General features: G+C 63.7%; 56 protein-coding genes, 1 tRNA gene and 2 pseudogenes (1 of these 59 only partly in view). 38 read left to right on the forward strand and 21 right to left on the reverse strand.

Annotated elements, in window-relative coordinates; translation table 11 throughout:
* Window positions 1–6 precede the first annotated feature (6 nt).
* The 3 genes from QN219_RS24135 to QN219_RS24145 form a co-directional block, all read right to left on the reverse strand.
* Window positions 7–639 (reverse strand): PQQ-binding-like beta-propeller repeat protein, encoded by a 633-nt coding sequence (locus QN219_RS24135; RefSeq protein WP_284002602.1) that lies wholly within the window; start codon window positions 637–639, stop codon window positions 7–9.
* A 104-nt stretch (window positions 640–743) separates the two neighbouring features.
* Window positions 744–1115 carry a nuclear transport factor 2 family protein gene (locus QN219_RS24140; RefSeq protein WP_284002603.1) on the reverse strand — a complete coding sequence of 124 codons (372 nt, stop codon included), beginning with the start codon at window positions 1113–1115 and terminating at the stop codon, window positions 744–746.
* 119 nt (window positions 1116–1234) lie between these two features.
* The gene (locus QN219_RS24145; protein WP_284002604.1) at window positions 1235–2455 is read right to left on the reverse strand and encodes a helix-turn-helix domain-containing protein; all 1221 of its coding nucleotides are present in this window, start codon (window positions 2453–2455) and stop codon (window positions 1235–1237) included.
* 116 nt (window positions 2456–2571) lie between these two features.
* Between QN219_RS24145 and QN219_RS24150 the strand changes: the two genes are divergently transcribed.
* Window positions 2572–3369 (forward strand): thioredoxin family protein, encoded by a 798-nt coding sequence (locus QN219_RS24150; protein WP_284002605.1) that lies wholly within the window; start codon window positions 2572–2574, stop codon window positions 3367–3369.
* Between the two features lie 6 nt (window positions 3370–3375).
* On the forward strand, window positions 3376–3669 hold the full coding sequence (locus tag QN219_RS24155) for a hypothetical protein (protein WP_284002606.1): 294 nt from the start codon (window positions 3376–3378) through the stop codon (window positions 3667–3669).
* Window positions 3670–3794: 125 nt separating this feature from the next.
* Here the strand turns inward: QN219_RS24155 and QN219_RS24160 are convergent, their stop codons facing one another.
* Window positions 3795–6008, reverse strand: a complete 2214-nt coding sequence (locus tag QN219_RS24160; RefSeq protein WP_284002607.1) for an adenylate/guanylate cyclase domain-containing protein — start codon at window positions 6006–6008, stop codon at window positions 3795–3797.
* A gap of 896 nt (window positions 6009–6904) precedes the next feature.
* On the opposite strand from QN219_RS24160, the gene QN219_RS24165 reads away from it, so the two are divergent.
* Window positions 6905–7114: a hypothetical protein gene (locus QN219_RS24165; protein WP_284002608.1), complete on the forward strand. Its 210-nt coding sequence runs from the start codon at window positions 6905–6907 to the stop codon at window positions 7112–7114.
* A 38-nt stretch (window positions 7115–7152) separates the two neighbouring features.
* Here QN219_RS24165 and QN219_RS24170 read toward each other — a convergent pair whose 3' ends face one another.
* Together QN219_RS24170 and QN219_RS24175 are read right to left on the reverse strand one after the other, a co-directional pair.
* Window positions 7153–7629 carry a VOC family protein gene (locus tag QN219_RS24170; protein ID WP_284002609.1) on the reverse strand — a complete coding sequence of 159 codons (477 nt, stop codon included), beginning with the start codon at window positions 7627–7629 and terminating at the stop codon, window positions 7153–7155.
* 97 nt (window positions 7630–7726) lie between these two features.
* Entirely contained in the window at window positions 7727–8617 is an 891-nt protein-coding gene (locus tag QN219_RS24175) for a sigma-70 family RNA polymerase sigma factor (protein ID WP_284002610.1), read from the reverse strand.
* A 120-nt stretch (window positions 8618–8737) separates the two neighbouring features.
* On the opposite strand from QN219_RS24175, the pseudogene QN219_RS24180 reads away from it, so the two are divergent.
* The 4 genes and pseudogenes from QN219_RS24180 (at window position 8738) to QN219_RS24195 (ending at window position 10615) form a co-directional block, all read left to right on the forward strand.
* A pseudogene (locus QN219_RS24180) lies at window positions 8738–9194 on the forward strand (carboxymuconolactone decarboxylase family protein).
* A 220-nt stretch (window positions 9195–9414) separates the two neighbouring features.
* Window positions 9415–9888 carry a nuclear transport factor 2 family protein gene (locus QN219_RS24185; protein ID WP_284002611.1) on the forward strand — a complete coding sequence of 158 codons (474 nt, stop codon included), beginning with the start codon at window positions 9415–9417 and terminating at the stop codon, window positions 9886–9888.
* Window positions 9889–9892: 4 nt separating this feature from the next.
* Complete coding sequence (locus QN219_RS24190) at window positions 9893–10459, forward strand: TetR/AcrR family transcriptional regulator (RefSeq protein WP_284002612.1); 567 nt, start codon at window positions 9893–9895, stop codon at window positions 10457–10459.
* A gap of 12 nt (window positions 10460–10471) precedes the next feature.
* Entirely contained in the window at window positions 10472–10615 is a 144-nt protein-coding gene (locus QN219_RS24195) for a hypothetical protein (protein ID WP_284002613.1), read from the forward strand.
* 35 nt (window positions 10616–10650) lie between these two features.
* Here QN219_RS24195 and QN219_RS24200 read toward each other — a convergent pair whose 3' ends face one another.
* Entirely contained in the window at window positions 10651–11289 is a 639-nt protein-coding gene (locus QN219_RS24200) for an FMN-binding negative transcriptional regulator (protein WP_284002614.1), read from the reverse strand.
* A gap of 193 nt (window positions 11290–11482) precedes the next feature.
* On the opposite strand from QN219_RS24200, the gene QN219_RS24205 reads away from it, so the two are divergent.
* Entirely contained in the window at window positions 11483–12934 is a 1452-nt protein-coding gene (locus QN219_RS24205; protein WP_284002615.1) for a PLP-dependent aminotransferase family protein, read from the forward strand.
* Between the two features lie 21 nt (window positions 12935–12955).
* Here the strand turns inward: QN219_RS24205 and QN219_RS24210 are convergent, their stop codons facing one another.
* Genes QN219_RS24210 through QN219_RS24225 form a run of 4 tightly spaced genes read right to left on the reverse strand, consistent with a single transcriptional unit; the run spans window position 12956 to window position 15586 of the window.
* The gene (locus tag QN219_RS24210; protein ID WP_284002616.1) at window positions 12956–13606 is read right to left on the reverse strand and encodes a CDP-alcohol phosphatidyltransferase family protein; all 651 of its coding nucleotides are present in this window, start codon (window positions 13604–13606) and stop codon (window positions 12956–12958) included.
* On the reverse strand, window positions 13603–13998 hold the full coding sequence (locus QN219_RS24215) for a hypothetical protein (protein WP_284002617.1): 396 nt from the start codon (window positions 13996–13998) through the stop codon (window positions 13603–13605). The genes QN219_RS24210 and QN219_RS24215 overlap by 4 nt, the downstream gene beginning before the upstream one ends.
* Complete coding sequence (locus tag QN219_RS24220; protein ID WP_284002618.1) at window positions 13995–14945, reverse strand: phosphatidate cytidylyltransferase; 951 nt, start codon at window positions 14943–14945, stop codon at window positions 13995–13997. The genes QN219_RS24215 and QN219_RS24220 overlap by 4 nt, the downstream gene beginning before the upstream one ends.
* Window positions 14942–15586: a lysophospholipid acyltransferase family protein gene (locus QN219_RS24225; RefSeq protein ID WP_284002619.1), complete on the reverse strand. Its 645-nt coding sequence runs from the start codon at window positions 15584–15586 to the stop codon at window positions 14942–14944. The genes QN219_RS24220 and QN219_RS24225 overlap by 4 nt, the downstream gene beginning before the upstream one ends.
* A 126-nt stretch (window positions 15587–15712) precedes the next feature.
* On the opposite strand from QN219_RS24225, the gene QN219_RS24230 reads away from it, so the two are divergent.
* A complete protein-coding gene (locus QN219_RS24230; protein WP_284002620.1) occupies window positions 15713–15868 on the forward strand; it encodes a hypothetical protein in 156 nt (51 codons plus the stop codon).
* Window positions 15869–15906: 38 nt separating this feature from the next.
* Here QN219_RS24230 and QN219_RS24235 read toward each other — a convergent pair whose 3' ends face one another.
* Window positions 15907–16644: an adenylate/guanylate cyclase domain-containing protein gene (locus QN219_RS24235; protein ID WP_284002621.1), complete on the reverse strand. Its 738-nt coding sequence runs from the start codon at window positions 16642–16644 to the stop codon at window positions 15907–15909.
* Window positions 16645–16841: 197 nt separating this feature from the next.
* Between QN219_RS24235 and QN219_RS24240 the strand changes: the two genes are divergently transcribed.
* The 7 genes from QN219_RS24240 (at window position 16842) to QN219_RS24270 (ending at window position 24027) form a co-directional block, all read left to right on the forward strand.
* The gene (locus tag QN219_RS24240; RefSeq protein ID WP_284002622.1) at window positions 16842–17621 is read left to right on the forward strand and encodes an SDR family oxidoreductase; all 780 of its coding nucleotides are present in this window, start codon (window positions 16842–16844) and stop codon (window positions 17619–17621) included.
* A gap of 174 nt (window positions 17622–17795) precedes the next feature.
* Complete coding sequence (locus QN219_RS24245) at window positions 17796–18716, forward strand: 2-dehydropantoate 2-reductase (protein WP_284002623.1); 921 nt, start codon at window positions 17796–17798, stop codon at window positions 18714–18716.
* Between the two features lie 129 nt (window positions 18717–18845).
* Complete coding sequence (locus tag QN219_RS24250) at window positions 18846–19952, forward strand: endonuclease/exonuclease/phosphatase family protein (protein WP_284002624.1); 1107 nt, start codon at window positions 18846–18848, stop codon at window positions 19950–19952.
* Between the two features lie 2 nt (window positions 19953–19954).
* Window positions 19955–20704 carry an NUDIX hydrolase gene (locus tag QN219_RS24255; RefSeq protein WP_284002625.1) on the forward strand — a complete coding sequence of 250 codons (750 nt, stop codon included), beginning with the start codon at window positions 19955–19957 and terminating at the stop codon, window positions 20702–20704.
* Window positions 20705–20794: 90 nt separating this feature from the next.
* Complete coding sequence (locus tag QN219_RS24260; RefSeq protein WP_284002626.1) at window positions 20795–21598, forward strand: alpha/beta hydrolase; 804 nt, start codon at window positions 20795–20797, stop codon at window positions 21596–21598.
* Window positions 21599–21707: 109 nt separating this feature from the next.
* Complete coding sequence (locus QN219_RS24265) at window positions 21708–23441, forward strand: adenylate/guanylate cyclase domain-containing protein (protein ID WP_284002627.1); 1734 nt, start codon at window positions 21708–21710, stop codon at window positions 23439–23441.
* Window positions 23442–23598: 157 nt separating this feature from the next.
* Window positions 23599–24027 carry a GFA family protein gene (locus QN219_RS24270; RefSeq protein WP_284002628.1) on the forward strand — a complete coding sequence of 143 codons (429 nt, stop codon included), beginning with the start codon at window positions 23599–23601 and terminating at the stop codon, window positions 24025–24027.
* A 62-nt stretch (window positions 24028–24089) separates the two neighbouring features.
* On the opposite strand, the gene QN219_RS24275 is transcribed toward QN219_RS24270, so the two are convergent.
* The gene (locus QN219_RS24275; RefSeq protein WP_284002629.1) at window positions 24090–25079 is read right to left on the reverse strand and encodes a zinc-dependent alcohol dehydrogenase family protein; all 990 of its coding nucleotides are present in this window, start codon (window positions 25077–25079) and stop codon (window positions 24090–24092) included.
* A gap of 106 nt (window positions 25080–25185) precedes the next feature.
* Between QN219_RS24275 and QN219_RS24280 the strand changes: the two genes are divergently transcribed.
* The 5 genes from QN219_RS24280 to QN219_RS24300 all read left to right on the forward strand — a co-directional run bounded on the left by QN219_RS24280 (window position 25186) and on the right by QN219_RS24300 (window position 30882).
* Window positions 25186–26100, forward strand: a complete 915-nt coding sequence (locus QN219_RS24280; protein ID WP_284002630.1) for a LysR family transcriptional regulator — start codon at window positions 25186–25188, stop codon at window positions 26098–26100.
* Window positions 26101–26269: 169 nt separating this feature from the next.
* Window positions 26270–27805, forward strand: a complete 1536-nt coding sequence (locus tag QN219_RS24285) for an FAD-dependent monooxygenase (RefSeq protein ID WP_284002631.1) — start codon at window positions 26270–26272, stop codon at window positions 27803–27805.
* A gap of 188 nt (window positions 27806–27993) precedes the next feature.
* Window positions 27994–28668: a methyltransferase domain-containing protein gene (locus QN219_RS24290; protein WP_284002632.1), complete on the forward strand. Its 675-nt coding sequence runs from the start codon at window positions 27994–27996 to the stop codon at window positions 28666–28668.
* Between the two features lie 415 nt (window positions 28669–29083).
* On the forward strand, window positions 29084–30001 hold the full coding sequence (locus QN219_RS24295) for a PhzF family phenazine biosynthesis protein (protein WP_284002633.1): 918 nt from the start codon (window positions 29084–29086) through the stop codon (window positions 29999–30001).
* A 77-nt stretch (window positions 30002–30078) separates the two neighbouring features.
* Entirely contained in the window at window positions 30079–30882 is an 804-nt protein-coding gene (locus tag QN219_RS24300) for an endonuclease/exonuclease/phosphatase family protein (RefSeq protein ID WP_284002664.1), read from the forward strand.
* A 79-nt stretch (window positions 30883–30961) separates the two neighbouring features.
* On the opposite strand, the gene QN219_RS24305 is transcribed toward QN219_RS24300, so the two are convergent.
* The gene (locus QN219_RS24305; RefSeq protein WP_284002634.1) at window positions 30962–31375 is read right to left on the reverse strand and encodes an OsmC family protein; all 414 of its coding nucleotides are present in this window, start codon (window positions 31373–31375) and stop codon (window positions 30962–30964) included.
* Window positions 31376–31625: 250 nt separating this feature from the next.
* Here QN219_RS24305 and QN219_RS24310 point away from each other — a divergent pair.
* The 6 genes from QN219_RS24310 to QN219_RS24335 all read left to right on the forward strand — a co-directional run bounded on the left by QN219_RS24310 (window position 31626) and on the right by QN219_RS24335 (window position 38450).
* Window positions 31626–31701: transfer RNA gene (locus QN219_RS24310), tRNA-Lys, on the forward strand.
* Window positions 31702–32126: 425 nt separating this feature from the next.
* A complete protein-coding gene (locus QN219_RS24315) occupies window positions 32127–32480 on the forward strand; it encodes a hypothetical protein (protein ID WP_284002635.1) in 354 nt (117 codons plus the stop codon).
* 255 nt (window positions 32481–32735) lie between these two features.
* The gene (locus tag QN219_RS24320; protein WP_284002636.1) at window positions 32736–33884 is read left to right on the forward strand and encodes a GSCFA domain-containing protein; all 1149 of its coding nucleotides are present in this window, start codon (window positions 32736–32738) and stop codon (window positions 33882–33884) included.
* A 497-nt stretch (window positions 33885–34381) separates the two neighbouring features.
* On the forward strand, window positions 34382–35152 hold the full coding sequence (locus tag QN219_RS24325) for a Stf0 family sulfotransferase (RefSeq protein ID WP_284002637.1): 771 nt from the start codon (window positions 34382–34384) through the stop codon (window positions 35150–35152).
* A gap of 176 nt (window positions 35153–35328) precedes the next feature.
* A complete protein-coding gene (locus tag QN219_RS24330; RefSeq protein WP_284002638.1) occupies window positions 35329–37380 on the forward strand; it encodes an acyltransferase family protein in 2052 nt (683 codons plus the stop codon).
* A 92-nt stretch (window positions 37381–37472) separates the two neighbouring features.
* Window positions 37473–38450 (forward strand): glycosyltransferase family 2 protein, encoded by a 978-nt coding sequence (locus QN219_RS24335; protein ID WP_284002665.1) that lies wholly within the window; start codon window positions 37473–37475, stop codon window positions 38448–38450.
* Window positions 38451–38669: 219 nt separating this feature from the next.
* Here the strand turns inward: QN219_RS24335 and QN219_RS24340 are convergent.
* Window positions 38670–38792, reverse strand: a pseudogene (locus QN219_RS24340) (DUF2280 domain-containing protein); the annotation flags it as partial.
* 589 nt (window positions 38793–39381) lie between these two features.
* Between QN219_RS24340 and QN219_RS24345 the strand changes: the two are divergent.
* Together QN219_RS24345 and QN219_RS24350 are read left to right on the forward strand one after the other, a co-directional pair.
* A complete protein-coding gene (locus QN219_RS24345) occupies window positions 39382–39570 on the forward strand; it encodes a hypothetical protein (protein WP_284002639.1) in 189 nt (62 codons plus the stop codon).
* A 199-nt stretch (window positions 39571–39769) separates the two neighbouring features.
* Complete coding sequence (locus tag QN219_RS24350) at window positions 39770–39955, forward strand: hypothetical protein (RefSeq protein WP_284002640.1); 186 nt, start codon at window positions 39770–39772, stop codon at window positions 39953–39955.
* 229 nt (window positions 39956–40184) lie between these two features.
* Here QN219_RS24350 and QN219_RS34275 read toward each other — a convergent pair whose 3' ends face one another.
* Together QN219_RS34275 and QN219_RS24355 are read right to left on the reverse strand one after the other, a co-directional pair.
* Window positions 40185–40553: a GcrA family cell cycle regulator gene (locus QN219_RS34275; RefSeq protein WP_405052227.1), complete on the reverse strand. Its 369-nt coding sequence runs from the start codon at window positions 40551–40553 to the stop codon at window positions 40185–40187.
* Between the two features lie 198 nt (window positions 40554–40751).
* Window positions 40752–41564, reverse strand: coding sequence for a polysaccharide pyruvyl transferase family protein (locus QN219_RS24355; RefSeq protein WP_284002641.1), 813 nt, complete (start codon window positions 41562–41564; stop codon window positions 40752–40754).
* Window positions 41565–42164: 600 nt separating this feature from the next.
* Here QN219_RS24355 and QN219_RS24360 point away from each other — a divergent pair.
* From QN219_RS24360 to QN219_RS24375, 4 genes are all read left to right on the forward strand, one after another.
* Entirely contained in the window at window positions 42165–42824 is a 660-nt protein-coding gene (locus tag QN219_RS24360; RefSeq protein WP_284002642.1) for a DUF2278 family protein, read from the forward strand.
* Between the two features lie 339 nt (window positions 42825–43163).
* The gene (locus tag QN219_RS24365) at window positions 43164–44231 is read left to right on the forward strand and encodes a Tim44 domain-containing protein (protein ID WP_405052234.1); all 1068 of its coding nucleotides are present in this window, start codon (window positions 43164–43166) and stop codon (window positions 44229–44231) included.
* A gap of 443 nt (window positions 44232–44674) precedes the next feature.
* Window positions 44675–45340 (forward strand): pentapeptide repeat-containing protein, encoded by a 666-nt coding sequence (locus QN219_RS24370; RefSeq protein ID WP_284002666.1) that lies wholly within the window; start codon window positions 44675–44677, stop codon window positions 45338–45340.
* A gap of 361 nt (window positions 45341–45701) precedes the next feature.
* On the forward strand, window positions 45702–46499 hold the full coding sequence (locus QN219_RS24375) for a DUF1194 domain-containing protein (RefSeq protein ID WP_284002644.1): 798 nt from the start codon (window positions 45702–45704) through the stop codon (window positions 46497–46499).
* Between the two features lie 159 nt (window positions 46500–46658).
* Here the strand turns inward: QN219_RS24375 and QN219_RS24380 are convergent, their stop codons facing one another.
* The gene (locus tag QN219_RS24380; RefSeq protein ID WP_405052235.1) at window positions 46659–48110 is read right to left on the reverse strand and encodes a PLP-dependent aminotransferase family protein; all 1452 of its coding nucleotides are present in this window, start codon (window positions 48108–48110) and stop codon (window positions 46659–46661) included.
* A 134-nt stretch (window positions 48111–48244) separates the two neighbouring features.
* Between QN219_RS24380 and QN219_RS24385 the strand changes: the two genes are divergently transcribed.
* Both QN219_RS24385 and QN219_RS24390 read left to right on the forward strand, forming a co-directional pair.
* A complete protein-coding gene (locus QN219_RS24385; protein ID WP_284002646.1) occupies window positions 48245–49108 on the forward strand; it encodes a DMT family transporter in 864 nt (287 codons plus the stop codon).
* 72 nt (window positions 49109–49180) lie between these two features.
* Entirely contained in the window at window positions 49181–50569 is a 1389-nt protein-coding gene (locus QN219_RS24390) for a M20 family metallopeptidase (protein ID WP_284002647.1), read from the forward strand.
* Window positions 50570–50697: 128 nt separating this feature from the next.
* Here the strand turns inward: QN219_RS24390 and QN219_RS24395 are convergent, their stop codons facing one another.
* Both QN219_RS24395 and QN219_RS24400 read right to left on the reverse strand, forming a co-directional pair.
* Window positions 50698–51513 carry a dienelactone hydrolase family protein gene (locus QN219_RS24395; protein WP_309486619.1) on the reverse strand — a complete coding sequence of 272 codons (816 nt, stop codon included), beginning with the start codon at window positions 51511–51513 and terminating at the stop codon, window positions 50698–50700.
* 17 nt (window positions 51514–51530) lie between these two features.
* Window positions 51531–52160: a TerC family protein gene (locus QN219_RS24400; RefSeq protein ID WP_284002648.1), complete on the reverse strand. Its 630-nt coding sequence runs from the start codon at window positions 52158–52160 to the stop codon at window positions 51531–51533.
* A 135-nt stretch (window positions 52161–52295) separates the two neighbouring features.
* On the opposite strand from QN219_RS24400, the gene QN219_RS24405 reads away from it, so the two are divergent.
* Window positions 52296–52688 carry an alpha/beta hydrolase gene (locus tag QN219_RS24405; RefSeq protein ID WP_284002649.1) on the forward strand — a complete coding sequence of 131 codons (393 nt, stop codon included), beginning with the start codon at window positions 52296–52298 and terminating at the stop codon, window positions 52686–52688.
* A gap of 144 nt (window positions 52689–52832) precedes the next feature.
* Here QN219_RS24405 and QN219_RS24410 read toward each other — a convergent pair whose 3' ends face one another.
* Window positions 52833–53681 carry a glycosyltransferase gene (locus tag QN219_RS24410; protein WP_284002650.1) on the reverse strand — a complete coding sequence of 283 codons (849 nt, stop codon included), beginning with the start codon at window positions 53679–53681 and terminating at the stop codon, window positions 52833–52835.
* Between the two features lie 141 nt (window positions 53682–53822).
* Between QN219_RS24410 and QN219_RS24415 the strand changes: the two genes are divergently transcribed.
* A complete protein-coding gene (locus QN219_RS24415; protein WP_284002651.1) occupies window positions 53823–54560 on the forward strand; it encodes a hypothetical protein in 738 nt (245 codons plus the stop codon).
* A gap of 204 nt (window positions 54561–54764) precedes the next feature.
* Window positions 54765–55098: the 5' portion of a hypothetical protein gene (locus tag QN219_RS24420; RefSeq protein ID WP_284002652.1), read on the forward strand. Its footprint extends 170 nt past the window's final position; 334 of the gene's 504 nt are visible here — the first part of the coding sequence; it begins with the start codon at window positions 54765–54767; the stop codon falls past the right edge of the window.

Consider the following 55098-nt stretch of genomic DNA (forward strand, 5'->3'; position numbering starts at 1 on the left):
CAAACCCTACCTCGGGCGACGGACGGCTCTCACCTTGCCGGCGCTTCCGCCGCCGCAGAAGAAGCGGTCGGCGCCATCGGACTCCAGTCCCGATACGCCCATGCCAGGCGGCATGTCGACCCTCTCCAGGACGTTTCCCGTTTCGGGGTCGATGCGCCTGACATCGCTCTCGTCGCCTTCCCAGGTGCCGTGCCAGAGTTCGCCGTCGATCCAGGTGACCCCGGTGACGACGCGGTTGGACTCGATGGTGCGGAGGACCTTGCCCGTTTCGGGATCGACCTGATGGATCTTGCGGTCTCGGTACTGGCCGACCCAGAGCGTGCCTTCGGCCCAGGTGAGGCCCGAGTCGCCACCGTTGCCGGGCGCAGGGATGGTGGCGAGCACGCGGCCGGTCTTGGGGTCGATCTTCTGGATGCGATCCTCGGCGATCTGGAACAGGTGCTGCCCGTCGAAGGCCGTTCCCGCATGCGCGGCGACATCGATCGAGCGCGTGAGTTCCCCGTTCGCCGGATCGAAGGCATTCAACTTGTCTCCGGATGCAAACCAGACCTGGCCGCCGTCGAAGGTGACGCCATGCACGTTGTCGGCTCCGGGGAAGGGGCCGTATTCACAGAGAATTTCGGCGGCAGATCGTTTCATGCTTTTCCTCCTGAGACATGATTTTCTGCAGCGCGGCACAAAGCTCGCCGCAGCATGTGGCTTGCTGCGATGCGCCTGTCGATCGGCAGACCAACACCGCATTCTTATTCCACGATTTTCCAATAGGAGTCCTTGCGGATCACCTTCCCGTTGCGAAACGTGTAGAAGTCACAACCCCGGACCTCCGTTCTGATCCCGTCGCGGGTCGTGCCCGTGAGGGTCCATTTCGAGATTCCAGTGTCGGTAGCCGAGTCCACAAAATGCTCATCGTTGCCGTAGTGGACATCGGGCAGGCCTTCAAAGCGTGCTGCCAGCGCTTCACGTACGTTCTCTTTGCCCTCGAAGCGAGTACCCCAGGGCTTGCTTCCTCTCGGCATCTCCAGGACGCAATCGTCAGAAAAGAACGCCATGATGCGATCGAGATCGTGCGTGTTGAAGGCCGCGCATAGCTCCTTCAGTGTTGATCGAATGTCCATCGCCCCAGTCTCCGTCCCGCCGGTCGATCCTGAACATGCAGCACCGTCGCCGCGCGCCGGCCGCGCTGCAAACTATCTGCCTTTATCCAGATCGCATCAATCCGGCTGTGGTCCTGAGCCTAGTCGCTCGGCAGCGGGCCGGGGAGTAACAAGATTGTCGGGAAACCGGTGAGCGGCGGGGTCATCCAGCGGCGCGCCGGTCCGCGGCCGAAGGATTGCACCTTGCCGGCCTCCGCAAGCTGTTCGAGCGCCCGCTGCACTGTGCGGGGGCTCGCGCCGAGCGCGATCGCCAGCGCCGAGCTCGACCAGGATTCGCCGTCGGCAAGGAAGGCGAGCACCGCCGCGTGCCGTTCCTCGACGGGCGGCACAAGCACGACGACGTCGCTTGCGCGGCGCGGCACCAGCGCAAAGCCATTCTTTGTCGCGCTCACGTCCGCCAGCGCCCGAAGCTCCGCGCGGAGCCGTCCAATTTCCACCCTAAGCCGCGCGCGATGCGATTCATCGGCGTGTTTCGCCCGGAAGGCGCGGGAAAGGAGCGTGCTCCTCGATACGTCTGCCGGCCAGGCTTCGGCGAGCGCCCGCGCCAGCGCGAACAGGATCGGGCGGGTCGCGAGCGAAACCGCCTGCCTCTCGTCGCGCACGACATTGCGACAGGCGTCGACGACAAGCGCGCCGGACGCGAAGAGCGTCTCGACCTCCTCGAGCAGGAGCGGTCGTTCCCCGCCACGGGCGATCAGCCGCGCCGCCGGCGTCTTCAGGACGAGCGCTGCGTTTTCGACCTCCGCCGTCAGCGCCGGGATATCCGCCGCGCGCGCGGCTTCAGTGGCACGGCTGAGCGCGGCATGCGCCGTCTTCGTCCGCAAGCGCCGGACGGCGATGCCAGCGACCGCGAGTTCATGCGCGGCGCGCGCGGCGGGTGGAAGCGGCGAGGGATCGAGCGCGGAGAGCATGCGCTCGGCATCGTCGAGGCGGCCGATCAAAAGCAGGCGGCGGACTTCGACGTTCCGTGCATGCGCGGCGTTCACCCGGTCGCCATGCGCCTCGAGTGTCGCGCGCGCTGCGTCGAGCGCCTTCGCGGGCCAGCTGAGATCGCGCGAGACGAGGGCGATCTCGGCCTCGGCGACGACGCATCGTGCGCGCGCCACCGCTTCTCTGCGGCCGAAGGCGCGCGCGGCACTCTTCAGCAAGGCCTTCGCGCGCACGAGATCGCCGAGCTGCGCCATGGCAATGCCGCGGAGCGCGAGCGCGGGCGCGTCGCCACGGAGCGCAACCCGCTTCAATGCGCCGAGGGGATCACCCGCCGCGAGTGCATGCGCCGCGGCGGTGATCAGCGAGTCCATCGGAATCCCGTCACACTTGTCACTCTCACCATTCGATACCCGGTCGTAATCTATCTCCCGACCAACAAGCAACACGTCGCACCGAAAACGGGACGGCGCCAGACAGGAGAAGAATGATGACGGAACATCTGACCGGGACGCGCGAAGGGTGGCTGGCAGCACGGCTCGATCTGCTCGAGGACGAGAAGGAGCTGACGCGGCGCAGCGACGCGTTGGCGCTCCGGCGCCAGGCGCTGCCCTGGGTCCGGATCGACAAGGACTACCGGTTCGAGACCGAGGAAGGAAGCGCCTCGCTCAAAGACCTCTTTGGAGGCCGCTCGCAGCTTCTCGTCTACCATTTCATGTTCGGCCCCGATTACACAGCCGGTTGCCCGTCCTGCTCTTCGATCGCGGATGGGTTCAACGGCATCGTCGTCCATCTGCAGAACCACGATGTCGCCTTCTCGGCGATCTCGCGAGCGCCGCTCGCAAAGCTGCAGGCATTCAAGCGGCGGATGGGGTGGAGCTTTCCCTGGGCGTCCTCGAACGACGGCGATTTCAACCGTGATTTCAGCGTCTGGTTCACCGAGGAAGAGCAGCGCAAGGGCGGCATAGAATACAACTTCCGCCGCGAGCCGCCGGCACCGGAGCCGCTGGCAGGAAAGACCGTTCAGGAATGGCAGTCGGCCGCCAGCGAAGGGCCGGTGGCACAAATCGCAGCGATGACCGGAACCGACGTTCCCACCTATACGCGTGACAGGCCGGGCGTCAGCGCCTTCGTGCTCGATGAAGGCGTCGTCTACCATACCTATTCCAGCTATGCGCGCGGACTGGACAGCCTGTGGGGCATGTATCAATGGCTCGACCGTGCGCCTCTGGGGCGCAACGAACACGGTATCTGGTGGCGCCACCGCGACGCCTATGGGCGGAGCTGACGTCCGATGTTGCGCCCCTCCACCAGTCCGAAGAGAACGCCGGCCGCAGGCAGTGGATCGGCCGGCGTTCCGGGCGGCAACGCAGTCACCTTCTGCGCTGCCAACTGGCTGTCCTTCGCGGCGGCGCCGACCTTCGCAACCATGGCGCTGCTGACTGGCGTTCTTGGCCCGGAGGATATGCTCTGCTCGTCCGTGCCGGATGCGTCGCCCTTGACCGGAATGGTGCTGATGTACCTGCTGATGAGCGTCTTTCATTTGCCGCCCTGGCTGAGGCTGGTCTCCAAAGCGCGGCGCGTCTGACAAGACGCGCGGCACTTTACAGCGCCGTGCGTCTTTTCAGACGCACAAAGGTCGCTGTAGCACCATGAATCGCTGCATGTTCTTATCCTTAAATCGAATACGATCTAAGGATACATGCAGTAGCGTTACCGCTCGAGCGAGAAGAACTTCAGCGCTTGCGGGGTGACGTGGATGTAGTCCTTGTCGGTCTGCTCGCCCGTGGTGTTGCGATAGACATAGCCGCAGACCATGCGGTCGAGGAAATAGCCGCCGATCTTTTCGCAGAGCTGGTCGCCCCGGATTTCCGCCACGCCGGTGATGCTGGTGTTTGCGGTGCGATAGGCGGTGTTGCCGGCCCTGTCGAAGGCCTGGAGGAATTCGGTGCCGTTCTTGTGTTTGCCGATCCAGGTTTTGTCGTCGATGAGGCCGGCGAGATCCGCCTCGGAGAGGCGGTCGGCCGCCGCCCCGGCAAAGCCGAAGGGCCACTCCGGTACGCCCGCCGCTTTCAGACCGGCGAGGTGGTAGGCCAGATCCTCCTTGCCCCAATAGTCATAGAGGTAGCTGTAATAGGTGAAATTGGCCTCCGGATATAGCGCCTTCAGCTTGCCGACTGCGGCGGTCGCGCGCGCCGCGTCGCCACGACGGGCATAGGCGGCGGCGAGATATTCGCGGGCGGGTTCGGCATCGGGCAGCGCGTCACGCGCCGCTTCGATCAGGGGGATGGCGCGGTCGTTGTCGCGGGCGGTGTAGAAGACGATGCCGGCGAGCAGCTGGAAGCTCGGCGACGGCGAAGGGTCGAGCCGCAAGGCGCGCTGCATTTCCGCGATCGCCTCCTGATGGCTGCCGGTATGCGCCAGGATCAACGCAAGGTTGCCGTAGGCCTCCGCGTCGCTCGGCTGGGCGGCGACCGCGCGATGGGCGGAATCGAGCGCTTCGGTGTCACGGCCGTCGACGAGCTGCAAAAGCGCGAGCACGGTGTGGGCGCGGGCATTGTTGGGGTCGAGCTTCAGGGCCTCGCCGGCGGCGTCGTAGGCGATCTTGCGGGCGACGGCGGCGGACCAGAGATAGTTATAATCGTTGCGCCAGACATCGACCGCGACCCGGGCGATGCCGGCATGGGCGTCGGCGAAACGCGGGTCGAGATCGATCGCCTTCTGGTAGAAGGAGAGGGTGCGGCGATAGGTGTTGACGTCGCTATAGATCAGGCCTTCCTGCTCGGCACGCAGATAATTGTCGTAGGCCTCCAGATTGTCGGTCGGTATGCGGGAGAGCCGGTCCTGCTCGCTCTGGCTGAGTTTGACCTCGAGGGCCGATGTGATCTTGCCGATGACGTCGTCCTGGACGGCGAAGAGATCCCTGTACTGGCGGTCGTAGCGCTCGGCCCAGAGCGAGTGGCCAGTCATCGCGTCGATCAGCTTGACATTGATGCGCAGCCGCGAATCCGCCCGCTGCAGCGAGCCTTCGAGCACGTAATGAACGCCGAGTTCAGAGGCGACGTCCTGGATCGTCGCCTCTGAACTGCGCATGGCGAGGACGGAGTGGCGGGCGATGACGAAGAGGCCGGAAACCTTCGAGAGCTCGGTGATGAGATCGTCGGTCAGGCCCCGCGCCAGATGGTCCTGCGTCTGGTCGCCGCTGACATTGATGAAGGGCAGCACGGCGACGGAGGGCTTGTCCGGCAGTGGATAGGCGATGCGCTGGGGAGGCGGCTCCGGCCAGACAAGCGTCCAGGGCTGCCACCAGAGCACGGCTCCGGCGAGTATCGCCGCTACGGCCGCGGTGATCGCTGCGGCGAGCCCTGCGCCGCGCGTCCTGGGTGCGGCGACAGTCTTGCCGGCCGCTGTCGGATCGAGCACGACGCGATAGACGCGCACCGGCTCGGGAATGTTCTTCACCTTCTGCTCGCCGAGCGAGAGAAAGCCGACGGCAAGCTTCGTCCTCAACTGGTCGTAGGCAGAGCCGGAAATCGCGATGCCGCCGGGTTCCGCGAGCGCCTCCAGCCGGGCGGCGATGTTGACGCCGTCGCCGTGGATATCGTCGCCCTCGACGATGACGTCGCCGAGGTTGATGCCGATGCGGAATTCGAGCCGTTGCTCGCGCGGCGCGTCGGCATTGCGCCGAGCCTTCTCCCGCTGCACGCCCACCGCGCAGCGAAGCGCATCGACGACGCTATGGAACTCGACGAGAAGGCCGTCGCCCATGGTCTTGACCAGGCGCCCATGATGTTCGGCGATCTGCGGCTCGAAGATCTCGGACAGATCCGTGTGGAAACGGATGCGCGTGTCCTCCTCGTCGATCCGGCTCAGACGGCTGTAACCGACGACGTCGGCAATGAGGATGGCTGCGAGATGGCGCTCCATGCCCGGTCTTCCATGCGCGGCTTTCCCGCGATGCGTGCATATACTCCGCCGATTTCCTCGGCACGATAAATCATGCTGCAATTCAAAGCGTTACAGTGACCCCGCGCGTCTGAAAATAAGCGCACCGCTGGTCAGAAGGGACGTGGGCTGGAAACGACTCCACACCTTGCGCGACAGCTTACAGCAGGTGCCTCTCCGATGCCATTACAGCGCCGCGCGTCTGACCAGACGCGCAAAAGTCGCTGCTGCCACTGCCTGTTTCCCTGAATCGGTCGAAGAATCGAAACATGCAGCTCAGTGCTACAGCGGCTTGTTCACGATCGCCAGGAATGCGAGGGTAATCGGGTGAAAATCGGTTCCATCGGATGCCACCTTCCGAAGGCCCCGAACGTTTCCTCGCGATCATTGGTTCCGGGCGGCGGAAAACGGCCCGACCGGCACGGCTTGACCTCCCGAACACAAAAACAGAGCCCGCTCCACAGGAACGGACTCTGAGAGAAGTTCGCGACGAAATGCCTGCCAACTTATTGGCGCTCATCCATTGTCAGAAACGCCGTGCCCACCCAAAAAGCATTCGGGCCAACCCGTTTGAAACCCCTCTCTCGCGTCCTCGGGAATCGCCGCTATCCCGGCGAGTTCGAACTCCCAATCAGAGCTCACATGCAGGCAGCGAGCTCTGATCTAAAGGGACACTGAAATGAATTCTCTATATGAATTCTCACGGATTTGCATGCCCATATTTGCCAATTCCACCGCCCTGGTCCAGTAACTTTTAAGGGCGATTTGTAACGAAATACGATTGTTTCCCGTGTGACGACGGTCGCTCCGGAACCGCCCGGAATCCGAAACGTTGTGCCCGTAAAGCCGGTCCAATCGAAACGGAAAGGAGGCCAGAAATGGCCCAGCGCGACGCAAATCCGACGCATCACACCGAAAGGATGAAAGGCGAGCTGAACGCGCTCATCGACCACCTGCGCGAGGACATTACCAAGGTCGACGATCCGCAGTTCAAGGCGATGTTCGAGACCTCGGCGGAGGTCCTCGGTGGGCTGGTGAAGGCCTTCACCCACTACGAACAAAAGAGCGAGGCGGCCTGGAAGTCGTGACGGTTGGCCTCAAGCCGCGACGCGGTCTCGCACAGCAGCTAGGTGTTGAAGGCGCGTTCGAGCCCGGCGATGTCGAGCTTGACCATGGCGAGCATGGCTTCCGTCGCGCGCCTGGCGCGTTCGCGGTCGGGGTTCGCGACCATTTCGCCCAGCACCCGCGGTACGATCTGCCATGAGAGGCCCCAGCGATCCTTCAGCCAGCCGCATTGTTCCGCCTCGCCGCCGTTGTCGATAAAGGCGTTCCAGATGCGGTCGATCTCCCGCTGGTTGTCGCATTCGACCTGGATCGAGAACGAATGGTTGAAGGCATCGAGCGGGCCGGCTTGCAGCGCCGTGAAATTCTGGCCGCAGAGCTTGAACTCGATGATCGAGACGCTGCCGGGAGGGCCGCTCGGCGTTTCGGCCGGGACGATCGTTTCTCGGCCGATAGAGGAGTTGGGGACGACCGATACGTAGAATTCGACGGCCTCACGCGCGTTCTCGGCGAACCAGAGGTGAGAGATGACCCTGGACATGGGAAAGCCTCCTGTTGAACCGGTATCCGGTGCTACATAGGACGCTTCCCCTTCGCCGCTACCGACAGCGCGCCTGCAATTTTTCCGATCCGTCCGGTTACGGTCCTTTCGCTTGCGGGCCAAGCACCGCGAGGTCGAGCCGATCGAGCCGTTCCGGATCGGCAAGAGCGTCGATCGCGACGATCCTGCCCTCGCGGATCGTGATCGCCAGGACGACCCGCAGCTGGCCGCCGGGGGCGACGAGCAGGCCGATCGCGCCGTCGACCAGCGCCGGCTGCGCTCCCTGGGCGCGGCCCTTGAAGGTTTCGGCGACGGCCGCCGCACCGCGGATCTCGGCGCGGACGCCAAGCCGGGCTGCGACCGGGTCCGCCCGGAACACCACGTCGGGGGCAAGCACTTTCAACAGCGCATCGAAATCGCCGGCGCGCGAGGCAGCGAGGAAGGCATCGACCACGCTCCGCTGCCGGGCGATATCCGGCTTCGCGCCGGTATCGGCACCCCCGACGCGGCGGCGAGCGCGGCTTGCGAGCTGGCGGGCAGCCGTCGGCGTGCGCTCGACGATCGGCGCGATCTCGTCGAAGGAGAGATCGAACATGTCATGGAGCACGAAGGCGATGCGCTCGGACGGCGTCAGGCGGTTCAGGACCACGAGCAGCGCCAGTCCGACGGAATCCGCAAGCAGTGCCTCCTGCTCCGGGTCCGGGCCTTCCGCGAGACGGGCGGCGGGCGAGGGCGCCTGGGCTTCCAGAGGCTCCTCGCGCCGGGCTTTTCGCGTGCGCAGCATGTCGAGGCAGACCCGCGCCACCACCGTCGTCAGCCAGCCGCCGAGATTTTCGACTTCGCCCGCATCCGTGCGGCTAAGGCGCAGCCAGGCTTCCTGCACGGCGTCCTCGGCTTCCATCTTCGAGCCGAGCATGCGGTAGGCGACGGCGCTCAAGCGCCGGCGGTTGCCTTCGAACTGCTCGGCCAGAAATTTTTTCTCATCCATCGGTCACATTCCTCCGCTCGGCTTCGTCATGGGGCATGACGAACGAAACCCCGCCGATGTGACAGGAAATCGGCCGGGGTTGCCGTCGAATTTGGCCAACACATCCGAAGGAGATGCACGATGCAAGCCAGAATGAACAACATCGCCATGATAGCACCCGAAGCCATGCACGCGCTGCAGGCGCTTGGTGCTTCGGCGGAGAAGGGCGGCGTGCCGGAACTGACGGTCGGCCTTGTCCACCTGCGCGCCAGCCAGATCAACAGCTGCAGCGTCTGCGTCGACATGCACCCGCGGCTGATGAAGAAGGCCGGCGAAAGCGACAAGCGCATCATGGCGGTCTCCGCCTGGCGCGACGCGCCCTATTTCACCGATGCGGGCCGCACTGGCGCTGACCGAGGCGGTGACGCGGCTTGCGGACCGGGCCGACCCGGTTCCGGACGAGATCTGGGACGAGGCGGCGAAGCATTATGACGAACAGGCGCTCGCCGCGCTCATCATCCAGATTTCGCTCATCAACACCTGGAACCGCTTCAACGTCGCGACGCGGCAGGTGGCGGGGCAGTGGGACTGGAGCTGAGGGCGAGCGGACGCCGTTCTCAAGCTGTTGCAGCGACATCGGCGCGTCTGGCGAGGCGCCCCGTGTCGTTTCAGCACGATAGACATTTGCAGCTTTGTCGAATTCGCACGGCAAGGAGCCGAATATGAACCATTCGGCATTGACCTCCTCACGCGCTGACTGTACTGATTGACACAGAGTTTACCGAACAGTACAGTCTAGCCAACGAAGGAGATTGAAGATGTCCGAACAACGCCCGCCGCTGCCGCCCTTCACCCGTGAGACGGCGATACAAAAGGTGCGTGCCGCCGAAGATGGCTGGAACAGTTGCGATCCGGAAAGGGTGTCGCGCGCCTACACCGTCGACAGCCGGTGGCGTAACCGGGCCGAATTTGTGCGAGGCCGCGAGGCGATCGTCGCTTTCCTGACGCGCAAGTGGAACAAGGAACTCGAATATCGCCTGATCAAGGAGCTGTGGGCACATGACCGCAACCGCATTGCGGTGCGCTTCGCCTATGAATATCGCGACGACTCCGGCAATTGGTACCGCGCCTATGGCAACGAGAACTGGGAGTTCGACGAGAACGGCCTGATGCACACGCGCCATGCCAGCATCAACGATATGCCGATCAAGGAAGCGGATCGGAAGTTCTTCTGGGACAGGTCCGCGCCGCGGCCGGCGGATCACCCCGGCCTTTCGGAACTCGGATTGTAATATCATGGCAAAGATCGTCGCGGAGCGCTCGGACGTCATCCCCGTGCTCGCCGAGATTTTTCGGGAACACGGCTTCGAAGGCGCAAGCCTTTCGGTCATCAGCGCCAAGACCGGGCTCGGCAAGGGCAGCCTCTACCACTTCTTCCCGGGAGGGAAGGAGGAGATGGCGACGACCGTGCTCCGCGAGATCGATCAATGGTTCGAAGATCACGTCTACGCGCCGCTTCGGCAAGACGAGGATCCGCGCGAGGCGATCGGCACCATGTGCCGGTCGGTGGCGGACTATTTCCGCTCCGGCCGCCGTGTGTGCCTCGTGGGCGCCTTCGCGCTCGACAATGTCCGCGACCGCTTCGCCAATCAGGTGCGTGACTATTTCGCCGGGTGGCGGGCGGCACTCGCCACGGCCCTGGAGAAGACCGGCAACGACCCGGCCTCGGCGCGCGAGCTTGCCGAGGAGGCGGTGATCGCCATTCAGGGCGCGCTGGTTCTCGGCCGCGCGCTCGACGATCCGGCGGTGTTTGAGCGGGCGCTGGCGCGGATCGAGGCGCGCCTCCTGGCAGGCAAGGATTGAGCGGAGGTTCCGATGACGGGCCGCTTCGATAGCGGCCGATGCCGCACGGCGCTTGCTCCCTGGCGGCTGCGCAAGGCGACGACCTATGTCGAGGCCAATCTTTCCCTCGCCGCCGGCGCTAGCCAACATGGCGCGCGCGGCGCTGTAGCACCTTGAAATTGCTGCATGATTTTGTCCTGATCGACTCCGATTTAAGGAATTATGCAGTCAACCGGAATGAGTGTGGCAGCGGTACGATCCGACGCGCGATCACTCGCGGCAAGACCGGATGCAACACCGGCCCGGTCCGCCGCATTGCGGTTCTGGCTCATCTTTCGCTTACCCTCCAATCGGGTAATCGGCATGCGAATGCCGACGATCCCTCTGAGCTGTGCCCTGATGAAATCTTCGGGCGCGTCGCCGACCGCCCACGGATCGGCGCGCGGCTCTTCGTGCAGTCTGGTGAGACGCGTGACGACGTCGAGAAGCCTGTGATCGTCCTCGAAAAATTCTGCCGGACCGTAGGCGTGGACGGCGACGTAGTTCCAGGTGGGAACGACCTTTCCGGTCTCGTGCTTCGTCGCGTACCAGCTCGGCGTGATATAGGCGTCGGGTCCCATGAACAGGGCCATCGCTTCCCCGATCGCGGCAAGCTTCCACTGCGGGTTCGCCCTCGCGAGATGGCCGTAGAGCGTTCCGTACGGCCCTTCCGTCGGGTCGAGAAACAGCGGTAGCGGGGTTGCGACCGGTCCTTGATCCGTGGCCGTCACGAAGTTGCAGAGACGCGCGGCCCGCATGGTTTCGTGGAGGGCAGACGGTTCGTCTTCGCGGAAGGCCGGGGGAATATACATCTGATCCTCTCCAGCGCCGCACGTCTCGCCGGGACGCGCAAAGGGCCGCTGTAACGCTTTGAATTACCACATCTTCTTGTCCTTGAATCGTTACGATTCAAGGAATCATGCAGCAGGCGGATTTGAGGTGAAAGTGCCATCAGACTGGCCTATTGTTGACTGCCAGTTTCTGCATTTAACGTTGGGCCAGTTCATGGCGAAATCCGAGAAGGCACCGACCGTCCTGAAGCGCATTTGCGATGCCATCAAGGGCCAGATCAGGGACGGGACTTTCCGCCCGGGCGACAGGCTGCCGTCCACGCGCGGCCTTGCCGCCGAGTGGGGCGTCTCGCGGACGACCGTGACGGCGGCCTATGAGCAGCTTGCCGCCGAAGGCTATCTCGAAACCCATCAGGGGGCGCGCGCAAGGGTCGCGAAGAACGTCGATCTCGATGTCGCCGCTCGTCCGCCCGTCGATGAAACCTCGCGGCGTCCCGGTCTTTCGGATTACGGCCTCAGGATCATGCGTCTGCCTGCCGCCACCCGGCCCACGCTGGACCGCCTGGCCATCGACTTCCGCTACGGCGATCTGTCTTCGTCCGACTTTCCAAGCCAGGCCTGGAAAAAAGCAGTGAACGCCGCGCTCATGCGGCGGCCGACGCGTCTTCGCTATGCGGATCCGGCTGGCTCGCCGGCGCTGCGGACAGCCTTGCAAGGCTATCTTTGGAGAGCGCGCGGTCTCCGGTGCCAGCCGGACCAGATCATCGTCGTAAACGGATCGCAGCAGGGCCTCGATCTCTGTGCCAGACTGTTCGTCAATCCGCGGGACAGGGTTGTCGTGGAGGACCCCTGCTATGGCGCGGCCCGCCACGTCTTTATCGCGGCCGGGGCGGAACTGGTTCCGCTCGATGTCGACAACGAGGGCATGCGAACCGACGGGCTGGGCGAGGGGCGGCTGGCATATGTAACGCCTTCACACCAGTTTCCTCTCGGAAGTGTCATGTCGGTCGGCCGCCGGAAAGAGCTTCTGGCGTGGGCGCAGCGCCGAAACGCCTACGTCATAGAGGACGACTATGACGGTGAGTATCGGTTCGATATCGCGCCCATACCCGCCTTGCAGACGTTGGACGGCGCCGATCGCGTCATCTATCTCGGAACCGTTTCGAAGACGCTTTCGCCGACGCTGCGCCTCGGTTACCTCGTCGTGCCGATGGCCCTTCGCATCCCTTTCGTCACCGCCAAGCGATTGACCGACAGGCATACGCCGACCGCGGAGCAGGAGGCTTTGGCCGCGCTCATCGAAAGTGGCGCCTACGAACGGCATGTCCGGCGCGTGCGCCGCCGCAACGGGGAAAGAAGAGCGGCCCTGCTGTCCGCCCTGAAGCGGGCCTTCGCGGACCGGATACGGATTATGGGCGCGGACGCAGGGCTGCACGTCGTCGTGTGGCTGAGCGACCTGCCGAGGGAACGGGAGCAATTGCTGGTCGAGCGCGGGCTTGCCTGCGGGCTGGGTCTCTACCCGATCGGCCCTTTGTTCGCCGCCTCGGACGATCCCGGCACTGCCGGCCTCGTGCTGGGCTATGCCAGCCTGGAGCTACCGGAAATAGAGGAGGGGGTGCGGCGCCTGAAGCGCGTGGTCGACGAATTGCATCCTGCGTCGTCGTGACGCCCCGATCCCAATGCGGTACTAACGGGTACCGACCTCTTTCAGGCGCCGCACCAATGTCCGTCCGCGACGGATCGCGGTCAGTGCCGCACCGAGGGCGACCACCCAGAGGGCAATCGTCAGCACCTGGTTGTGACCTTGCCACAGGGGCTCGAGTATGGAGATCACCGCGGCGGCGGTGACCGTTGCCATGCGGTGCTGCTTGGCCATCGGCCCGTAGAAGTCGCTGGGGTTTCCGGTGGCGCGGCCGAGCTCGCGGACATAGGCGGTCAGGACGGCGAAGGCGGCTGCCGCCCAGCCGAGGCCGGGTGCGCCGATGCCATAGCCGATGCCGGCGAAGATCAGGAGGTCGGCGACGCGATCCGGAAACTCGTTCCAGAAGGGACCGTCCGGCTCGCCCTTGCCGCCCTCTACGGCGACCATGCCGTCGAAGAGATTGCAGAGCAGCCGGAGCTGGCAAAACAATGCCGCCGAGAGCAGGCAGACGATCCTCATTTCGCCCGCACTCTGGCCTGCCAGGAAGAAGGCGCCGCCGGCGAGAGCGGCGGCCACCATGCTGCCTTTGGAGATCTGGTTGGGGGTGATCGTCCGCGATGCCATCCATCGGGCAATCGCGCCCGCCCAGCGGGTGTTGCGGCTTGCGAGAGGCCGCCGATCGCCGGTCTCAGTCATGATTCAACGCCTTTTTTCCGGGAGATCGAATAGGCATAGGTCCACGCGTAGGTCGTCGAGACCAGGAGCGGAACCGCGACGGTTTGGAGTATTTCTGGCGTTCCGCCGAGCGCGTGGAGCGACACCAGCAGGCCCGTCGAGCCGAGACAGGCGATCAGCGGCGGCGCCCAGAAGCGCTCAGGCCCGCTGAAGCGCTTCGAAAGCCCGTCGATCACGGACTTGAGGAAAAGCGTGAGACCGGCCGAGAGCGCCCCCTGCAGGAGCCCGGAATAGAGCGGCTGCGGCATGGCGTGACCGCTGTTGGCGAAGACGGCCCATCCGCCCATGGCCAGAAAGGCGAAGAGCACATGTACCGTGCCGCTTCTCGCCCAGTCCCGCAACGCTGATCTCATGAGAGCGACCACCAATAGCGCACGATGTGGAAGAAGATCGGCGCCGAGAAGACGACGGAATCCAGCCTGTCGATCAGCCCGCCATGGCCGTCGATGAGATTGCCCCAGTCCTTGACGCCGCGATCGCGCTTGATCGCCGACATCACCAGCCCTCCAAGGAATCCCATGAGGGTGATGATGAACGACAGGAGGCCCGCCTGGAGCGGCGTGAACGGCGTAATCCACCAGAGCGCGGCCCCGATCAGCGTGGCGCTGGCAACGCCGCCGACAAAGCCCTCGACCGTCTTCGACGGCGAAAGCTTCGGCGCGATCCTGGTGCGGCCGAAGAGCTTGCCCCAGACATATTGCAGGACATCGCTCAGCTGCACGACGATCACCAGGAAGGCGATCAGCAGCACGTTGCGCCCCTCGTAGCCCGGTATGTCGAGGGTCAGCAGCGCCGGCACGTGCGAGACGCAGAAGACGCAGATCATCAGCGCCCATTGCACCTCGGCGATGCGAAGCAGGAAGCGCTCGGTGTCGCCCCGGAGCACCGAGATGATCGGCATCAGAAGGAATGCATAAACGGGAATGAAAATAGAGAAGATGCCGTATTCCTCGGCCCAAAGCAGGTAATACTGGATCGGCAGGACGAGGAAGAAGGCGGAGGCGAGCGCCCAGTGATCGGCGCGCCGGGTGTAGATCAGGGTCACGAATTCCCTCAGCGCCGCAAAGGAGCAGAAGGCGAAGAGAAGGAGGACGCCGATGCGGCCGGCGATGAAGGCAAGGCCGATCAGAATGACCATCGCCCACCAGGCCCGGATGCGGGCGTTGAGGTTTTCGACCGCCGCGTTCGGTCCATCGGCCGTGAGGCGTTGTTCAAGCATGTAGCCGACCGCCGACGCGGCGATCAGCACGCCGAAGATGCCGAGGACCAATGTCAGGAGATCCGAGCCTGCTGCAGTCATTCGCCGCTCCCTGCCGGTTTCGGAGCGAGCGCGATCAGGGCGGCCCGCATCCGTTCGAGAAAGGCTTGCTTCTCTTCGCCGGGGTCAATGCGCAGCGCATTGCCGAAGGTGACGGTGCAGATCAGCGGGATCGGCACGATCTCGCCCTTCGGCATGACGCGGTTGAGATTGTTGATCCACACCGGCACGAGGTCGACCTCCGGGCGCTCGGTGACCAGATGGAAGATGCCGCTCTTGAAGGGCAGCAGCCTTTCCTCTGTCTGGTTTCGCGTACCCTCGGGAAAGAGGATCAGCGACGAACCGACATCGATCGCCGAGACCATCAGTGCGATCGGGTCCTCGGTCCGCTTTTCCCGGTCGCGCTCGATCAGCACCGCATTGAAGACGTCGCGTCCGATGAAGGCGTTGGTGTGAGATTTCAGCCAGTATTCAGCGCCGGCCACCGGGCGGGTGCGATGCCTGAGCCTCGGCGGCAGCACGGCCCAGACCAGCACGAAATCGCCGTGGCTCGAATGGTTGGCGAAATAGACGCACGGTCTGGCCGGCAATCCCTCTTCCGGCCATATGGCGCGAACCGCGGTTATCGCGCGGGCAAACAGGACGAAGGCAGCCGCAGCGACTTTCGCAACCAAAGACTTCATCCGGATTCCACCCCCCGCCGGCCCCCCATGACGTTCATGAAACTGTAGCACGGCGGCGGCGGCAGGGAAGATGCCTTGTTTGGGGTGAAGCGGAGGGGCCGTGAGGGTGCCCGCCGAGGGCCGTGCATGTTGCTTCATCGGTCGTCGAAGGACTTTGAGGAAGCCGACCAGGATGCAAAAGACGGAAGCAATAAGGACGAGGAGATCCGTCGTCGCACCGGCTTCGCGCCAGAAGCCGCCGCCGCGCGCCTTTGGGCTGCGATTACCGGCATCGGCTCATGACAGGCGTTCGCCGGAGCCTGCCCGGCATTCGACGATATTCAGATTGCGTAAAGCTCGATCGGCTTATCAAAGCCTTTCAGGCGGTATTCACGGCCTTCGCTTTCGGCCGTTTGGCTCTTCGCCCGCTCACAAACGGCCCTGGTGACGAGAATCCGCCCCGCTTCGGCCGCTGACTGGGCGCGGGCGGCAGTGTTCACAACCGTTCCAATCGCAGTCAGGTCGCGATGCGATCGGCCGAACTCTCCGAAGCTGGCCTCGCCGGAGTCGATGCCGATACCAACGCCGAGTTCACTTTCGCCCAGGCCGGCACCCTCGGCCAGGTGACGTTCACGACGCAATTGGCACCGGCGCTGGATCTCACGCGCAGCGAGAACGGCACGTTCGGCGTGGTCCTGGTGCGGGATCGGAAAGTTGAATATCGCCATGATCGCGTCCCCGACGGTCTTGTTGAGAAGGCCGTCGAACTCCCAAATGGCCGTGGCACATTCATCGTAGAAATCATCCAGCAGCGACGAGACGGCATCTGCCGAATGCGACTGCGTAAGCGTCGTATAGCCCCTCAGGTCTGCAAAAAGCACAGACACATCAACGGTGATCTTGCGGGCTTTCATCACGCGCGTGAACATGAGCTCGCAGATCGTGCAGGTGTTCGGATTCATCCGGCTCGGGCGGATACCAAAGGCGCGGAAGGGAATGGAAGCCGGTCCGTGCAGAGGCACGGGAATACGCATCTGCTCCCAGCAGCCCTTGCAAATCCTCGATTGAGAAAACGACATCTTGTCGCCCGCCCCATTTTGCGCCGCTCAGGGATTCTACCACATCTGAGTACGCAACCAATGGCCGGTCCGTGGAAAGCAGCCACGGCGCGTGCGCGCGGTGCTATAGTCCGAGTGGGAGTTCAAGAATGAAAAGGTGTTGCCGCCGCCGACGCTACGCGCTCGAGGCGGGGCGATCAACCGGAGGAGGGGCAAACGTGGGGAACGAACTCAAGCATGCGCCGGATTTCAGCCTGGCAGGCAAGGTGACATTCGTTACCGGCGCATCGCGCGGGATCGGCCGCGCCTGCGCCATTGCCTGCGCCGCTGCCGGATCGGACATCGTGCTCGGCCTGCGGGACATCGCGGCGTCGACGGAACTGATCGCGGAAATCAGGGACATGGGCCGGAAGGTCCTTCCCGTCAGGCTCGACCTGTCGAAGCGCGCCGATATCGAGGCCTCGGTCGCCGAGGCGGTCGCGATGTTTACGAGGATCGACGTGCTCGTCAACAATGTCGGAGTCGCGCCCGGCAATCTGGCGGAGGATGTCCTTGAGGCCGATCTCGACGAAATCCTGAACGTCAACGTCAAGGGCACGTTCCTGATGACGCAGACCGTCGGCCGGCAGATGATCGCGCAAAAGGCGGGCCGTATCATCAACATCAGCTCGCAGGCGGGCACGGTGACGCTTCGCGGCGAGGCGATCTACTGCATGAGCAAGGCGGCGATCAATCACCTCTCCCGCTGCCTGGCCGCCGAATGGGCCCGCCACGGCATCACCGTCAACACCGTTGCCCCCACCTTCATCTGGACCGACGGCACCAGGCCGGCTCTCTCCGACAAGGCTTTCTACGAGCAGACGGTCGGGCATATTCCCTTGGGCCGCATCGGCGACACGGACGACGTTATCGGCGCCGTCGTTTTCCTGGCCTCGCCGGCAGCATCGCTGATCACCGGACTGAACCTGCTCGTCGACGGCGGCTGGTCCGTCGCCTGAGGAGAGCGCAGGCGGGCAGCAAAGGCGGGCGATGGCCGAAGCATTCTTTGGCCGTGCCGCGGCAGGGCGAAACTGATATCTTGCGCTTTCGGCCGCTCCGGCGCCGCGCGTTTTTTTGGGCGCGCAAAGGTCGCTCCAGCCGTTTGATTTGCAGCAGCGCGAGGAGGAAAGGCCATGCGGATCGCGGTGATGGGCTCGGGCGGCATCGGCGGCTATATCGGCCTCAGGCTCGCAAAAGCGGGCGAAGACGTCACATTCATCGCGCGCGGCGAGCATCTTTATGCGATGCGCAGCAACGGTCTCAGGCTCGAAAGTCCGCTCGGCGATGTCAGCTTGCCGGGCGTCACCGCCACCGACGATCCCGCCGAAGTCGGGACCGTCGATCTCGTGATCTTCGCGGTGAAGCTTTACGACAGCGAGGAGGCGGCCGCCGCCATCCTCCCGATGGTCGGGCCGAAGACGACGGTGCTGACGTTGCAGAACGGCGTCGATGGCGTCGATCTCCTGGCGCGTTCCGTGCCACGCTCGCAGGTCGTCGCCGGCGCCATCTACATTTCCACCTATCTCGAAGCGCCGGCGCTGATCAAGCAGACGAGCGGGATGACGCAGATGACGGTCGGCGGGCGCAACGACCCGGCGATCGCCGCCTTCCGCGATGCGTGCGCGCTGGCCGAGGGCATCTCCCTCCAGGCGGTCGACGACGTCGATCCGGTGCTATGGATGAAGTTCGTGACACTCGCCGCCTTTTCCGGCGGCACCAGCCTGATGCGCTCGGGCATCGGAGCGATTATCGCGGACCCGGAAGGCCGGATCTTCATGGAGCAATTGCGGGACGAGGGCATGGCGATCGCCGCCGCCAAGGGTCACCCGATGCCGGACGGCTATGTGCAGCAGACGACATCGCTCTGGCAAATGGTGCCGCCCGAGACGCAATCCTCCATGGCCAACGATCTTCAGCGCGGCAAGCGGCTCGAACTCGAATGGCTGTCGGGACGCATGCACTCCTTCGGAAAGGAACTCGAAGTGCCGACCCCGGCCCACACGGCGGTCTACCGGGCGCTTCATCTCTACGCGAACGGTGCGCCTTCGCGGTGAGAGGGCCAACGGCTCACGACATCATGCCCCGTGACAAGCGCCGCGTCTCTTCAGGCGCGCAAAGCACCCCCTCGACATTTGCGGTTCAATGCCTAAGCTCCGCGACACTTTGTTTTACGGAATTGCCCGATGTCGCTTCGCCTTGCCACCTTCAATATCGAAAATCTCATGAGCCGTTTCGATTTCTCCGGCTTTCGCAACCAGTTGAAGCAGGATCGCGTGTTGAGGCTGTTCGAGGTCCGCAGCGAGGCGGAGTATCAGCGGCTGGAGGAGGCACGCACCATTGCGCATACGGACGACACGCGGCAGATGTCGGCGCTCGCCATCGCCGACTGCGACGCGGATATCCTCTGCCTGCAGGAGGCCGACAACATGGCGGCGCTGCAGGCCTTCGAATATGGCTATCTGTTCCGCATGGTCGGCAACGGCTACCGGCAGAAATACCTGATCGAGGGCAATGATTCGCGCGGCATCGACGTTGCCGTGCTGATGCGCGAGAAGACGCGCGACGGCCAGCCGATCGAGTGCCTCGAGGTGAAAAGCCATGCGGGACTTACCTATGCCGACCTCGACCTTTTCAACGATGAGCTGGCGCAAACCAACCGCCCTGCCGACCGCATCTTCAAGCGCGACTGCCTGGAGCTGGATTTGAGGATCGGCGGCCGGCCGCTGACGCTCTACGTCGTGCACTTCAAGTCGATGGGGCCGGCGCGCGAAGGGCTCGACGGCCGCCAGGCGACGATGCCGCTCCGTGTGGCAGAGACGAAGGCCGTGCGCCATATAATCGAAAGCCGCTTCGGGCGGGGCCGCACGGCCGACAAGATGTTCGCGATCTGCGGCGACATGAACGACTACCAGGAAAAGGTTGCTATCCGCGGCGACCGGCGCAACGGCTACGAATTCGTGCCGAGCGAGGAGGGGACAAGCGCGCTCGACGTCTTCACCATGGACGGCTTCGCCGAAAACCCGATGCTACGCCGCCCGGTGCTCGACCGCTGGACCCTGTTTCACAGCCGCGGGCCGGAGGAGCGGCATCTCTGCCAGCTCGACTACATCTGGCTGTCGCCGGCGCTCGCGAGCCGCAACGCGAGCCGGGTGCCGGAGATCATCCGCGCCGGCCAGCCGTTCCGGACGATCTTTCCGGCCGGGCAGGAGGTGGAGCGCTACCCGCGCACCGGCTGGGACCGGCCGAAGGCCTCCGACCATTGCCCGGTCGCGATGACACTGGATATCTGACCATGAACCTTCTTGAAAGCAACCGCGCAGAGTGGCCCGCCGAGGGCACGGTTTTCCCGGTCTCGGCTGTCCGGATCGACGTTTCTCCAGAGCCGCATCCGTTCCATCTGGCCGAGGTGGAACGGGCGCAGGAAAGCTGGCAGCGCGAGATTGCCGCAAACCCGCATCTCTTCGACGGCAGGATGGTGCTGCAGCGGGCGATCCGCATCGACGGCGGACGCATTGTCGCCAACGCCCATGTCGTGCCCTATTCGACCTTTCTGTGGTGGCGCAAGAGTCGAGCGCCCGGCGCCTTGCATATCTTCGCCATGCCGATGCTGCTTTCGTCCGACGGCGCGATGATCGCCATCCGCATGGGGAGCCACACGGCCAATGCCGGACGCGTCTACAGCCCTGGCGGCTCGCTGGAGCCTGAGGATATCGTCGACGGACGTTGCGATATAGACGGCAATATTGCGCGAGAGGTGCGGGAGGAGACGGGCATCGAGCTCTCCGAGGCGACAGCCGAGCCCGGCTACCACGCGGTGCACATGAAGGGGACTGTCGTCGTGTTCCGCACCCACCGGCTGGCGGCGACGGCCGACGAGCTCGTTTCGCGCGTCGCCAGGCATGTCTCGACCGACCCGCACCCGGAAATCGACGAGGCCGTGGCGATCCGCGGGCCGAAGCCCGATGCGCACAACTATCCGGACTTCTTCCCGGCGATTCTCGAGTGGCATTTCGCGAAGAACGGCGGACGGGCCGATCCCTAAAACGCTCAAATTGAACTCTATGCTGTTCAGTCGAGGTTCAGCTTCGGAAGCGTTCTGGACTTTGACGAACCAGCGGTGGGGCATGCTGCCGTGAGCGCCACAAAACTCCTGCTTATCCTGCCGCTGATGGCGATCTTCGCCTATATGTCGCTTGTGGGCCTCGTGTATTTTTCGCAGCGTGCCCTCCTGTATCCCGGTGTGAGCGCCACCCTTGCTCCAGAGCAGGCGAGTTGGGGCGAAAACGCATACATCAAGACGTCGGACGGAGAGACGCTTCATGGACTCTACAGTCAGGGTGATGCGGGCAAGCCGGCCGTGCTGCTCTTCTTCGGAAACGGTGACCGGGTCGACAATTACGACTTTCTTGCACAGGCGCTGGCCGCGCGCGGCATTGGACTGCTGGCGATTTCCTATCGCGGCTATCCGGGATCGACCGGCTCGCCGAGCGAGGAGGGGCTGCTGACCGACGGCATCGCCGCGTTCGACTGGCTTTCAGGACGCTCCAGAAGCGGGATCATTGTGCTGGGCCGCTCGCTCGGCTCGGGCGTCGCCGTGAACACGGCCGCGCAGAGGCCTGCCGCCGGCGTCATCCTCGTGTCCGCATACCTCTCGGTTCTTTCGGTCGCGCAGACGCATTATCCGTTCTACCCGGTTGCGCTTCTGCTCAAGGATCCCTTCCGTTCCGACCTCACGATTGCGACGGTGAAACAACCGAAGCTGTTCATCCACGGTCGACTTGACGGCAGCATCCCGCTCTCTTCGGGCGAGGCCTTGTACCGCATCGCTCCCGAACCGAAGCAAATAGCGGTCTACGACGGGCTGGGTCACAACGACATCTGGAACGAAAGTACGGTCGGCCATGTGATCCGCTTTGTGGAGGCGCTGACACGATAGGGCCGTCACGCAGCGGCGATTGCCGGGAACTCCGATCCCACTCCGTTGCCTCTTTCGACGTCCGTGAGAGCGGGCTAAAGTACTGCGCATTGCGTGTGGAGATGGCGGGATGGCGAACGAGCGCGTCGAGCGGCGACTTGCGGTGATCATGGCCACCGATATCGTCGGCTACTCGCGGCTGATGGAGGCCGACGAAACCTCTACGCTTACCGCGATGAAGCGGCTGCAAGGCTCCATAGTCGCTCCGAACATCGCCGCACGCGGCGGCCGCATCGTGAAGCTGATGGGCGACGGCTCGCTCGTCGTCTTCAGCTCGGCGGTCGACGCGGTGGACTGCGCCATATCGCTTCAGGAAGAACTGGCCTCCGATCAGAAGGACGTGGCGCTCGACGACCGCATCCTCTTCAGGATCGGGATCAATCTCGCCGATGTCGTCATCGAGGGGGATGACCTGTTCGGCGACGGCGTCAACGTCGCCGCCCGCCTGGAGGCAACCGCCGGGCCGGGCGGCATATGCATCGCCGATGTCGTCCATCGGCAACTCGGCACAAAGAATTGTTCGGCCTTTTGGGACGGCGGCGAGATAGTGCTGAAGAACATCGCCCGGCCCGTGCACGTCTGGCACTGGAAGGACGCGCCGACGGCCGGGCCATCGACGTCTTTGGCGTCGGCGCGAACGTCGATCGCCGTTCTGCCATTCGAGAATCTCAGCGGCTCGCCGGACCAGGATTTTTTCAGCGACGGCATCACCGAGGACATCATCGGCGGCCTTGCCCGGTTTCGTTCGTTGTCCGTCGTCGCCGCCAGTTCATCCTTCAGCTTTCGCGGCAAGGATGCGGGGCTCAAGGAAATCGGCAAAAGGCTCTCCGCCACCTATCTGGTGGAGGGTAGCGTTCGACGGTCGGGTGAACGGATGCGCATCACGGCGCGGCTTATAGAGGCCGCAAGCGGAACGCACCTGTGGTCGGAACACTACGACCGCAGCGTCACGGATATTTTCGCCGTCCAGGACGAGGTGACGCGGATGATCGTGTCGACGCTCGTCGGGCAGATCGAGAGCGCCGATGTCCGACAGGCGCTGCGCAAACCGACGACGAGTCTTGCGGCCTATGAGTTCTACCTGCGCGGGCTCGTGCATATCCGGGGCTATGGCGCCGACGACAACGAACAGGCCCGCATGATGTTCGAGGCGGCAGTGGAACGCGACCCGCAATTCGGGCTCGCCCACGCATATCTGGCACTCGCGAGACTTGCGCTTCACGGCTACGCCAATGCGCCGGCCGATATTCTCGACGCGGCTCTGGCGCTTGCGCAAAAGGCGGTGCGGCTCGACGGAGCTGACAGCGGCTGCGAGCGCCTGCTGGCCCTCATGCATTACTTCCGCCGGGATTTCGAGATGGCGGAACGGCATTATCGCCGCGCCTATCAGCTGAACCCCAACGACGCGAACACGATGGTGCAGATGGGCGGGCTGCTTGCGCGGCGCGGCAGGCTCGAGGAGGCGATGCAGTGGATCGACGAGGGCTTACGCCTCAATCCCTTCCCGCCGCAATGGTATAGTGTGACCCTCGGCAACACCCTCTATATACTCGGGCGATACGACGAAGCGGCGGCGGCGCTCAAGGAACAGCCCAATCCCGGCCCGTTCACCTGCGCGCGCCTTGTGGCCTGCTATGCGCAGGCCGGAAACATGGCCGCGACCGACGAGGCGAAGGCGCGCCTTCTGAAACTGTGGCCGGATTTTTCGACGGAAGACTTCATCACGCGCGGCCTGCTCCTGGAGCTTCCCGAGCAGCGCGAGATGTTCCGGGAGGGCTTGCTGAAGGCCGGCCTGCCGGCGTGAAGCGGGCGGCCTGAAGCGCAGCCAGTACAAGCCTCATGATCGCTGGTGCAAAGCGGATGCTGCCAGGATCCGACCGCTTTTCCGCACAGCCCTCGTCCGACGGTTGCGCACTTGCCGGCTCCTCATGTAGCCTCCTGCGCACAGACAGGAGGTGGTCATGGCCGATACGAACTCCGGCACCGCCAGGATGCTGACCGGCAGATGCCTGTGCGGGGTGGTCGAGTACCGGGTGGCGGACCGGTTCGAATATGCGATGAACTGCCATTGCTCGAACTGCCGGCGCGCCACCGGTTCGGCCTTCAAGCCGTTCGCCGGCGTCAAGCGCGAGGAACTCGGCCTCGTTCGGGGCGGGGATGCGACCTTGATCTATGGCGACGAGAGCGAGGCGCATGATGTGCATTGCGCGGCCTGCGGCTCGCTGCTCTTTTCCGTCGTGCGCGAGGGAGCCTACGCGCACGTGACGCTCGGCACGCTCGTGGATGCGCCGACGATCCGCCCGTCGGCGCATATCTTCGTCGGGTCGAAGGCGGAATGGTTCCACATCACCGACGACCTGCCGCAATATGCGGAATTCCCTGAGGATTGAGCCTGTCCCGCGAGGCAGGCGGCGAGCGCGGTGCGTGTCGCACGGAGCGATCCATCCCACGATCAAACCGTGACGACGATCTTGCCGAACTGTTTGTTCGACTCCAGGAAGCGATGCGCCTCGACGATCTCGTCGAACGAAAAGGTCCTGGCGATCACCGGCCGGAGCGAACCGGACGTCAGCCCTTCGAGGATGAAGCTCTTGGCGGCCGCGAGACGCGCCGGGTCGCCGATGATCTCGTGAACAAGGTAACCGCGCAACGTCAGGCTCTTGCTCAACACGCTAAACAACGGGAAGGGGGTCGGCTCGGGGCTCAAGCCGCCATATTCGATGAGAATGCCGCCCCGTGACATCGCCGCCGCCAGAGGCTCGAAGGCGGGGCCGCCGACCGCGTCGAACACTACGCGCACGCCCGCCGGACCGGCGATCTCCTTAAGCCGGGATTCCAGATCCTCCTCGGCGGAGGCGATGACATGCGCGGCGCCGAAGTCGGCGAGTGCCCGCTTCTTGGCGGACGTGCGGGTGACGGCGATCGTGGTTGCGCCGATGCTGTTGGCAATCTCGATCGCGGCAAGCCCGACGCTGCTCGATGCGGCGGTAATGACGACGAAATCCTGGCTGCGCAGCCCGGCAATGTCGATCAACGCGCCATAGGCGGTGAGATATTGCATCCAGGCGGCGGCCGCCGCCTCGAAGCCAAGCGACGGCGGGTGCTTGACGACGAGCCTCGCCGGAAAGCTGGCGAGTTCGCCATAGGCGGGCCAGCGGACCATCGACGGCGGCGGCACGATGCTGACGGCGTCCCCCGGCGCGAAACCGCCGACCCCTTCGCCGACCGTTTCGACGGTGCCGGCTGCTTCGAGGCCGAGGCCGGAGGGCAGCACCGGTGTCTCGATATAGGTGCCCGAGCGCAGCAGCGCCTCGGCCCTGTTGAGCCCGAGCGCCTTGACCCGGATTTGGACCTCACCCGGACCCGGCCCCTGCACATCCACGTTTTCGATGCGCAGAACCTCGGGACCACCAAGCTCATGAAAGCGAACGACGCGGACCATCGGCATTAACTCCAAAACAATTGAACTGAATAAGGGCTATGCCAGTCGCTTAGGGGCTGGATAAATAGCTTCGGAGGCAGAACAGTAGAAACCAGGAGTTTTGAATATGGATCGTCTTGCGAGCATGGCCGTGTTCGTCAAAGCCGTTGACCTCGGCTCGTTCGCCGCCGCCGCGACCGCGCTCGACCTGTCCGGACCGATGGTCGGCAAGCATGTGCGGTTCCTGGAAGAGCGGCTTGGCGTGCGCCTCCTGAACCGCACGACGCGGCGCCAGAGCCTGACGGATTTCGGGCGGGCCTATTACGAGCGCTGCCGCGTGGTGCTTGCCGAAGCCGAGGCGGCGGATGCGCTCGCAGCCGATCAGCTTTCCGAGCCGCGCGGACGGCTCCGGGTCACCATGCCTGCGCTGTTCGGCCGGCGCTGTGTCGTCCCGATCCTGCTGGAGCTTGCCAGGCGACATCCCGCGCTCGAATTCGACCTGTCGTTCAGCGATCACTTCGCCGACCTCGCGGGCGACGGCTACGATCTCGCGATCCGCAGCCTTTCGGCCGGGACCGGAAATCTGGATGACAGGGCCGGGACGATCGTGCGTCGCATCGCGCGCCATCACATGGTCGTTTGCGGCTCGCCGTCCTATCTCGCGAAGCACGGCTCGCCACGGCAGATCGAGGATCTCGGCGGGCACCACGGCATCATCTACAGCCGGTCGGGCCGTGTTCGTCCATGGCTGTTTCCGCGCAGCGACCACGCCCCGGCGGAGGTGACGCCGATCAACCGCCTGCGCCTCGACGACCTCGATGCAATCGCCGACGCCGCAGCCGCCGGCATGGGGCTCGCCTGGCTCCCGGGCTGGCTGGTCCGCGAGCGCCTCCAGGCGGGTGCACTCGTGCCGCTGCTGGCCGATCAGCCGGGACTTCACTACGACAACTACGCGCTCTGGCTGCAGACGCCACATCTGCCGCTGAAGGTACGATATGCGGTCGACGCGCTTGCGGCTGCGTTGCCGAGATTCATGACGTGAGGGGGCGCGCTTGGCGGCCAATGGTCGTTGCGCGTGCGAAACAATGCAAGCTTAGGTCAAGTCCCGCCGCTTGTGGTAAGCCTGCCGCCGAGGCGAAGGCGCGCCTTCGGGGGGCGCACGTGGCAGCCGGCCGTTGCGTGTTTCGCCGTGAGGTGAGGAGAGAGGCAGGGTGGAGTCTTCCGTCACGCAGGTTCTGATCGTCGGCGCCGGGCCGACGGGGCTGGTGCTGGCGCTGTGGCTGAGGCGGTGCGGGGTCGATCTCCGGATCATCGACAAGGCGTCCGGGCCGGGCGAAACCTCGCGCGCGATCGCGGTGCAGGCGCGCACGCTCGAATTTTATCGCCAATTGGGCATCGTCGACGATGTGCTCGCCGCCGGCATCCGTGTCGAGCGGCTTGCCGTGCGCACGCCGTCAGGCGTCGCGGCGACGCTGAAGCTCGGTGATTTCGGCGCGGGGCTCAGCCGCTATCCCTTCGCCTTCGCGCTGCCGCAGGACATTCACGAGCGCATTCTGGTCCGGCATCTCGAAAAGGCGGGCGTTGCGGTCGAGCGGCGCGCCGAACTCATGAGCTTCGAGCAGGATGCGGCGGCCGTGACGGCGACGGTGGTGAAGGACGGCGCCAGCGAGGTCATCCGGGCCGCCTATCTATGCGGGGCGGACGGCGCGAGCAGCACGGTGCGCCACGGCCTAAAGCTCGGCTTTCCGGGCGGCACCTACGAACAGTCCTTCTACGTCGCCGATGTCGAGGTGGAGGGTGTAATCGCCCGCGACGGCCTGAACGTGTGCCTTGATACGCACGGCTTCGCGATCGTGCTGCCGGTGCGCCAGTCGGGCTCGGTGCGGCTGATCGGCATCGTGCCGGCAGAGAATGCGGCGGAGGAGAAGATCACTTTCGAGACGATCCGTGTCGAGGTCGAGCGGATCACCGGCGTCGCCGTCAAGGCGGTCAACTGGTTCTCGACCTATCGCCTGCACCATCGGGTCGCCGAGCGTTTCCGCGTGGGCCGGGTGTTTATCGCCGGCGACGCCGGCCATATCCATAGCCCCGCCGGCGGCCAGGGCATGAATACCGGGATCGGCGACGCCGTCAACCTCGGCTGGAAGCTTGCCGCCGTTCTCGGCCGGCGCGCGGACGCGCGGCTCATCGACAGCTACGAGCCGGAGCGGATCGCCTTCGCCCGGCGGCTGGTCGCAAGCACTGACCGGGCGTTCCGGGTGTTGACCAGCCGCTCGGTGCTCGCGGGTCTCTGGCGCCGTTATCTCATGCCTCGAACGATCGCCCTGCTGGTCGCCACCCCCGCGGGCGCGCGGTTTGCGTTCCGGACCGTGTCGCAGATCGGCATCACCTACCGCGACGCTGCGATCAGCCGCGGCGGGGCCGGCCGGGTCCGCGGCGGCGATCGGCTGCCCTACGTCGAGGCCCTATCGGGCGACAACTTCGCGCCGCTTTCGTCGCTCGACTGGCAGGTTCATGTCTATGGCGCGGCCAGTCCGGCCTTCCGCGCGGCGCTCGCGCCGACCGGAATCCCGGTCCATGCCTTCCCCTTCACGCCGGCCGCCGCCGAGGCGGGCCTCAGCCGCGACGCCGCCTATCTGCTGCGCCCGGACGGCCATGTGGCGGTGGCCGTGGAGGCGCAGGACCCGGCACCGCTCCTGCGCTATATCGAGGCGTTCGCCATCGAGCCCGGTGCGTCCGTGACGTGAATGACCTTGCGGCGGTCCAGATGCACATCAGCAGCGCCACGCGTCTGACCGCCGCGAAACGTCGAAAATGCCGCATGATTTTGCCCTCAAATCGGCTCCGATTTAGGGAATCATGGATCGGCAGCGGCATGCTTGCGTTCGCGGAGGACGACGATTTAGTCGGCATCCGCCCGGGCGGAGGAGGGCACATGAGGCGTGAAAGCCGTCGGGCCCATTGGGAGAAGGTCTATCGCGGCAAGGGCGAGGACGAGGTTAGCTGGTTCGAGGAAAATCCGGCGCCGTCGCTGGAACTGATCGCCGTCCTCGGCGCGACGTCCGAGACGTTGATCATCGACATCGGCGGCGGGGCCTCCCGCCTTGTGGATCATCTTTGCGACCGGGGATTTCGGGCCATCACTGTCCTGGACCTGTCGGAGGCCGCGCTCGCGGCGGCGAGAAGCCGGCTTGGCGAGCGCGCCGCACGCGTCCGCTGGATCGTCGCGGACATCACGGCATGGCGGCCAACGGCGACCTACGAGATCTGGCACGACCGGGCGGCGTTCCATTTCCTCACGGAGAAACATGACCGGGCCGCCTATGTCGCGCACTTGAGCGAAGGGCTGAGGGCCGGGGGCCACGCCATCATTGCGACCTTTGGCCCGGACGGGCCGGAGCGCTGCAGCGGCCTGCCGGTGATGCGCTACAGCCCGGAGAGCCTGGCCGAAACGCTCGGCAGCGCCTTCAAGCTTGTCAGCTCGCGCAGGCATGAACACACGACCCCTTGGGGCTCGAGGCAATCCTTCCAGTTCAGCGTGTTCCGGCACGTGACCGAAGAGCCGTGGCGCAGAAGGGAGGCGCCTGCTCATCGATACCCCGGAAAATGATTTCCCAACAAGGATCGAAGGCAGAGAGTCGTCGTTTTTCAATCAGCTGTGCCAGGTTTCTTATGTCCGATCGGCTGGCCGACGTTAGGTCAGGGCCGATCCTTTTCGCGACAGGCACGGGTCGGCGGCGTTCATGTTCAATGCTTTTTGCCTTGCCGCCCGCGCGATGGCATTGCAAGGTCTTCGGTGGAGTATGCCGCAATGCCAGCGGATGGATGCTCCGGGGCGTGCGGCACGACGCTGGAACGCGCGTGATTCCTATACAAGGCCGGTCGGTTCTTCAGGGGCATGCGCGCGACGGCGCGGCGCGTCTGACCAGACGCGCAGACGCCGCCACAGCATTTGAATTTCTGCACGGCTTCCTCAAATCGGGACCGATCCAGGGAAACGTGCAATACCGGTGAGGGGGGCATTGATGACACGGCGATATGCGATCTACGACGTTTTCACGCGGAAGCGTCTGGAGGGCAATCCCCTTGCCGTGGTGTTCGACGGCGATGGCTTGAGCGACGGGGCCATGCAGGCGATCGCCCAGGAATTCAATCTTTCGGAAACGGTGTTCCTGCAGCAGCCGGGAAGTGCCGCCCATTCGGCGCGGCTGAGGATCTTCACGCCGGCGCACGAGCTCCCCTTCGCCGGACATCCGACCGTCGGCGCGGCTGTGGCGCTCGCGGAGGCCGCGCATGGCGAATTCGGCAAGGCGCTCGACCTCATGCAGGTGCTGGAGGAGCGGGTGGGCCCGGTGCGCTCGGCCGTGCGGCTGAAGCCGGGCGAGGCGGCATTTGCGGAATTCGACCTGCCGCGCAAGCCGAGCCAGCTCGAGGCGCGCTTCGACAAGCACGCGATCGCCGATGCGCTGAGCCTGAAGGCGACGCAGATCGGTTTCGAGAACCATGTGATCTCATTCTGGAGCGCGGGCGTGCCCTTCGTCATGGTGCCGCTGCACGATGTCGGCGCGGTGGCGGCGGTGGAATTCGATGCGCAACGCTGGGAACAGCTTGCGCCGCTCGCCGAAGGGCGGCTCGCCGCCGCCTATCTCTACTGCCGCGGCGGCATCAACCACATGGCGCGGTTCCACGCCCGCATGTTCAAGCCGGAGATGGGCGCGGTCGAGGATCCGGCGACCGGCTCGGCCGCCGCCGCCCTTTCGGGCGCCATCCATCTTTTCGACGAACTCGTCGACGGGCACCACCCGATCCTGATCGAGCAGGGGGTGGAGATGGGCCGCCCGTCCTTCATCCACCTGCATCTCGACATCGCCGGCGGCAAGATCGCGACTGCCCGCATCGGCGGCCATGCGGTGAAGGTCGCGAGCGGCGAACTGGCAATCTAGTCTTTGAAGCCACGCAATCCGGACGGAAAACCGCTACACAGGCGCATGTTCCGGGTGCGCGGAGGGAGGCCATGGCACTGCGCATAATTTCGCTGAACGCATGGGGCGGCCGGGTGCATGCGCCGCTGATCCCCTATCTCGCCGATAGCGAGGCGGATGTCCTCTGCCTGCAGGAGGTAACGCGCACGACCGGCTCGACGGCCGACTGGCTGGTCTATCGCGACCGCGGGGTCGAACTGCCGCAACGCGCCAATCTCTTCGACGAGATCACCGCCGTTCTTCCCGGGCACGACGCGTTCTATTGCCCGACGGCGCGGGGCGAGCTCTTCGACGGCGGGGAGCGGGTCCTCGCCCAGTTCGGGCTCGCGACCTTCGTGCGCAAGTCGCTCGCCGTCATCGGCCAGGCGCTCGACTTCGTCTATGGCGGCTTTTCGGCGGATGGCTGGGGCGCGCATCCGCGTGCGCGAAACGCCCATTGCCTACGGCTGATGAGCTATGAGGATGGGTTCACCATCACCATCGCCCATATGCATGGCCTGCGCGATCTTGCCGGCAAGGGGGACACGCCGGCGCGTCAGGCACAGGCGGAGGCGCTGGTCGGGCTGGTGGAGCGAGTGAGGCGCGACAACGAAAGGCTGGTCATCTGCGGCGACTTCAACGTCCTGCCGGGAAGCGAGACTTTCGAGGTGCTGGGAAAGCTCGGGCTTACCGAGCTCGTGACGTCACGCGGCTTCACGGATACCCGGACCTCCTACTACGAAAAGGAGAACCGCTTCGCCGATTACCTCTTGGTCACGCCGGAGGTGAAGGTCAACCGTTTCGACGTGGTCGAAGAGCCGGAGGTTTCGGACCACCGGGCACTGCTCGTCGAGGTGGGATAGGCGAGCGGCAGGCGACAGCGCCGTGCGTCTTTCCGGCGCTACAGATCAGCGCAAGACTTTGAATTTCGAACTCAAGCGATCAGGCAGCGGCAGCCGACCGGATCTCCACCGGAACGCCCTTTTTGAGCGTGTTGGCAACCATGCAGATAGCCTTGGCGCGATCGATGATCGCCTGCGGATCGGAGCCGTCGAGCGTTTCGCAGTTGACCGACATGGTCGCGGCCGTTGTCAGCAGCGGCTCTCCTTCGAGCTCGACCGTAACGCTGACGGCGATCTTGCCGAGGGCGGCGCCCGTCTGGTGCGCGGCGTAACGAAGATCGTTGCAGAAGCAGCCGCCAAGTGCCAGCGCCAGCAGCTGCGCGCCGTTGAAGCCGAGCCCGCGTCCGCCCGCCTTGCCCTCCGGCCGGTCGACGACGACCGTATGGCTCCCGGCCCAGCCGATCGCCGCCTCCGTGCCTTCGACATTTCGCAGTTCAACCGTCATGGACGCCATCATCTTTCCTCCTGTCGAGAGGTGGAGTTTAGAGCGGGACGGAGCCAAGCGTGAGCGGTTTTGCGCAGCCGCGGCGCCGCCCCAACGAGGGGAAAAGGCCAGACGGCATCGTCCACACCACCCGCATCATCGGCTTCGCCGCCATGCGATGAGCCTTTGAAAAATTCCCGAAAATTTTGCAAAGGGTGCTGGACAAGCCGGACGAACGCCATTATACGCCCCACCAGACCGCAGCGACGCGGTTCTGGACGGGTGATTAGCTCAGTTGGTAGAGCAGCTGACTCTTAATCAGCGGGTCCACGGTTCGAGCCCGTGATCACCCACCAAAAAACTCTTATTTCCAAGACTTGCGGCGGTTCCGCCTTTCGTTCATCCGACTTTTCCGACATGTGCCAAACGCCGGACGCAAGCGCTGGGCGGGCTAGTCAGGCGTCTTGCCGATCTCGTCCTAAGTTTTCTGCCGTTGGCACCGAGAGTCCGCGCGGAACAATAACAGTTTCCGCCGTGGTTCACCGACTCTCACTCCGGTGGCCGTGGACGTGCGTCGTTCCCGCAGCGTGTTGTTGCGCGTCTGGGTGGCGGTCCGAATTGAACGGCCTAAAGCAATTCCAGCAAAAGTGGGTAACGATCTTCCGTCCGGAATTGTGTCGTTTCAAAGAGTTAGATCATTTCGCCGTTTCAGTGAAAACGATGAAATGATCTGGTCGCCAATCGCCGCTGTGCTATCCTCGGTGGTGAGGTAGGGCACAAGATGAATATCCTACGTGGCCTCTTTCGACTGTGGTTGATCGTCTCTGCGCTTTGGGTGCTGACATTGATCGTCTACGTGGAGGTCGAAGGGCGGCGGCGAGACGTGACCGACGGAAGCTCCATCTTCGTCAAGGGCTGGGCGGTGATCGCCGACGGCTGGAAAGCCGAGAAAGAGGTGGCATCCATGAGGGAAAGGGCCGCATCTGGAAGCGGGAGCATTGTCGTGCCGGATGAGATTGAGAGCCGACTTCAGACCGGCAGGCAGCTACAGAAAACGGCTTGGCTTTTCGGCGGGATGCTGTTGGGCCCGCCACTTATCCTGCTTGTGCTTGGGGCCTGGGTTATACGTGGTTAGAGTATACTGTCGCGCCAAACTCGGCCCACCATTTCCATTTATGCCATCGGGCAGGGCGCAATTGGGGTTGTTGCCGCTCTACAGCGCCGCGCGTCTTATCGGACGCGCACAGGGCGCTTTAGTGCTTTGAATTGCTGCATGTTTCATCCTTAAATCGGCTAGGATTTAAGGAAACATGCAGTAGCGCAGCGGCTGCTGCCCCACAAAGGCCACTTCACTAAAGTCCACGCGCGGCCACGTGGCAAGGGGGCGATCATGTCGATTAAGGCGATAGACCACTCCGGTTTTCAGGAGACGGTCTCCGTCGTCCCGGCGGGAGAGGCTCCCAAGACGATGGGATCTTCCTTTTTCCGGGGCAGTGCCAGCAACTTCAATCCGTACGGCTCCGATCACGTGAAGGACGACTTTGCGTCGCGGTTCCTGTTGAAGGGCTGGACCCCGGATAAGCCGTTCATCTCTCCCACGACGAACGTTACCGCCTTCGGCTCGTGCTTTGCCGAGAACATCAGCAAGCATCTTGCGAAGCTGGGGTTCGATGTATCCAAGAACCGAGATCGCGACATCTACATCTCGTTGATGGGCGAGGGGCTGGTCAATGTCCATTCGATCGTCCAGCAATTCCGCTGGGCGCTCGAAGGCGTAGCACCGCCGACAAACCTCTGGCACGGCTACAAAGCCGAAGAATTCGACCTCACGGAAGAGATCCGGACGCGCACCCGGGACGTGTTCCTGAAGACGGACGTCTTCATCCTGACGTTCGGCCTGTCGGAAATCTGGTACGATGAGCTGACAGGCGGCGTTTTCTGGCGTGCCGTTCCGATGAAGCATTACGATCCGAGCCGGCATAAGTTCCGCGTCTGCACCTTCGGCGAAACGAAGGCCTGCATCCAGGAGATCATCGATCTTATCGGCAAGCATGTGCCTCGGGCGAAGATCGTCGTCACCGTCTCGCCGATCCCGCTCGTCGCAACATTCCGGCCGGTCGCCTGCCTGACGGCCAACTCGGCATCCAAGGCGATCATTCGGGCCGCCGTCGACGAGGCGATACGCGATCGCGGCGATGAATGGGCGGGCCGCCTTTATTATTTCCCCGCCTATGAGATCGTGAACGAGGTGTTTCCGAACCGTTTCGTCGAGGACGGCAGGCACCTGCAGAACATGATCGTGCCCGCGGTGATGAACCTGTTTCAGGCGACTTATTGCGACACCGACCTGACGATCGACCAGGCCGAGAAGACGCTGAGGGCCGCCCGGCTGCAATCGGCGAGGACCCTGGACGGCCATGCCCTTTTCTCGAGAGCCAGGCTTGCCTCGAGTCTCGGGGCGATCGTCAGGCGTCTTGTCGGCAAAGGGGCGGCGTCGAAACCGAAGTCTCGCTGGCCCAATTCCGGGAAAACTGTGTAGCGGTCTTCCGTCCGGAATTGCGTCATTTCAAAGAGTTAGATCATTTCTCTGTGTCAATGAAACAATGAAATGATCTACAGCGTCTTTGCGCGTCCGGCTGGACGCGCGGCGCTGTGGCATTCTGAGTTGCTGCAAGTTTTTACCCCGCCGCCACAAACGCGAAAGCGCGCTTGTTTGGGCCAAGCGCGCTCGAGGCGAACGATCTACGGAGGGGTGCCGGCACCCGCGATCGAACAGCTTAAATATAGCACTGAATCGAGAGAGGAACAACGCGGGCGCCTGGCGCTCCCGCTCGCGGCTGCGGTGCACCGATTTGAGCGTCAGGCCGCCGATCGAATAACCGTTCCTGGCTCGAAGCAAGACCGCGCGGTGTTGCATGTTTGCGCGGGCCAGCCATTGGGCGCCCGCTTTTTCCGGAAAATCGGGCTTGCGTAGCGAAAAATTGCCCAGATTGACGCTTAGCGGCACATTTAGTGAAACCTAATATTGGGAACCTGATGCGCGGATATCTGATCCTCTCCGAAGCAAGAAGCGGCTCCAGCTGGCTGAGTACTCTCCTTGGCCATTCCGGCGGAATGGGATCGCCGGCCGAGTGGCTCGCTCCGAAGGCGCATCGTCTTGATACAACGGCGCTGTCCTTCGACGCCTTCTTCGGGGAAATCATCGGCAAGTGCTCGACCCCGAACGGGACGTTCGGCATGAAAATCTTTCCGAACCAGCTTTTCGTGACGCAGGAGCGCTACGGCCGGGATTTCATCCGCCATTGCCTTTGCGAACACGAGACGGCACTCGTCTTCCTTCGGCGGAGAGACACGCTGAGACAGGCGATTTCCTTTGCGCGGGCAAGGCAGACGCGCGCCTTTGCCGCTCATCGCGGAGCGAAGGCCGAGCCGCACTACGATTTCGAACAGATCGCCCGTTGCTTCTTCTATATCCGCGAGAGCTACAATTTCTGGCAGAGCTATCTGGACCTCCTCGGCGCGCCGTTTACCGAATTTGTCTATGAGGATCTGGCCGGCGACCCCAGTCCCTTCATCGCGCATATCGCCGAACATCTGCACGTTGCCCCGCCCGAGAAGGCCGAGACCCGGATGGTCATTCAGCGCGACGGCCTCACCGAGGAGTGGATCGCCCGCTTCAACGAGGATTGCCAGTCTGGAGACCTGCTCAGGGCCTATGATCGCCGCGAGCACATTCCGGGCAAGATGCGCAATTTCGCGAAACTGGCAACCGGGAAGCTCGAGCCGCGGTATCCGTTCGCGTTTTAGCGGCGATTGGCACGAGCTGACCCGAACGGCGAGGAAACTTCCGCGATGATTTGCGCAGCCGCCGTCTTCCCCCAACATTTCTGCGTTACCCGGGCGTTCGTGCATGCGGGGGCGTAGCTTTGCTGCCGGTGCCGTGTTAACCGGCGACACCCCTCGGATACGGAATCTCCCCAGGAATGCAGTACAGACCCGAAGTCGATGGCCTGCGCGCGCTTGCAGTCGTTCCAGTGCTTTTGTTTCACGCAGGTTTCGACATTGTCTCGGGCGGGTTCGCCGGTGTCGATGTCTTCTTCGTCATCAGCGGCTTCCTGATTACGTCGATCATTGACAAGGAGATCCGCGACGGCCGGTTCAGCGTGGTTTCCTTCTATGAGCGGCGCGCAAGGCGGCTTGCTCCGGCATTGCTGCTTGTCTGCGCCGTTTGCACCGCCTTCGCCCTCATGTGGATGCTGCCGCACGAGCTCAACACTTTCGGCAAGGGGCTCTACGCGACAAGCCTGCTTGGTTCCAATTTCCAGCTCTGGGATCAGACGGGTTATTTTTCACCGGACACCGACCAGATGCCGCTGCTGCATATGTGGTCGCTCGCGGTCGAAGAGCAGTTCTATCTCGTGTTCCCGTTGCTGCTCATTGCCCTGCGCCGCTTCCCAGGGGCCAGCGTCCTCGCTGTGGTCCTCGGGATTTCGGCCTTGAGCTTCGGCTCCACGCAGGTTCTCGCGCGCCTCGACCCATCAGCAAATTTCTATTTGCTGCCAAGCCGGTTCTGGGAGCTGGCTCTCGGAGCGGCGGTCGCGTTTTCCGGCCTGTCAAACGCCGAAGTGGGAAAGCCGGTCCGTGAGGTGCTTGCGGCGCTCGGCCTTCTGGCGATCGTCGCGACCTATCTTTTCGTGCGCGAATCGGCGGCCTATCCGGGCTGGGCGACGGTGCCGGTCGTGGTGGGAACAGCGGCTTTCATCGCCTTTGGCCGGGCCGACACACTTGCCGGAAAATGCCTTTCGATGAGGCCGCTCGTCGCCGTGGGGCTCTGCAGCTACAGCCTTTATCTCTGGCACCAGCCGGTGCTGGCTTTCGCGCGCTTGCGTCTCAACGACGACATCACGCCCGCAGGCTATGGTGCCCTGATCGGGCTCTGTTTTGTGCTCGCCTATCTTACCTGGCGCCATGTCGAGACGCCCTTCCGCGATCGCAGGCGCTTTGGCCGGCGACCGGTCTTTGCCATGACCTTGGGTGCGGGCGCAGTCGCCGTCATCGCCGGCTTGTCGATCGACCAGAGCGACGGCTTCGAGGCGCGAAACCTCGAACTCGCCCGCTTGAACGAGCCGAGTGTCGGCATCGGCAAGGACTGCGACGGCGTCGTCGGCCTCAAATGCAGCACCGGCGACAATCCCGAGATTGCCGTCTGGGGCGATTCCTTTGCGCGGCACCTCGTCGACGGCGCCCGCGCCTCGGACCCCGATGTGCGTCTCGTACAATTGACGAAAAACAACTGCGGTCCGTTTTTCGATCTGGCGCCCGTCATCCCGAGTCTCGCCCTTGATTGGCCGCAGCAATGCCTCGACCACAACGAGGATGTCCGCCGCTTCCTGCTGGCGCACAAGTCCGTCAGATATGTCGTGCTCTCTTCGCCGCTGACCCAGTATCTGCGCGAGGACACGGTGTTCCTTCGCGGCAAAGGGCTCACAGCCACGAGCCCCGAACTCCTCGTGGAAAATTTTCAGTCGACGCTCGCCTGGCTCCGCTCGAACGGCGTCCAGCCCGTCGTGGTGAGTCCGCCTCCGAGGGACGGGCGCAACACCGGACTTTGCATCGCGCGGGCACGCCTGCTCGGCCTGCCTTCCGGAGAATGCGACCTGCCGGTGGCAGCGGTCGAGGCGCACGACAAGGACGTGCGGGCCGTGCTGGAGAGCGTCGCCCGCGATTTCCCCGTGCTGAATTTCACCGACTATCTTTGCGACGCCAGCAATTGCCGGGCGGAAGATGACGGCGTTCCGATCTACGAGGACGACGGACATTTTTCGGAGAAGGGCTCCCGGCATATCGGCAGGACGCTGGATTTCTCCCGGGCTTTCGTGGCTGCCGCCGCGCATGGTTGCGCGCAAAGCCCCGACGACAGCCGGTCCTCGCCGCACGGGAACTGCGGATTCGTGGCGTCGCGTTCGGCCGAGTTGAATTCCGGCGACGATCCCGATAAACGCACCTATCGCAGCGGCAACTGGAGCGGATTTTGAAGGATCTTCACTACCCCTTTCGGCTTTCCGGGCCTGAGAAAGGGCAGGCCGGACTTGAGAACGGGCGGGGTCGACGGAGCCTTCTCGACCGGATCATCACCCGCTACGAATCCTTCAAGCTGGCGGCGCGCGAGCGCAAGCGCAAGCGCGTGATCGAAATGACGTGCCTGAACGAGGGCGGTGCGCGGCCGCTCGGCCGGGACGACATTCCGGTCGTCTTCAACACGCACAACGACTTGAAGCTGATGCCGTCCTTTCTCGCCCACTACAGAAGGCTCGGCGTTTCGCGCTTCATCTGCATCGACGACGTTTCGTCCGACGGCACGCGCGAATATCTCAGCTCGCAGCCGGACGTGGATGTCTGGAGCTCGCCGTTGCGCTACCGGGACGCCCGGCGCGGGCGCGAATGGCGCCAGACGCTGTTCGAGCGCTATGGCAAGGACCGCTGGTATCTGAACGTCGATTCGGACGAATTCCTGATTTACGACGATTGCGAGCACCAGCCGCTCCGCAATCTCATCCGGGCGCTCGAAGCGCGCGGCGAAAAGCGCCTCGCGGCCCCCATGCTCGACATGTACCCGGTCGGCCCGCTCGGTTCGGCGACGCTCGACGGCACGGATACGCGGATGCCCTGGGAGATCGCCGATCACTTCGACGGCGCCGGCTATCAGATCACCTATACCAAGCGGGCGATCAGCATCACCGGCGGGCCGCGCAAGCGGAAGTTCGCGCATGTGCTGGAACTCATGAAATATCCGCTGATCTTCTGGGACAAGGATTGCAGCCTGGGGGTCAGCATCCACCAACCGCTTCCCTGCGAACGGAATTTTCCGGCCGTTTGCGGCGTGCTGCTGCACTTCAAGTTCTTCTCCGACTACAGGGAGAAGATCGAACACGCGGTGACGGACGGACAATATTTCGACGGTGCCGCCGCCTATCGCCGGATGCTGGACGATTTGCAGAACTCCGGCGAGTTCGACTTCCAGAGCCCGGACTCCGTGCGGTTTTCCGGCTCGAAGCAGTTGCGCGAACTGGGTTTCATCGCCCCGATTTCGTTCACGCCGGACTAAGACAGGTGTGCAACGCTGCGCGAGGAGCAGCCGGAGCGGGCGCATCTCCATCTGCGCCGGCGATAAAGTTTGAGCCTTCTCGCCGCCGACGCGGCGCGGCTGGATTCCTGTGACAGGCACAGGAATGAGGTGCGCATGGGCAAGCGCCGGTGGCCCGGAATCGCCGCGAGAGCTTTTGCCCTGCCCGTTTGGTTGGGATGATATCCCCGATACCGCTTGAGGGCTGATGACGACGTCGAACTCGGCCTTGACTGCTTTTGCGACGACTGCCGGACTATCGGAACAAGCGAGCGCCTGCGCGACGTGGGTTTTGACTTCATCTGAATATTTCGGATTGGCCATCTCTATATAATGGCTCCATCAAGGTATGCTCTCTGCGGTCGCGTGCAATGATGATGGAGGCACAAGTGCAGGACCGTGAAATAGAGCGCCGCGCAAAGAAGCTTTGGGAGCTAGAAAACCCGGCGCGGCCATGGCAGCCTATCGCGCACCGGATTGAAACGGGGCAAGACCTCTCGACGGGAGCAACCGAAGAGGACCGAGAGCGTTACCGGCAGCGCGTTCGCGATGGTGAATGATCGGGACTAGGCGACCCTAAGTTGGCAGGTGCCGCACGCATGTGCCATCTGCACTCGCGCGATCTCTGGCTTCTGGTTGGCTGCGTCGACCATGGCACGGACGCCGGCAGCATCTGCGCCATAGCGACGAACGACGCCCACGAACTCTTCCATGGTCCGGGTTGTGGACCGGCGATGCCGGGTCGAGGAAGGTTGCCTCTACCCAGTCTGGCATCTCCTCGGCTGGGGCGAAGGCTGGCGACGAGATGTCGTCGAACATTGCTGCTGGCGGTTGCGGTCGCATCAGTCACCACTCGCCTTTGTTCACTGCTATACTTCGGCAAACCGCTTTACCGTCGAAGAGGACCTGACCCATGTGGCTCGAACTGCACGACAACAATGGACCGATCTTCATCAATATGGACCACGTCATGCACTTCCAGCGGGTTGAAGGGAAGAAGCGTACCACGCTCACCTTCGCCGCTAACAGCGGGACCTGCGTGACGCTCCAGGTTCAAGAACCACCCGACGAGATCATGGAAATGCTCTGGGAGCAGGAATAGGACCCGGACTTCGAGGTTATGAGCCACGCGGCTTACCAGTTGCCCTGCCTGCGATATTTGCCGGATCTCTTCCGCTTCCCGGCCGGAGGCTGCTTGACGTCGGCTCAACCGGCGCTGGAACTTAATTCTTGCCTTTGGCCGCAAGACGCGCGAATTTTCCGCGCCGTCTAGGACTAAATGGCAACCTGGGGATGAAAAGATGGCCTACATTGACCAGATCATTATGGTTTGTGCCGGTTTCTGGATGACGGCGGCAGGCTTTGGCTACGTTCAGACGAACACTCAGGTTCCGTGGCTCGCTCAACTCACAAGGCACTTTCGATGGATGGGGCCGCTGCTGATCGTCATCGCCATTGTTCTGGTGTTTGCCTCCCCTGCCGCATAGATGGCGGTCATCGGGAGGCTGCACTTTCCCGGCTTGGCCTTCATGCATACAGGGTAAGGCTGATGCTTCAGCTCGGCGTAGAACGATGGCATGAAGATGTCGAAACCATCTTTGCGGCAGTTCCGCTCGATGATCAATTCCATGCGCCGGCGCTCCGGAAGACGCTCGTTCGCGGCGGCGATGCGCTGAAAGCCAGGCGCGGTCCTGATTGCGTACCAACGTGATCTCTTCATTTTCCCCTCTTCAATGCTCTGGAATGATGGTGCTGGCAGTATTTGCCGGCAGCCTTGGCTGCGCAGAATATGTACGGGCCGCCCTTGTTAAGGGGCCACTTGCATTCGCCGGGGAGCAAATCCTCCAGGCGTTTGGCAAAGGGCAGACGCTTCACATCGTAATCGGAGGCCGGGATTGGCTCTGCCTGGTGCGGCGTATACGGCTTGCGCGTCTCGACCTTCCTTGGAGCCGGTGGGCCCTTTTGGGGCCTGGTACTCCTAGATCGTTGTTTCTCCGGGAAAAACGCGCGATTTCGAAATGCGATCCCTACGATCACGTTTCGGCTGACACCCAAGCGCGAACCGCGACCGTGAACACTCACCATTTCGTGGCTCCGCTATGACAACACGCTCCGTCACCTCTGCGCCTGCCACACGGATCCAGCCACGGCGCGCCGTGAATGACTTGACGCGGTATCCCCAACTCGCGAGGAGGATGCGGTTTGCCACGTCGATCCACTGTGCGGCAGCAGCAACCGCAAGCGCGGGGTCATCCTTCGCGGCTCTGACTCAACCGCATGGGATCAACGGAACGGAAAGGAACGCATCAGGCGATCAATCGTCTCCGCGGATGGAACGGCGGGAGCGTTGCCGACCACTCCGCCAGTCGTCAGCAGGCTATCGAAATCGACGGGACCGGGGAGGGGCGCGCCGCGGAAGCTGAAATAATCCGCAAACTTGAAGCCATCGCCCTTTATCTTACCGTGGGGCTCCATCCAGATCGAGGGCACGCCATAGGCGTCGGCGACGATGAGGCCGTGGAGACTGCTTGAGATCACCAGGTCGCTGGCGGAGATCGCCTCGCAAATCTTCTGCGGGTCGCCAAGAAGGTTGAGAACCCTCCAGTGCCTGGGCAGGGACGTTCCATAGCGCTCCAGAAAGGTCTGGTAGGTGACGAAGTGCGGGATGACCACGACTTCCGACGTGGCGATGTTTTTCCTGGGCCAGATCAGCGGCAACAGGATCGCCGGATCGCCGAGCGCGATATCTCGGTCGGGCGCGATCCTTGCCTTCGACAATTCGCCGCGAACCGCATCAAAGACGAGGCGCTGCGGCCAGAGCGCCGGTGTACCGGCGTGCATGAAACCCGAGCCCCAGACGTGCAACGTTCTCCAGGGGCGCTTGCGCCAGAACGCGTATTTCTTGCGGCTGTATCGATAGTAGGCGTCGATGATGCTGCCGACGCCGATGAGCTCCGCGTGCGCGGGTTCGACATAGACCGGATCGACCGAAAACAGGTTCTGGAGAATATCGGCCATCAGATTATCGCCGAAGTTCTCGATGGTCTTGCCGAAGCTCTCGCCGACGGTGGCCGAAAACACCTTCACTTTGCGCACGCAAACTCCTGTGAGGCCTGTTCATCAGGCCCATTGGGAAGCATCACTCTCGATCGCTTGCGAATGCCGCATCCATCGCGTCATTCGCAGCACCGTGGTCATCAACCGGACTTCGCGTGTTATCCGACACGCAAAGGTCGCCGACTGTGCAGTGCTGCATGATTTTGTCCTTAAATGGGCTGAGAAATCACGCAGCAGTCGATTGTCGACCGGTATTCTCAAAACGGGCCTTACGGCTTGGAATTGAACGGCTTCTTCCGGGTGGACGTGGAGATCGTAGAGTGCCGCGATGCCGCGCGCAAACTTCCATTTCAAAACGCTAATCAAGTCGTGAATACCGGAATCCTTGACCCGAGAGGAAGGTCGTGCCGAAGAGTTGCAGCGACCCGGCAATGCTACCGGAAGCTCACAACCCATGGTAAGTTTGCTGGAGTTGGAAAGCCGCTTCACGCTTTTCCTCATCCTGCTTTTTTTAAACACGGGATGCGGACGGAAAACCGCTACACACTTTTCCTCATCCCGCTTTCTTGAAACGCGGGATGCGAACGGAAAACCGCTACACACTTTTCCTCATCCCGCTCTAACCGGGGAGGGCGCGACATGCCGTTAAAGGATGGCTATGGGCTCGTGATCGGCACGAAGCTCGATTATTTTCGCGACGATCCCGATGATTTCGGGCGCTACTACCACGGCAATCTGATTGTCGGCACGCCGCAAGGGCCCTACCACTGCGCGATCGACGTCGATCCGAAGAACATGCCGAACGGGATCGAATGGCGCGTGGTTGCGCTTGCAGCCGGCGCGATGAGCCAGTTCAGCCAGCTTGCCAATGGGTGGCACACGCTTGCCTCCAACGACAGTTCCGGCGCGCTCGACTATATCCGCTCGACGATGCTGCACCCGCCGCTCGGCATCCTCTTCGTCCGACACAACAGCGTCCTCTCCCGCCTTCTCGATTTCATCCGCTGGAACCCGCCGTGGAACAAGGGCCTCGGCATCGACGCGCTGACAGATCTCGAAGGCGTGCTGACCAATGCCGCGCGCTGCTATGTCTTCGGCGAGCCTTTCAATGTCGGCCTCGGCGTTCATAACATACACCAGAACCAGGGAGACCCGGTCACATCGACATTCACCGCCGAGAACGGCATCTGGCAGGACGGAGCGACGATCATCGAGAGCACGTCCGGCATGTTCACGGCCTTCCTCAACAAATTCAGGACGCAATCCTACCGGACCGATGCGCAAGGGCGCCCGGTGTAGGCGTCTCCTCTTTCAAGCGCTGAAAGCTGCGTCATTCACGGCGCGGACGCGCCGCGGAAGACTTGAGCCGACCGATGGCGTGAATGCCGGCGGCTACGGATCGCCCGCCAGGTGACACGCGCGGGAACGCGGAAGGCTGTTGCGGCGTACCGCAAGGCAGGGAAATCCGACTTGTGCTCTTAAACTTGACGCCGGAAATCGCTATATGGCCTTTTGCGGCGCCGTGCGTCTCTTCAGAGGCATAAAGGTCGCTGCAGCATTTTGAATTGCGGCATGGTTTCTCTTTGAACCATGCACGGGCCGGGACCGCCGGCTGGAGGAACAACGGGAATGGATGGCATGCAGCGTTTTGGACGAGTTCTGGCAATGGTCGCGGTTGGCCTCACGGTCATGATGACGGTGGTCGACGTGGCCGAGGCACGGCGGGCGGGCGGCGGCTTCGGCTCGCGCGGCAGCCGCACTTTTTCCACCGCGCCGGCGACCCGCACGGCGCCGACCAATGCCGCGCCGATCGAGCGGACGATGACGCCGCGGCCCGCTCCGACGACCAATCCCGCGACGAACCCCGCCGCGCAGAATCGGACCAACCAGAGGCCCGGCTTCTTCAACAGCTTCGGCGGCTCCATGCTCGGCGGCCTGATGATGGGCGGCCTGATCGGCATGCTTCTCGGCCACGGCCTTGGCGGCGGCATCGGCTTCCTCGGCCTGCTCCTGCAGGTAGGGCTGATCATCGGCGCGATCATGCTGGCGATGCGGTTCTTTGGCGGCAGCCAGCGCCCGGCCTATTCCGGCGCCAGTGCCTCGGCCCGCTCCTCCGCCGCTTCTTCCGGTACGCCATCCTTCCGCATCCCGAGCATCGGCGAGGGAAAAGGCATAGGCGAGGGGACGGGCAGCATAGGCGAGGGGACGGGAAGGGCAGCGAGCGCGAGCGGGCAGGGTGCCACCGCGGCTTCCGCCGCCGCACACTCGTCCGCCGCAGCGTCGGGCAAGACGGATGAAATCGGCATCAACCAGCGCGACCTCGATCGCTTCGAGGCGATGCTGAAGGAGGTGCAGGCGGCCTATGGCGCCGAGGACTACGCGGCGCTGCGTCGGCTGACCACGCCGGAGGCGATGTCCTACCTCGCCGAGGAACTGAGCGAGAACGCGACGACCGGGCTCAAGAACGAGGTTCGCGACGTCCATCTCGTCCAGGGCGATGTCGCGGAAGCCTGGCGCGAGAACGGCACCGATTACGCGACCGTTGCGATGCGCTACGAGAGCATCGACGTGATCCGCGAGCGCTCGACCGGCCGCGTTGTCAGCGGCGACGCCGACAACCTCACCGAGGCGGTCGAGCTTTGGACCTTCCAGCGCAAGCCCGGCGCCGAATGGCAGGTCTCCGCCATCCAGGGCGTCCAGGCCTGACGCACGGTTTTCGGCGGTTTCCGACCGCCGTTCCCGATTTCGTGAATCGTCGACTGCATAATCGCTTAAGCCGAGCCCGGCTTGAGCGTAAAATCATGTCATCGATTCTGAGAACCGAGAGCGGGATGCGGGCGGAAAACCGGGCACACGCCTCCTCATTCCGCTCGACGTGCCGCGACCGCTTTCGGTATGCGTCCGGACGCGCGCACGGTCTTGACGAAGGCGATCATTGCGTGTCTTTTCTGTCGGGCAATGATCGGCGTAACGCCTTGAATTGCTGGAAAATTCTTTTTGTTACGAGGCGTTGGAGCAACAGGATGGACATCGCGGGCAAGACGTCGGGAGGCTCGACCGGTTTGATTTCGCGAGCAGGAGGAGCGGGCGATTCGACGACGGGCCGAGCATCGCAGCTCGTGCTCGGGGCGGCGGCGCTCGTCGTCGCAATGGCGGCTTTGACCTTCGCCGGCCATGCCCAGAATGCGGCGGACTGCAAGAGCTCTACCGGACCGGAAACGGACTGGCATGATTGCAACAAGCGGCAGCTCATGCTCGGCGGTAGCGACCTGCAGGGCAGCAACCTGGCCAGTACCGATTTCACGCTCACTGATCTCAGGCGGGCCATGCTTCGTTCGGCAAATCTCGAAAAGGCCACGCTGGTGCGCGCCTCGCTCGCCGGCGCCGTCGCGGACAAGGCGAATTTCACCAGGGTCGAGGCCTATCGCGGTAACTTTTCCGGCATTTCCGCCGAGGGCGCGTCTTTCGTGAGCTCCGAACTGCAGCGCACCGACTTCACGCGCGCGCGCCTGACAGGCGCCGATTTCGAGAAGGCCGAACTCGGCCGCGCCGATTTCACCGAGGCCGTACTGACGGGCACCAAGTTCTCGATGGCCAATCTCTCGCGGGCCAAGCTCAGCGGCGCGATCTTCGAAGGGCCGATCGATTTCGACCGCGCCTTCCTGTTCCTGACCCGGATTGAAGGCCTCGACCTTTCGGCCGCGACGGGGCTTGAACAGGCGCAGATCGACCTCGCCTGCGGCGACGCATCGACGAAGCTGCCGGCCGGCCTTTCGGCGCCGGCCAAATGGCCTTGCCCGGCCGACGACGATTGAGGGGGCATTGCCGTCGTTGCCGAAGCCGCGACGTGAGTTGAGCGGGCTGTAGCGCCATCCACATTGTTGTTCGGCGCCGGGCCCTTCCTCTTGTTCGGTCGAGCGCCATCTCGCTCGCGGGCGACGTCGGCTGGCCTGCTTGATCCTCGGAGCAAGCCCGAGGTGACTGCGGATGACCGAGACTGACGGCGCCAGTTACGTTAATCGCGATCGCGGGGCCGTATCACGCTCAGCGTCGGAAGCGCGGAAATCGCCCTCTCGGCCGGAGGCGCCGGCCTGTTGAGATCACTGCGTGCTTCCTGAAATTTGAGGATAAGATCGTAGTCCAGCGCGGATTTGCGTCGCGCCAAGGTGACCTGCGATGATGAAACGCCGGTGGCCGCTTGCTGCTGCTCTCTGCCTCCTCGGCGGAGCCGGGTCCGCCGAGACCGTTGCCGTCGATCTCGAACTCGTCATCGCGGTCGATGTCTCCTACTCGATGGAAATGGAGGAGCTCCGCGTCCAGCGAGCCGGCTATGTGGAGGCGTTCCGCAGTCAGGAGGTGATCAAGGCATTGAGTGGCGGGCCGCGAGGCAGGATTGCCGTCACCTATGTCGAATGGGGCGGCAAGGCGGTTCAGGTCGTACCCTGGACGCTGCTTCACGACGCTGCGAGCGCGCGGGAATTCGCCGAGACCTTGCAGCTCCAGCCGCTGAGACGCATCGCCTTCACCTCGATCTCCAATACGCTCGCGGTCGGCCGGACGCTTTTCCGTGCCAGCCCCTTTCGCGCGAGCCGCCGCGTCATCGACATATCGGGCGACGGGCCCAACAATGCCGGCGCGCCGGCGCCTCTCGCCCGCAACAATACCATCGCCCAGGGGATCACCATCGACGGCCTCCCGGTCATGCTGCGGAGCGCGCCGGATACGGCATCGATCCCGGATCTCGACGTTTATTACCGGGAGTGCGTCATCGGCGGTCCCGGGTCTTTCCTGTTGAAGGTGAAGCACATCGACGAGTTTGCCGCGGCGATCCTCGCCAAGCTCGTCATCGAGATTTCCGGGCTGAAGGTGAGCCGCTACGGGCTCGATGAGCCAAAGCCAAGGCCCGTCCAGTACGGGCAGCCCTATAATTGCTTCATCGGCGAGGAACTGCAGGAGCGCTCGATCGGCCGGTAGATCGCTTCATCACAGTACACGACGGCAGCTGAATGCTGCCTGGTCGGTGGCGCACGGCAAAGGCATCTCCTCTTCGTCCTCATTCCTGTGACGAGCACAGCAATGAGGAAGGGTGGGTGGCCGTACACAAACCACCCAACTGACTTCACGCGCGTGTGCTCATGCCCGCACCAAAGAAGCTCGCGACGTCCGCCTTTCGATCGCTCGCTCAAGCGTCTGGAACACGCGATCGTCCAGGCATTGCGAAACGTTGAACCGCATGAACTCCTGAGCCGACTGGGAAAGGCTGAAGGCATTGCCGGGCGCGAGCACCACGTTCTCCGTCAGAGCCACCCGGGCAATGTCGGCGGCGTCGAGCCCCGCGGGCAACCGGCACCAAAGAAACATGCCGGACTGCGGCTCCAGCCAGGGTTCGATGCCGAGCTTTCTCAGCCTGGAGGCGGTTTCGGCCATCGCGCGGGAGAGCCGCGCGCGCAGTCCCTCCATATGCTTGCGATAGCCGCCGTCCCGCAGCACGTTGTAGGTAAGCTCGGCCGACAGGCGTCCGCCGCCGAACGACGTCGCGATCTTGAGGTCCACCAGTCCCTCGATCCATTCCGGGCGCGCGGCGATGAAACCGCAGCGCGCCGATGCCGACAGCGTCTTGGAGAAGCTGCCGATATGGACGACGCGGCTGAGGCCATCGAACGCCGCCAGCCTTGGCGCGGGCGTGTGCTCGAAATCGGCAAAGATGTCGTCCTCGACGATGGTCAGGTCGAACTGGTCCGCAAGCTTCAATACCCGATGGGCAACGACGGGAGATAGCACGGCACCGGTCGGATTGTGGATGGCGGAGTTGGTAATGTAGAGGCGCGGCCGGTGCTCGGCGACCACTTGGGCGAAAGCCTCGATGTCCGGCCCCGTCGGCGTATATGGCACGCTGACGATCCTGGCGCGGTGGGCGCGCAGCAGCGCGTGGAAGTTGAAGTAGCACGAGTCATCGACGAGGACCGTATCGCCCGTTTCCAGAAAGAAGCGGCACAGGAGATCGATCGCCTGCGTACCCGACTCCGTGAGCATGATCCAGTCGGGCGGCGCTTCGATGCCGCGCTCCATCATGCGCCGCGCGAGCAACTGGCGGAGCGGCGGAAAACCGAGCGGTGTCCCGTAGTCGGTAAGCGCGGCGTCGCCTGCCCGCGACAGGCCTCGCAGGCCTCTCCGCAATGCCGCCTCGGGCATCCATGAAGGAGGAAGCCAGCCGCAGCCCGGCTTGAGCGTCTGGTCGCTGCTTTCGAGCGATTGCCGGGAGACCCACAGCGGATCGATCGCGCGATCGAGCCGGGGTCCGATCTCGGCAAGGGCCAGGGGCGCCACCTGCCCGGAGACATAAAAGCCGGAGCCCGGCCTCGACGCGATGACGCCTTCGGCGACCAGGCGTTCATAGGCGTCCACCACGGTCGAGGTCGAGACCTGCATGGTCGTGGCGAAGGCCCGGACCGAAGGCAGCTTGCCCCCCGGCGTCAGGCTGCGGTTGGCAATGCGTTGGCGGATGGCGTTCATCACCGCCGTGATGCGCGTTCCGCCGCCTGCACCCGTCGCTGTAGCACCCATCCGTACTGCTCCCTGAAGCACAACAGTTTTGTCGAACTGTACTGGATTGTCTCTGGCGACGCCAGAGCGCTGCGCGTTCATATGAAGACGCAAAGGATGCTCTGGCGGCTTCGGCGGATACCGGCAAAGGAGCAGGCCCGAAAAAGGAACAACCCATGGACAAGACGACGACCGGATGGATCAACGGCTTTCTCGGGGTGCTGATCTTCAGCGGCTCGCTGCCGGCGACGCGGGCAGCCGTGCTCGACTTCGATCCGGTGTTCCTCACCGTCGCCCGGGCCGCGATCGCCGGCCTCCTCGCCCTCTGCCTTCTGGCTGCCTTCAGGGAGAAGCGGCCCGCCGCCGACCAGCTCTTCTCCCTGGCAGTCGTCTCGCTCGGTGTGGTGGTCGGATTTCCCCTGCTGACCGCGCTGGCGCTCCAGCACGTGACGTCGGCACACTCGATCGTCTTCGTCGGAATGCTTCCGCTTGCGACGGCGGCCTTCGGCGTCCTTCGCGGCGGCGAACGTCCTCGTCCCGCCTTCTGGATGTTCTCCGTCACGGGGAGCCTGCTGGTCATCGGCTTTGCGCTCGCGCAGGGCCTCTCGGCCTCTCCCGTCGGCGACGCCCTCATGCTCGCCGCCATCGTGGTCTGCGGCTTGGGCTATGCCGAGGGCGCGAAGCTCTCGCGCACCCTTGGCGGCTGGCAGGTGATCTCCTGGGCGCTCGTCCTGTCCTTGCCCGTCATGCTCTCGATCGCGCTTTTCCTGATGCCGTCGTCGTTCGCCGAGGTCGGCGCGCCCGGCTGGGTCGGCCTCGGCTATGTTTCCCTGTTCAGCATGCTGATCGGCTTCATCTTCTGGTATCGCGGACTGGCACAGGGCGGCATCGCGGCCGTCGGGCAATTGCAGTTGCTCCAGCCGTTCTTCGGCTTGGCCCTGGCCGCGACCCTGCTCCATGAAGACGTGAGCTTCACCATGCTCGCGGTCACGGTGGCCGTTATCCTCTGCGTTGTCGGCGCACGAAAATTCGCGAAATGACAGGCGTCGAACAAGGGGCACGCCGTCGCCGGCAAGCATTCCGGCTCGCCGCGTCCGGTGTTATGTTGTTGCATGACCCGCGATGCAGCCATAGCGAGAGCCGAGGCTTACTTCGATTCCGGTGCTTTCCGGGACGATCTGGCGCGCCGCGTCGCCTTGCCGACGGAAAGCCAGAATCCGGATCGCGCGCCAGTGCTGGCCGAGTACATCGAAACCGAGATCAAGCCGGCCTTCGAAGCACTTGGGTTCGCCTGCCAGACGTTATCCGAGGGCAACTGGCCTTTTCTTTTTGCCGAACGCATCGAGGATCCGGCGAGGCCGACCGTGCTTGGCTACGGTCATGGCGATGTGGTTCGCGGTCTCGACGAGGGCTGGCATGAAGGTCTGTCGCCTTGGCGGATGACCGAACGCGACGGCCGATGGTACGGACGCGGCGTCGCCGACAACAAAGGGCAGCATTCAATCAACATCGGTGCGATCAGGGCCGTGCTGGCGACGCGCGGCAGACTTGGCTTCAACGCCAAATACCTGATCGAAATGGGAGAAGAGAGGCTTTCGCCGGGTCTTCGCGACCTGGCGACCACCCACAAGGATTTGTTCCGATCCGGCGTGCTGATTGCTTCGGATGGGCCGCGGCTCTCGCTCGCACGGCCAACGGTCTTTTTGGGTTCGCGTGGCGCCATCAGCTTCGATGTTTGGATAGAGGCTCGCGAGGGCGGTCACCATTCCGGCAACTGGGGCGGTCTTCTTTCCGACCCGGCAATACAGCTTGCCCATGCCCTTGCAAGCCTCACCGGGCCGACAGGCCAGATCCGGATTCCGGAATGGCTTCCGAAGGCCATCCCGGACGATGTTCGGCGCATTCTCGCCGATTGCGAGATGGAGGCCAGCGCCAACGATCCCGAAATAGATCCCGATTGGGGTGAGCCCGGCCTGACGCCGGCGGAAAAACTGTTCGCGTGGTGCTCGTTCGCGATCCTCGCCTTCGAAGCCGGGAACCCGAAGACGCCCGTCGGCGCGATTCCGCCGCGAGCCTGGGCGCGCTGTCAGTTGCGGTTTGTCGTCGGCGTCGATGTCGAGGATGTCCTTCCGGCGCTCAGACGGCACTTCGACCGCCACGGCTTTTCCCACGTGCGGATCGCTCAATCGAACGATGCGGTTTTCCACGCGACACGACTGGATCCCGGTCATCCATGGGTCAGCTGGACGGTGGACTCGATTGTCCGCACGACAGGCAAGAAGCCCGCCATCGTGCCGAACCTCGGCGGATCCCTGCCGAACGACATCTTCGCCGATATCCTGGAACTTCCGACAGTGTGGGTCCCGCACTCCTATCCGGGATGCTCCCAGCATGCGCCGAACGAGCACCTGCCGCTCGTGATCGCCCGTGAAGGTCTGGCGCTGATGGCAGGGATCTACTGGGATCTCGGCGAGCCCGGCGTGCCGGAAGCGCATCATTAGAGCAATTCCGAGCAGTGTGCGACGTTTCCGTCCGGCATTGCGTCAGATCAGGAAGTTAGATTTCGCCACTTCAATGAAACGAGCAGCGCCGGCGGGAGGACGAACCCGAGTGGGCCCATCGCGCTCCGTCAGAGAGCCGCGAGGAAGTTCGCGACGCGCGCCCAGGTACGCTCCGCCGCCTCGGCGTCGTGGTCGGGCAGGCTCGGATCCGTATAAATATGCCCGGCGCCGGGATAGCTGAACACCTCGGCGGCAATTCCCGCGCCCTCGGCGATCGCCCGCCAGGCGGCCACGTCCTCTGCCGGCTCGAAAACATCCGGGTCGGCAAGATGCACCTGCAGCGGCAGGCCGCGGCGCGCATCATGAGGTATCTGGGCAATGCTGTGGAGGAAGAGCACGCCAGCCGCCTCGGGCCGCTTCGCCCAAAGATGCGCGGCGACCGCGGCGCCCATGGAAAATCCGCCAAGCACCGTCTCGGCCGGCAGATCCGCGGCCGCTCTCTCCGCACGCTCGCAGAGCGTCGCCCAACCGATCTCCTCCTTCAATTCGAAGCCCTGATCGATCGAGCTGGCGACCCGGCCCTCATAGAGATCGGGCGTGATGACCGTGTGGCCCGCCGTGCGCAAACGCGCCGCCGCATTCCGCTCGAGCGGGCGCAATCCATAGACCGAATGAAACAGGAGCACCGTCGCCATCGCTATACCCTCCGGTGTTGGCCGGCCGCAGGCTACAGCAATTCCAGGAGGTGTGTAACGGTTTTCCGGCCGGAAATGCGCCGGGCATCTGAAAGGCAGCCGCTCGATCATCATGCCGCCGAGGCGGGTCTGGCTCTCCGCCATCCCGCATGCCGTCGCCATCTCGAGCTGACTCGAGGATGACGGCAAAGGGAAGCCTTGCGCGCGCCCCCCCCGTTTTGCGCCCCGATGCAGCGGACGGGGCTGCATCGGGTACTTGTCGGAAATCAGCCCGCGATCGCCGCGACGGCCGGCGCGACGTGCGGCCAGACCTCGATCGATCCGCGGTAGATCATGTCGACCGCAACATAGAAGATGATCGCCAGACCGACATAGGCGATCCAGTGATAGCGGTTGAGCAGCTTGGCGATGAAGCCCGCTGCAACGCCCATCATCGCGATCGAAAGGACGAGGCCGATCACCAGCACCGTCGGATGCTCGCGGGCAGCACCCGCAACCGCGAGCACGTTGTCGAGCGACATGGAGATGTCGGCAACGACGATCTGGATCGCCGCCTGCATGAAGGTCTTCTTGTGGACCTCTCCGGTCCCGTGGCCGGCGCCTTCGCCGACGTTGGCGCGCAGCTCGCGCCACATCTTCCAGCAGACCCAGAGCAGGAGAATACCGCCGGCAAGCAGCAGGCCGATGATTTCCAGAAGCTGCACCGTAACGCTCGCCAGCGCGATGCGAAGAACGGTCGCGGCGAGAATGCCGACGAGGATCGCCCTCTTGCGCTGCTCGGTCGGAAGCCCGGCGGCTGCAAGCCCGATGACGACGGCGTTATCCCCGGCAAGCACCAGGTCGATGACAATAACCTGCATAAGTGCCAGCAAGCCGGCAGACGTAAAAATTTCCATGATCCGATGATCCCCCACTGAGCAAAGCGGCTGGGCATCGCTAGCGGAAAAGCCACCGGCGGATCAAGTGGCGATGCGGGTTTGCGGCAAAAAAACTGGAGCGCGCCTTCTCTGCATCCCCGCCGTCGAGCCCCAATGCGCGCCGGCCAAGGCCGTGTTATGTTGATCGCCATGCGCCCGAGCACCCGCCACGCCCGAAGTGGTGAGTTGAGCATCGCCCATCAGGTGATCGGCGACGGACCGCTCGACATTATCTATGTTCCGGGCTGGATTTCCAATCTCGACCAGGCCTGGGAATTTCCGAAAATGGTGCATGTGTTCGAGCGGCTGAGCGCATTCGCCCGGCTGATCCTGTTCGACAAGCGCGGCACCGGGCTTTCGGACCGCAATGTCGGCTTTCCCACGCTTGAGGAACGGATGCAGGACGTCCGGGCGGCAATGGACGCCGCTGGCTCGCGGCGTGCGGCGCTCATGGGCACCTCCGAGGGCGGCTACCTCGCGCCTGCTCGATCACGCCGGGCCGGGTGATGTCATGGGCTCGGGAACGGTGAGGGATCTCGTCGTCGGCTCCGGCGTCACCTTCGAGGCACGCGGCGAGACGGAACTGCGCGACGTTCCCGGACGCTGGCAGGTTTTACGCCGTCACGACGCCGACCAACTCTGCCGACGGAATTACGCCGGCGAGAACAGCGCCTTGATCCGCTGCCTAAGCGCCCGCTTGTACATTCTGAGCCACGGCGCCACACGCTTGTTCGCGTGCTGCTCGAGCGCCTTCTTCAAGGCGATCTTCTCCCTGGCCGTGTAGTTCGTTTCGGCAATGATGCGGCGTGCGATTTCGACGTATTTCCTTCGCGCCGCCAGCCGCTCCGCCGGCTGCAGGTGATAGCTCGCCTCACGCATGATCCGCTGCGTGAAGGTGGCCTCGGGCGCGAACGCCACCTGGCCGTTGATCATGGCCCGCATCGTGGTCAAGTGATCCGCCGCCCAGGCATAGGGATAGTCCCTGAGCACCGCGATATCCTCGATGACGGCATCGCGCCGCCAGAGGCCGTAGAACCAGCTCGGGTGGCAGCCGAGCAGGATCGCCTTCGCCCGCGACAGGCGATCGGAGCCTTCGCTCACCGGCAGCGGGTAATCGGCCTCCCGCCCGGTCGATGTGTTGATCCGGTGGACCGGGGTGACGGCCAGCCGGGCATCGCAGTCGCGGTCGAGCGCATTCACGGTTGCCTCGAGATGGTTCTCGTCCGTTAGGTCGTCGTCCGCCCGCCACATGAAATAAGCGGCCTCGCCGAGGTGCAGCGCCTTCTTGAAGTTCTCCATCACCGGCACGTTGATATTGCTGCGAACGTGGCGGAACCGTCGGTCCTTTCGCGCAAATTCGGCGCAGATCTCGCTGGTGCCGTCGGTCGAGGCGTTGTCGCAGATGATGACCTCGAAATCCTCGAAACTCTGGCCGCGCAGGCAATTCAGGCTTTCGGAAATTGTCTGGACACCGTTGTAGGTGGGAACGGCGATACTCACGCGAGCCATGTTTTCCCTGTTGCACGCTGTTGTTGAGGCGATTATATGAGCGGCCCCTGACCAGTTTCATGTTGTCAAACCACACGCCGTGGATGACAAGCGTGTACACCATCGGCCCCCTCAACCGCAAGACGATCATCGATGCCAAAAATCGACGTTTGCATTGTCGCCTCGCGGCGCCCCGATCTGTTGGCCGCCACGCTCGAAAGCCTGTCGAAGCGGATGCTCGATCACTTCGAGATCGAGAATGTCTACATGAACCTCGATCCGATCTTCGGGGATGAGAAGGCCCATGCCGCCTGCCTCGAGCTGATCCGCAACCGGTTTCCGGCGGCGATCGTTTTCGAGCCCGAAACGCCGAGCTTCGCCGGCGCCGTACGGCGGCTCTGGTCGGCCACAAAGGCCGAGTTCGTCCTGCACCTCGAAGACGATTGGGTCGCGCTGACCGACATCGGCCCGGACGTCTTCACCGCCTTCCGGAATGCCTCGATCGCGCAGGTGTCTTTCCACACCGCCGAGCAGAAATGGGACATCGCGAAGAAGGGCCATTTTCACAAGCGCAACGAATATGTGCGCCTGTTTGGCATCAAGATCCCGAAGTTCAGCGCCTTCCCGATCTTCACCACCTCGCCCTCGCTTCTCAGAGGCGAGTTCGTGAGGGAGTGCGCGAGGTTGATGGACCCCGCGAAGGACCCGGAAAAGCAATTCTACTACGGCGTGAACCCGGCCCTCGAAAGATATGTCCGCAACAAGAAAAGCTATATCTTCTCCCCCGAAAAGCGCCCGGTCATCAAGGACATCGGCCGCGACTGGCAGAAGGAGAAGAAGATCAGGAAGGTCATCCGCGGCGCCAATTCGGTCTGGGAAGCGGAGGGATAACGGTTCTTTCGCGATCCGAACTCGCGGGGGGATGAGAGCCACGGCGCGGCACTGTATGTCGGACCGATGACTTGATCTCCGGTACGCTCGACGCCCTCGGCGTCGCCCGCCAGCACTTTTTGCACAATAACCGTCCGCCGGATTATCGTTGCCCAGCCACGCAAATTCCCGCGTTCCGCGCGGCGTCTGGAGCACGCAAGGAGAATGGTGTCCGCGATGGAGGACGTCAGCGAAAGATCCTACGAACGGCTCACGCCGGAGGACCTCGAGGAGATCGCGGCCATCGCCCTTCGCACGCTCGCCGCCATCTTCGATCGCGCGCCCGTCGCCGGCCTCTATCGTGATCGCCTGCTCCTTCTCGCCCTCGCCCAGGGTGGCGCGCTGCATTATCTCGACAGCGTGAACGGGCTCAAGGACATCGACGTCTGGGCCTTCTTCGCGGCAGGCCCCGCCAGGCCGTTTCCGCACCGGAAGCGCTGGTGCGTCGATTTCGGCCCGTCCCGCTTCGGCCGGCACCCGGCCGACCTCGGCTATCGCG

Origin of the sequence: Sinorhizobium sp. 8-89 (assembly GCF_030124325.1) — a bacterium.
Lineage (GTDB): Bacteria > Pseudomonadota > Alphaproteobacteria > Rhizobiales > Rhizobiaceae > Sinorhizobium.

Bases quoted from the DNA above. Each gene is read 5' to 3' on its own strand.
- QN219_RS24135 (WP_284002602.1), bottom strand. From the start codon at position 639: ATGAAACGATCTGCCGCCGAAATTCTCTGTGAATACGGCCCCTTCCCC.
- QN219_RS24140 (WP_284002603.1), bottom strand. From the start codon at position 1,115: ATGGACATTCGATCAACACTGAAGGAGCTATGCGCGGCCTTCAACACG.
- QN219_RS24145 (WP_284002604.1), bottom strand. From the start codon at position 2,455: ATGGACTCGCTGATCACCGCCGCGGCGCATGCACTCGCGGCGGGTGAT.
- QN219_RS24150 (WP_284002605.1), top strand. From the start codon at position 2,572: ATGACGGAACATCTGACCGGGACGCGCGAAGGGTGGCTGGCAGCACGG.
- QN219_RS24155 (WP_284002606.1), top strand. From the start codon at position 3,376: ATGTTGCGCCCCTCCACCAGTCCGAAGAGAACGCCGGCCGCAGGCAGT.
- QN219_RS24160 (WP_284002607.1), bottom strand. From the start codon at position 6,008: ATGGAGCGCCATCTCGCAGCCATCCTCATTGCCGACGTCGTCGGTTAC.
- QN219_RS24165 (WP_284002608.1), top strand. From the start codon at position 6,905: ATGGCCCAGCGCGACGCAAATCCGACGCATCACACCGAAAGGATGAAA.
- QN219_RS24170 (WP_284002609.1), bottom strand. From the start codon at position 7,629: ATGTCCAGGGTCATCTCTCACCTCTGGTTCGCCGAGAACGCGCGTGAG.
- QN219_RS24175 (WP_284002610.1), bottom strand. From the start codon at position 8,617: ATGGATGAGAAAAAATTTCTGGCCGAGCAGTTCGAAGGCAACCGCCGG.
- QN219_RS24185 (WP_284002611.1), top strand. From the start codon at position 9,415: ATGTCCGAACAACGCCCGCCGCTGCCGCCCTTCACCCGTGAGACGGCG.
- QN219_RS24190 (WP_284002612.1), top strand. From the start codon at position 9,893: ATGGCAAAGATCGTCGCGGAGCGCTCGGACGTCATCCCCGTGCTCGCC.
- QN219_RS24195 (WP_284002613.1), top strand. From the start codon at position 10,472: ATGACGGGCCGCTTCGATAGCGGCCGATGCCGCACGGCGCTTGCTCCC.
- QN219_RS24200 (WP_284002614.1), bottom strand. From the start codon at position 11,289: ATGTATATTCCCCCGGCCTTCCGCGAAGACGAACCGTCTGCCCTCCAC.
- QN219_RS24205 (WP_284002615.1), top strand. From the start codon at position 11,483: ATGGCGAAATCCGAGAAGGCACCGACCGTCCTGAAGCGCATTTGCGAT.
- QN219_RS24210 (WP_284002616.1), bottom strand. From the start codon at position 13,606: ATGACTGAGACCGGCGATCGGCGGCCTCTCGCAAGCCGCAACACCCGC.
- QN219_RS24215 (WP_284002617.1), bottom strand. From the start codon at position 13,998: ATGAGATCAGCGTTGCGGGACTGGGCGAGAAGCGGCACGGTACATGTG.
- QN219_RS24220 (WP_284002618.1), bottom strand. From the start codon at position 14,945: ATGACTGCAGCAGGCTCGGATCTCCTGACATTGGTCCTCGGCATCTTC.
- QN219_RS24225 (WP_284002619.1), bottom strand. From the start codon at position 15,586: ATGAAGTCTTTGGTTGCGAAAGTCGCTGCGGCTGCCTTCGTCCTGTTT.
- QN219_RS24230 (WP_284002620.1), top strand. From the start codon at position 15,713: ATGTTGCTTCATCGGTCGTCGAAGGACTTTGAGGAAGCCGACCAGGAT.
- QN219_RS24235 (WP_284002621.1), bottom strand. From the start codon at position 16,644: ATGTCGTTTTCTCAATCGAGGATTTGCAAGGGCTGCTGGGAGCAGATG.
- QN219_RS24245 (WP_284002623.1), top strand. From the start codon at position 17,796: ATGCGGATCGCGGTGATGGGCTCGGGCGGCATCGGCGGCTATATCGGC.
- QN219_RS24250 (WP_284002624.1), top strand. From the start codon at position 18,846: ATGTCGCTTCGCCTTGCCACCTTCAATATCGAAAATCTCATGAGCCGT.
- QN219_RS24255 (WP_284002625.1), top strand. From the start codon at position 19,955: ATGAACCTTCTTGAAAGCAACCGCGCAGAGTGGCCCGCCGAGGGCACG.
- QN219_RS24265 (WP_284002627.1), top strand. From the start codon at position 21,708: ATGGCGAACGAGCGCGTCGAGCGGCGACTTGCGGTGATCATGGCCACC.
- QN219_RS24270 (WP_284002628.1), top strand. From the start codon at position 23,599: ATGGCCGATACGAACTCCGGCACCGCCAGGATGCTGACCGGCAGATGC.
- QN219_RS24275 (WP_284002629.1), bottom strand. From the start codon at position 25,079: ATGGTCCGCGTCGTTCGCTTTCATGAGCTTGGTGGTCCCGAGGTTCTG.
- QN219_RS24280 (WP_284002630.1), top strand. From the start codon at position 25,186: ATGGATCGTCTTGCGAGCATGGCCGTGTTCGTCAAAGCCGTTGACCTC.
- QN219_RS24290 (WP_284002632.1), top strand. From the start codon at position 27,994: ATGAGGCGTGAAAGCCGTCGGGCCCATTGGGAGAAGGTCTATCGCGGC.
- QN219_RS24295 (WP_284002633.1), top strand. From the start codon at position 29,084: ATGACACGGCGATATGCGATCTACGACGTTTTCACGCGGAAGCGTCTG.
- QN219_RS24305 (WP_284002634.1), bottom strand. From the start codon at position 31,375: ATGGCGTCCATGACGGTTGAACTGCGAAATGTCGAAGGCACGGAGGCG.
- QN219_RS24315 (WP_284002635.1), top strand. From the start codon at position 32,127: ATGAATATCCTACGTGGCCTCTTTCGACTGTGGTTGATCGTCTCTGCG.
- QN219_RS24320 (WP_284002636.1), top strand. From the start codon at position 32,736: ATGTCGATTAAGGCGATAGACCACTCCGGTTTTCAGGAGACGGTCTCC.
- QN219_RS24325 (WP_284002637.1), top strand. From the start codon at position 34,382: ATGCGCGGATATCTGATCCTCTCCGAAGCAAGAAGCGGCTCCAGCTGG.
- QN219_RS24330 (WP_284002638.1), top strand. From the start codon at position 35,329: ATGCAGTACAGACCCGAAGTCGATGGCCTGCGCGCGCTTGCAGTCGTT.
- QN219_RS24345 (WP_284002639.1), top strand. From the start codon at position 39,382: ATGTGGCTCGAACTGCACGACAACAATGGACCGATCTTCATCAATATG.
- QN219_RS24350 (WP_284002640.1), top strand. From the start codon at position 39,770: ATGGCCTACATTGACCAGATCATTATGGTTTGTGCCGGTTTCTGGATG.
- QN219_RS34275 (WP_405052227.1), bottom strand. From the start codon at position 40,553: ATGGTGAGTGTTCACGGTCGCGGTTCGCGCTTGGGTGTCAGCCGAAAC.
- QN219_RS24360 (WP_284002642.1), top strand. From the start codon at position 42,165: ATGCCGTTAAAGGATGGCTATGGGCTCGTGATCGGCACGAAGCTCGAT.
- QN219_RS24365 (WP_405052234.1), top strand. From the start codon at position 43,164: ATGCAGCGTTTTGGACGAGTTCTGGCAATGGTCGCGGTTGGCCTCACG.
- QN219_RS24370 (WP_284002666.1), top strand. From the start codon at position 44,675: ATGGCGGCTTTGACCTTCGCCGGCCATGCCCAGAATGCGGCGGACTGC.
- QN219_RS24375 (WP_284002644.1), top strand. From the start codon at position 45,702: ATGATGAAACGCCGGTGGCCGCTTGCTGCTGCTCTCTGCCTCCTCGGC.
- QN219_RS24385 (WP_284002646.1), top strand. From the start codon at position 48,245: ATGGACAAGACGACGACCGGATGGATCAACGGCTTTCTCGGGGTGCTG.
- QN219_RS24390 (WP_284002647.1), top strand. From the start codon at position 49,181: ATGACCCGCGATGCAGCCATAGCGAGAGCCGAGGCTTACTTCGATTCC.
- QN219_RS24395 (WP_309486619.1), bottom strand. From the start codon at position 51,513: ATGCAGCCCCGTCCGCTGCATCGGGGCGCAAAACGGGGGGGGCGCGCG.
- QN219_RS24400 (WP_284002648.1), bottom strand. From the start codon at position 52,160: ATGGAAATTTTTACGTCTGCCGGCTTGCTGGCACTTATGCAGGTTATT.
- QN219_RS24405 (WP_284002649.1), top strand. From the start codon at position 52,296: ATGCGCGCCGGCCAAGGCCGTGTTATGTTGATCGCCATGCGCCCGAGC.
- QN219_RS24415 (WP_284002651.1), top strand. From the start codon at position 53,823: ATGCCAAAAATCGACGTTTGCATTGTCGCCTCGCGGCGCCCCGATCTG.